Source organism: Rhodococcus sp. 05-340-2 (genome assembly GCF_002258915.1).
In the GTDB taxonomy this organism is placed as follows: Bacteria; Actinomycetota; Actinomycetes; order Mycobacteriales; family Mycobacteriaceae; genus Rhodococcoides.
On sequence record NZ_NOYU01000005.1, the window covers coordinates 56107 to 113777 of the forward strand.

Sequence of the window (57671 nt, forward strand, 5' to 3'; positions counted from 1 at the left end):
CTTGTGCGCCGGAAGCTGGCCGCCCTCACCGGGCTTGGCTCCCTGCGCCATCTTGATCTGGATGTCGGTGCAATTGGTCAGGTAGTGCGAGGTGACGCCGAAGCGTCCCGACGCGACCTGCTTGATGGCACTGCGTCGCCAGTCGCCGTTCTCGTCCGGCTCGAACCGCGAGACGTCCTCGCCGCCCTCACCGGAGTTCGAGCGCCCGCCGAGACGGTTCATGGCGATGGCGAGGGTCTCGTGCGCCTCGGCCGAGATGGAGCCGTAGCTCATCGCACCAGTCGAGAAACGCTTGACGATCTCGCTGGCCGGCTCGACCTCGTCGATCGAAATAGCTTGCCGCTCTTCGGTCTTGAAGCGGAACAGACCACGCAGCGACGCGAGTCGCTCGGACTGGTCGTCGACCATCTTCGTGTATTCCTTGAAGATGTCGTACTGGCCGGTGCGGGTGGAGTGCTGCAGCTTGAACACCGTGTCCGGGTTGAAGAGGTGGTACTCCCCTTCGCGACGCCACTGGTACTCGCCACCGGTCTCGAGCTCGCGGTGCGCGCGCTCCTGACGGTTGTCGAGGTACGCGACGGCGTGCCGCGCTGCGACGTCGTCGGCGACCTGATCGAGATCGATGCCGCCGAGGTGGCTGTTGAGGCCGGTGAAGTACTCGTCGACCAGTTCCTGCGAGAGGCCGATGACCTGGAACAGCTGGGCTCCGGTGTACGACGCGAGGGTCGAGATGCCCATCTTGGACATCACCTTGAGCACACCCTTGCCCGCGGCCTTGATGTAGTTGGTGACGGCCTTGTCGAACTCGATGTCGGTGAGGGCACCGCGCTCGATCATGTCCTCGATGGACTCGAACGCCATGTACGGGTTGACCGCTGCGGCACCGAAACCGATGAGCAGGGCCATGTGGTGCACCTCGCGGGCGTCACCGGCCTCGATGATCAGGCCGACCTTGGTGCGGGTCCGCTCGCGGACCAGATGGTGGTGCACCGCGGCGGTGAGGAGCAGCGACGGAATCGGAGCGAGCTTCTCGCTGGACTCGCGGTCCGAGAGCACGATGATCCGGGCGCCACCCGAGATGGCTGCGGAAACCTGAGCGCGAATGGCCTCCAACGACTTTCGGAGGCCCTCACCGCCCTCGGCCACCGGGTAGAGACCGCGCACGACCACCGAGCGCAGCTCTTCCTGAGTGCCCTCGTCGTTGATGTGGACGAGCTTGGCGAGGTCGTCGTTGTGCAGGATCGGCTGCGGAAGCACGATCTGCTTGCAGCTGTCGGCACCCGGGTTGAGCAGATCGCCCTCGGGTCCGATGGTGCCGCCGAGGCTGGTGACGATCTCCTCGCGGATGGCATCGAGCGGCGGGTTGGTGACCTGCGCGAACAGCTGCGAGAAGTAGTCGAACAGCATCCGCGGGCGAGCCGACAGTACGGCGATCGGGGTGTCGGTACCCATGGAACCGATGGCCTCGGCACCGGACTTCGCCATGGGCGAGACCAGCACGTTCAGTTCCTCGGTGGTGTACCCGAAGATCTGCTGACGGATGAGCACGCGGTCGTGCGGCATGTGCACGTGCGGACGCTCGGGCAGATCGTCGATCGAGGTCAGGCCCTCGTCGAGCCACTGCTGGTACGGATGCTCGGCGGCGAGCTCGTCCTTGATCTCGTCGTCGGAGACGATGCGGCCCTGCGCAGTGTCCACCAGGAACATGCGGCCCGGCTGCAGGCGAACCTTGCGGACGACCTTCGACGGATCGATGTCGAGAACGCCGACCTCGGAGGCCATGACGACCAGACCGTCGTCGGTGACCCACAGCCGACTCGGGCGCAGGCCGTTGCGGTCCAGGACCGCGCCGATGACGGTGCCGTCGGTGAAGCACACCGACGCCGGTCCGTCCCAGGGCTCCATCAGCGAGGAGTGGTACTTGTAGAACGCCCGACGAGCGGGGTCCATGGACTCGTGCCGCTCCCACGCCTCGGGAATCATCATGAGCACGGCGTGCGGCAGACTGCGTCCACCGAGGTGCAGCAGCTCGAGCACCTCGTCGAAACGTGCTGTGTCACTTGCTCCGTGAGTGACCACGGGGAAGATCTTCTCGAGTGCCTCGGAGCCGCCGAACACGTCGGAGGTGATGAGCGCCTCGCGGGCACGCATCCAGTTCTCGTTACCGGTGGCGGTGTTGATCTCGCCGTTGTGGGCGACGCGTCGGAACGGATGCGCCAGCGGCCACGACGGGAACGTGTTGGTCGAGAAGCGCGAATGCACAAGTCCCAGTGCGCTTTCGACGCGCTCGTCCTGCAGGTCGAGGTAGAAGCCCTTGAGCTGAGGCGTGGTCAGCATGCCCTTGTAGACGAAGGTCTGCGAGGACAGTGACGGGAAGTACACGGTCTCGCGGCCGGGGCCGTCCTTGCCCGCGCCCTCTTCGCCCAGCTCGTGCTCGACGCGCTTGCGGATGACGAACGCACGACGCTCGAGTTCGAGGTCGGTGATCGACGCGTCGGGGGCAGCGAGGAACAGCTGACGGAAGGTCGGCATCGCGTCGCGTGCCAGAGCGCCGAGGGAGGAGTCGTCGGTGGGAACCTCACGCCAACCGAGGACCGTCAGGCCCTCGCTGACGACGATGCGCTCGACACCCTCGCAGGCGCGTGCTGCGTCGCTGCGGCCCTGCGGAAGAAATGCGACACCGGTTGCGTACGCGCCGGGCGCGGGGAGCTCGAAATCTACGACGGCGCGGAAGAACGCGTCCGGAACCTGGATCAGAATGCCCGCACCGTCACCGGTGTTCGGTTCGGAGCCGGCAGCACCGCGGTGCTCGAGGTTGACCAGGGCGGTGATCGCCTTCTCGACGATGTCGCGACTGCGTCGACCGTGCATGTCCACCACGAACGCGACACCACAGGAGTCGTGTTCGTTGGCGGGATCGTAGAGGCCTTGCGGGCCCGGAGTGTGCTTCATACCTAGCCTTCGGATAAGTCCAGCCTTGATACTCGTCGGCGACGGTGTGGTGTAACCGGCTGCACGAACGGCCTGCGGTGCGTCCTCGCCGTTGAAGCTGCACCTGTCGATCGTCGACGCTTTCCTCTGCACGAGCAGGTAGGCGCGTGGTAGAAAAGTGAGGTCGGGCGGATCCGGCCGTGGTGAGGCCGATCCAACTACGAACGATAAGTCAGTACCTGGGTGCCCCCGCAAATAAGGTAAGCCTATTATGGGCTCTCACCTGCGAATTTCCGTATACGAGACGTCCTCGGGACCGGCACTTCGACTCCACTGCCGACATCGGCCGAAAATCACACGCCTGTAAGACGATTCGATGCAGGACACCCGAAAAAAACTACTGGCCGCAGCGATCGAATCAGCTGCGGCCAGTGTGGTGGGCGGAGGGGGACTTGAACCCCCACGTCCCGAAGGACACTGGCACCTGAAGCCAGCGCGTCTGCCATTCCGCCACCCGCCCGGGTGACGGCGAGAACACTAACACGCACCATGCCGCGCTCGAAAATCGCCACTTCGAGCTGCCGGCAGCCGACGGCGGCGGGCAGTCCCCGTCGGCGGCACCGTATATCATGCTTGCAGCGCGACTTCGTGATGACACGCGGCCGTCGCGGCCTGCACACCAGCAGGCACCACACGGTGGAAGAACACAGTGAGAGGAGGGGTCACGATGGGCATCGTTCAACGTTTCGAGCGCAAGCTCCAAGGCGCTGTCGGCGACGTCTTCGCCCGCGTGTTCGGCGGAGGCGTCGTACCGGCGGAGGTGGAGGCAGCGCTTCAGCAGGAGGCGTCGGATCTGGTTCGGCCCCTCGAGGGCGGGCACCTCCTGGCACCCAACAGCTACGTCATCACCATCAACAGCTCGGACCACGACGAGCTCGCCGGTGACCGAGCACTCACGGTCAAGGCGTTCTCGCGCCACCTCGACGATTACATCCGCGATCAAGGCTGGCAGACCTACGGCGACGTGGTGGTTCGCTTCGAGCCGTCACCCACCCTTCACACCGGGCAGTTCCGTGCCAGTGGCTCGGTCGATCCCGATGTGGGACGATCGGCGACTGCTGCGCGGAACGAGTCCGCACAGCAGGGCGCGTCGGCACAAGCAGCACCGAGTCCCGTCCCTTCAGCTACGCAGCGACCGTCTGCCCCACCGATGTCGATACCAGGAGCCGGCCACATGACGCAGAACCCAGGCTACGACCCGCAGCGCGACCCCGCGGACGGTCATCGTCCCGATCCGCGCGCGCGCAACGGTTACGCCGGTGGCCAGGATCCGCGCTACCCCGCACGTGAGCAGAACGCACGTGAGCAGAACGGGTACGACGCTCAGGCCTACGCACCGGCCGATCACGACCCGCGCTACGACCAGCAGGCGTACAACGGCGGTTACGACGAGCAGCCGTACCCCGAGCAGGGTCAGGCCTACAGCGCAGCCGGCCAGGAACAGGGCTACGACCCCCACGCCTACGGCGCGCCCGGCGGCCAGGACCAGGGCTACGACGCACAGGCCTACAACGCGCAGGGGTACGACGGCCAGGCGTACGACGCACAGGGTTACAACGGCCAGGGCTACGACTACAACGCCGCCGAGCAGGGTGCTGCGTACTCCGAGGCCCCCTACCAGGAGCAGGCGTACAACGACCAGGCCGGTCGGTACGCCGAGCCCCAGGCCGCCGGATACCAGCAGCCGGGCTACCAGCAGCCCGGTTACGACTACCCGCCCGCTCCGGCCGCCTACGGTCGTGGCTACCCACAGGGCGCGGGCGACCGCGGCGACGGGTACGGCTACGACCAGCCCGCCTCGTACGCAGGTCAGAGTCAGGCGCTCGCCGCGACGCTGCAGCTCGAGGACGGCAGCGGCCGCTACTACCAGCTCCGTGACGGTCAGAACATCATCGGCCGGGGCCAGGACGCACAGTTCCGACTCCCCGACACCGGCGTCTCGCGTCGACACATCGAGATCCGGTGGGACGGCCGCGTGGCCATGCTCTCCGATCTCGGTTCCACCAACGGCACCACCGTCAACGGTGCCCCGGTGCAGGACTGGCAATTGGCCGACGGCGACGTCATTCGGGCCGGCCACTCCGAAATCCTGGTCCGGATCGTCTGACGATCCTCGTGGGCTCGGGTGGGGGTTCGACTCGCACTCTCGTCCACCCGTATGTCGTCCACACGAGCTGCTTCACCCTATGATGCTGCGAGGCAACCATGTCTGCCGCGCCGCGGCTCTGTGCGTGGGCGGGATGCAGGTCGATTGCGAAGGAGGAGGTGAATCGTCGTGCAGGGATTGATTCTGCAACTGACAAGGGCGGGCTTCCTGCTGTTGTTGTGGTTCTTCGTCTGGGCCGTCCTTCGCACCTTGCGCAGTGACATCTACGCGGCCGCAGGCATGCGAGTGCCTGCTCGCTACTCCGGCGGCTCGAAAGTTCTTCCGTCGTTCAACAAGCAGAAGGTGGCCAAGTACCTCGTGGTGACCCAGGGCGGTCTCGCCGGAACGCGCATCTCGCTCGGCACGCAGCCCGTCCTCATCGGACGCGCGGACGACTCCACTCTCGTTCTGACAGACGACTACTCGTCGACGCGGCATGCGCGCATCTCGCCCCGCGGCGGTGATTGGTACGTCGAGGACCTCGGTTCGACCAACGGCACCTACCTCGACCGCGCGAAGGTGACCACCGCCGTTCGCGTCCCCTTGGGAACCCCTGTCCGCGTCGGCAAGACCGTGATCGAGTTGCGCCCGTGACCCTCGTCCTTCGCTATGCCGCCCGCAGTGATCGCGGTCTGGTTCGATCCAACAACGAGGACTCCGTGTACGCCGGCGCTCGCCTACTGGCGCTGGCCGACGGAATGGGCGGTCACGCTGCCGGTGAAGTGGCCTCACAGTTGATGATCGCCGCACTGGCTCATCTCGACGACGACGAGCCGGGCGAGGATCTGCTGGGCAAGCTCGAAGCAGCAACCCGCGAAGGCAACGCGTCCATCGCAGATCAGGTCGAGGACGAACCCGAGCTCGACGGCATGGGAACCACGCTGACCGCAATCCTGTTCGCGGGCAAGCGAATCGGACTGGTACACATCGGCGATTCGCGCGCGTACATGCTGCGCGACGGCTCGCTCACCCAGATCACCCGAGACGACACCTTCGTTCAGTCCCTCGTCGACGAGGGCCGCATCACAGCCGAGCAGGCGCACACACACCCGCAGCGCTCCTTGATCATGCGTGCCCTCACCGGCAACGAGATCGAGCCGACGCTCACCGTTCGGGAAGTACGTGCGGGTGACCGATACCTGCTGTGCTCCGACGGCCTCTCGGACGTCGTCAGCGACGAGACCATCGAGAACACCATGAACGAGGGCGAGACGGGGCCCTGCGCAGATCGTCTCATCGAACTCGCGCTTCGCAGTGGCGGTCCGGACAACGTGACGGTCGTCGTGGCCGACGTGATCGACCTCGACTACGGACAGAGCCACCCCATCCTCGGCGGTGCCGCCAGCACCGAAGACGAGGAGGACGCCCCTCCGCCCAACACCGCAGCAGGGCGCGCCGCAGCGATGCGGCCACCGCGTACGACGCCCAAACGCGTCACCGCACCGGTCGTCACGCCCGAGAAGAAGTCGCACAAGCTGCGCTGGACGTTGATTGCCCTGACCCTGGTGGTGCTGGCGGGAATCGGTGCGCTGGTGGCCAATTCGATCATCAAGGGCAACTACTACGTCGGTGCCGACAACAGCAAGGTCACCGTGCTGCGCGGGCTTCCCGGCTCGGTACTCGGCTACTCGTTGCAGAGCGTCGAGCTGATCGGCTGCCTCGACGACGACGGAGCCGTCACGCTGACCGCGCCGGATGCCGCTCCGGCGGACTGCGTTCCGTTCGAGATCGACGATCTTCTGCCCGCCGCACGCGAGCAGGTCACGGCCGGCCTGCCGTCGGGATCTCTCGACGATGCGCGCGGCCAGGTCGAGCGGTTGGCCTCCGGGGACCTGCTTCAGGTCTGCGAGACCGAGCCGGTCGTCACCACGACCGTCGAACCGACTACGACGGCGATCATCCCGCCGCCCGCGGCACCGCTGCCGCCCACGGTCGAACCCACTGCGGAACCAGCACCGACGACCACAGCGGCACCGACACCGACGGTTCCGCAGATTCCCGGCCAGAACTGCAGGACCGGTACTCGATGAGTTCCAATCCGTCCGCGGGAGGGTCCTTTCCGAGTCCGCCCGAAGGATTCGCGCCAGCACCGATTCAATCGAACCGGCGCGGCGTCGAACTGCTTCTGCTCGGGGCCGCCGTCCTGATCACCACGATCTCGCTGGTACTGGTCGAAGCCAGTCAGGAACAGACCATCACCTGGGATCTGGCGAAATACGCGGTCGCGTATCTCGCGCTGATGACAGTGGCGCACCTGGCCGTGCGACGCTTCGCGCCCTACGCGGATCCGCTGCTGCTGCCGATCGTGGCGCTGCTCAACGGACTCGGTCTGGTGCTCATTCATCGCCTCGACCTGGCCGACGAGCAGCAGGCTCAATATCTCGGAAACCCCATTCCGTCGCCCGATGCCAATCAGCAGGTGCTGTGGACCACGCTGGCCATCGCCGGCTTCGTCGCCCTGCTGGTGCTGTTGCGCGATTACCGCACCCTGGCTCGCTACGGCTACACCGTCGGACTCGCGGGACTGGTTCTCCTGGCCATCCCGGCGATGCTGCCGTCGGCATTCTCCGAGGTCAACGGATCGAAGATCTGGATCAGGCTGCCCGGCTTCAGTATTCAGCCCGGCGAGTTCGCGAAGATCCTGCTGCTCATCTTCTTTGCATCGCTGCTGGTCGCCAAGCGTGAACTGTTCACCGTCGCAGGCAAGCACTTCCTCGGCATGGACTTCCCGCGAGCGCGCGATCTGGGGCCGATCCTGGTCGTCTGGATCGTCTCGGTCGGCGTGCTGGTGTTCGAGAAGGACCTCGGCACGTCGCTGCTGATCTTCGGAACCGTCCTGGTGATGATCTACATCGCCACCGAACGCGTCGGTTGGTTGATCATCGGTTTCGGGCTGCTGCTCGTCGGGTTCCTGTTCGCGTACCAGGTGTTCGGCCACGTCAAGATCCGCACCGACACCTGGCTGCACCCGTTCGACGACTACAACGACACCGGCTATCAGATCGTCCAGTCGATGTTCAGCTTCGCCACGGGCGGGTTGGCAGGCACCGGACTCGGTAGTGGTCGCCCGTCCCAGGTTCCGTTCGCCAAGACGGACTTCATCATCGCCACGGTCGGCGAAGAGCTGGGCCTCATCGGCCTGACCGCGGTCCTGATCCTGTACTTGCTGTTCATCATTCGCGGCATGCGTACCGCGCTGGCCGTTCGCGACAGCTTCGGCAAACTGCTGGCCGCGGGGTTGTCGTTCACCATTGCCATCCAGCTGTTCGTCGTCGTCGGCGGCGTCACCAAACTCATCCCACTCACCGGCCTCACCACGCCGTATCTGTCCTACGGAGGATCGTCGCTTCTCGCCAACTACCTGCTCCTCGCGCTGCTGATCAAGATCTCCGACGCAGCCCGTGAGCCGGCAAAGCCCAAGAAGAAGCCCGCCCCGGCGGCGCCCATCGCGGAGGCACCGACCGAGATGGTGAAGCGCGCATGAACACTCCCCTGCGCCGCGTGTCCATCGCCGTGATGGTCATGGTCGTCGCGTTGCTCGCCAACGCCACCTACCTTCAGGTCATCAAGGCCGACGATCTGCGCACCGACCCGAGAAACTCACGAGTGCTGCTCGACGAGTACTCACGCCAGCGCGGTCAGATCTCGGCAGGCGGCCAGGTGCTCGCATCCTCGGTCCCCACCGAAGACCGCTACAAGTACCTGCGCACCTACCCCCAGAATTCGATCTCCCCGGCCAGCCCGCAGGCCAACGCGCCGATCACCGGCTACTACTCGATGCTGTACTCGAGCAGCGGCCTCGAACGCGCCGAGGACCCCGTACTCAACGGATCCGACGACCGGCTCTTCGGCGGACGACTGTTCGACCTCATCTCCGGCCGAGATCCCCGCGGCGGCAACGTGGTCACCACCATCGATCCCGTCGTTCAGCAGGTCGCCTACGACCAGCTGACCGCCAAGGGATACACCGGCTCCGTCGTGGCCCTCGACCCGGCCACCGGCAACATCCTGGCCATGGCCAGCACCCCCAGCTACGACCCGAACCTGCTGGCCAGCCACGATGGCAGCACCACCACCGCGGCATGGGAGAACCTGAGCAACGATCCCGAGAAGCCGATGGTCAACCGGGCCATCTCGCAGACCTACCCACCCGGATCGACGTTCAAGGTGATCACCACCGCAGCCGCACTCGAAGCGGGCGCGACACCGGACGATCAACTCACGGCCGCGTCGAACATCACGCTGCCGGGAACCTCGACAACGCTGGAGAACTACAACGGTTCGACGTGCGGCGGCGGCCAGACGGCAACGCTGAGAGAAGCTTTCGCACGCTCGTGCAACACCGCCTTCGTCGAGCTCGGCATCGACACCGGGGTGGACAAGATGCGCGAGACCTCGGCGGCGTTCGGCATCGGTGAGAACACCACCATTCCGCTCACCGTCGCCGACAGCACCATCGGACCCATCGACGACGACGCCGCCCTCGGTCAATCCAGCATCGGCCAGCGCGACGTGGCGCTGACCCCGCTGCAGGACGCCGTCATCGCTGCCACCGTGGCCAACGACGGTGTGCGAATGGCCCCGAACCTGGTGCAGCAGCTGCAGTCTCCCGACCTGTCGGACCTGTCGAGCTACCAGCCCAAGGCCATGGGCCAGGCGATCAGCTCCACCACCGCGGCGACGCTGAAAGACCTGATGATCGGCTCCGAGAACAACACCAGCGGCGAGGGCAAGATCCCCGGGGTACAGATCGCATCGAAAACCGGTACCGCAGAACATGGTTCCGACCCGCGCAACACCCCGCCGCACGCGTGGTACATCGGATTCGCACCCGCCGACGACCCCAAGGTCGCCATCGCCGTCATCGTCGAGGATGGCGGCGACCGCGCCCTCGCCGCGACCGGTGGATCCGTGGCCGCACCCATCGGCCGCGCCGTCATCGCAGCCGCATTGCAGGGGAGGTGACATGACGTGCCATTGAGCAACGGAGCTGTCATCGCGCAGCGCTATCGACTGCTGCGACTCATCGCCACCGGCGGCATGGGTCAGGTGTGGGAAGCAATGGACAACCGCCTCGATCGCCGTGTCGCGGTCAAGGTACTCAAGGCCGAGTTCTCCGAGGACCCGGAGTTCCTGCAGCGCTTCAGGTTCGAGGCACGCACCACCGCGCAGCTGAACTACCCCGGAATCGCCGGGGTCTACGACTACGGCGAGACCCGCGACGGCGCGGGCGAATCACTGGCCTACCTGGTGATGGAACTGGTCAACGGTGAGCCGCTCAACGCCGTGTTGGGTCGGATGCCCCGGTTGCCGCTCGGCCATGCCCTCGACATGCTCGAGCAGACCGGCCGTTCCCTGCAGATTGCACACACCGCAGGCGTCGTCCACCGCGACGTCAAGCCGGGCAACATCCTGATCACCCCCACCGGGCAGGTCAAGATCACCGACTTCGGCATCGCCAAGGCCGTCGACGCATCCCCGGTGACCAAGACCGGAATGGTCATGGGCACAGCGCAGTACATCGCCCCCGAGCAAGCACTCGGCGAGGAGGCCACGTCGGCTTCGGACGTCTACTCGCTCGGAGTCGTCGGATACGAAGTACTCGCGGGCACGCGGCCCTTCGTGGGCGACGGAGCGCTGACCGTCGCCATGAAGCACGTCCGCGAGATGCCGGCCCCCATGCCGCTCGACCTGCCCCCCGCCGTGCGGGAACTCATCGAGATCACGATGGTCAAGGACCCGGCCGCGCGCTACGCCAACGGTGGCGAATTCGCCGACGCCGTCGCCGCGGTCCGGGCCGGCCGTCGCCCGCCTGCACCCGGAAACTCCCGCGGTACGGGCACCGGCAGGGTCATGATGCCGGGCGTCGTACCCAGCCCTGCGCCGTCGAGCACCCAGATGATGCCGACGTCGCAGCGCGAGTACCGCGGACCGGCCACCGGAACGGCTGCGGGCGCAGTGCCCGAGGCCACCGGAATGTCGTCGGCGCAGAAGGCCCTCGCCTGGGGCGGTGCCGGACTGCTGCTTCTCGCCATCCTCATCGGCGGATACGTGCTGTTGACCGGGGGCAGGGACGACTCGCCGACGCCGTTCGTGCCGCCGACCACCACCACCACGCAGCCGACCACCACCACGACCACAACGACCGAACCCACGACGACCACCGAAGAAACCACCACCACCGAAGAGACCACCACGACCACGACGACCACTACGCAGGAGCCGACGACCACCGAAGAAACCACGACGACCTCGGAACAGCCCACGCAGACGACCACGAGACGGCCGCTGATCGAGATTCCATCCCAGCAAGATCCTCGAGGACAACCATGACGACTCCCCGTACGCTCTCCTCTCGCTACGAGTTGGGCGAGATACTCGGTTTCGGCGGCATGTCCGAGGTTCATCTGGCACGTGACACTCGGCTCGACCGCGACGTCGCCATCAAGGTTCTGCGCGCCGATCTCGCTCGCGACCCCACGTTCTACCTGCGGTTTCGACGCGAAGCCCAGAACGCGGCCGCACTGAACCACCCCGCCATCGTCGCCGTGTACGACACCGGTGAAGCCGAGACCGAAGCCGGTCCGCTCCCGTTCATCGTCATGGAATACGTCGACGGCGACACCCTCCGCGACATCGTGCGCGCCGAAGGACCCATGGCGCCGCGTCGGGCCATGGAGGTCATCGCCGACGTCTGTGCCGCACTCGATTTCAGCCACCGCAACGGAATCGTGCACCGCGACGTCAAACCCGCGAACATCATGATCAACAACGCAGGCGCGGTGAAGGTGATGGACTTCGGCATCGCGCGCGCCATCGCAGATTCCTCGTCGCCGATGACCCAGACGGCAGCCGTCATCGGAACCGCTCAATATCTCTCGCCCGAGCAGGCACGCGGCGAACAGGTCGACGCTCGATCGGACGTCTACTCCCTCGGATGTGTGCTGTTCGAGATCCTCACCGGCGAGCCCCCGTTCAAGGGTGATTCACCGGTCGCCGTCGCCTACCAGCACGTGCGCGAGGATCCTCAGCTGCCGTCGCTGGTCAACGACACGGTGCCGCGCGAACTCGACTCGATCATCCTCAAGGCAATGGCCAAGAACCCCGCCAACCGCTACCAGAGCGCCGCCGAGATGCGTACCGACCTGGTCCGTGTCCTCGGAGGTCAACGGCCGAGCGCCCCGATGGTGATGAACGACGAGGACCGCACCACGATTCTCGGATCGGTCGATTCCCGGCAGGCAGACTTCTCCGGCGCGGACAAACCCGCCGCCGTCGCCGCCGCACCCGGTGCGTCGAGGCACGGCGAACCCGAGGATCGACCCAGGAACCGTCGAGGCCTCAAGATCGCGCTGATCTCCGCGGCGTCGATCATCGTCGTCGCGATCGTCGGAGCATTCCTGTGGTCCCTCGGTCCGGGAGCGGATCCCAAGTCCGTCACCGTGCCGTCCGTCGTCGGGCTGGCCTCGGACGAGGCGCAACGGGAGCTGGAGAATGTCGGCCTGCGCGTCACCGTGCAGGAGAAGCCCGACGCCTCGGTGCCGGAGGGATCGGCGATCGGGACCAACCCGGCCGCGGGGTCGCAGACCGAATCGCCCGGGGACATCCAGCTCGACGTCTCCTCGGGCCCCCAGCAGGTGCAGGTGCCGCGACTGACCGGACGGACGCAACAGGAGGCGTCGGACGCCTTGAACGAGGTGGGCCTCGAACTCGATCCCACCGTCGCCCGTGCGCCGTCGACGCCGGAGAACCTCGACAAGGTCGTCGAGCAGAACCCGTCCTCGGGCGTGAGCATGAACGCCGACTCGCAGGTTCGCATCACGCTCGGTTCGGGACCGGCGCAGGTACGGATGCCCAACGTCGTCGGCCAGCTCGTCGACGTCGCGCAGCCGAACGTCGAGGGTGCCGGGCTCCGCGTCCAGGTACAGAACATCGATTCCAGCCAGCCGGTGGGGCAGGTCGTCTCGACCGACCCCGCCGGTGGCGCCAACGTCGCCGAGAACACCGTCGTGACGCTGCGCGTCTCGAACGGGGACAAGATCCCGATGCCGGACCTCTCCGGCCTCACCGAAGCTCAGGCTCTGACAGCACTGGAATCGGCTGGATGGACCGGAACGGCGTCGAACCTGTCGACGTCGAGGCAGTCGACGCTCGATCCACTGATGGTCGGCCGGGTCGTCAACCAGACCCAGCCGGCGGGCTCGGAGATCAGCAAGACCGACACCATCACCGTGAGCATCGGGGCGTTGGGAATCCCCAGCGGCAACTAGCCGCCCCGAGGCCGGCTCAGGCGAAGGCTTCGGCGACCTGAGCTTCGAGCTTGGCGACGAGACCGGGGTCGGTGGGCATCCCGCAGACGGTGAGCCAGTTCGCCAGCATGCGGTGTCCGCCCTCGGTGAGGATGGACTCCGGGTGGAACTGGACGCCGTGAATCGGTAGCTCGGTGTGCCTCATCGCCATCACGAGACCGGATTCGGTGCGCCCGATGATCTCGAGTTCGGCCGGGATCGTGTCTTCCCGGACGGTCAGCGAGTGGTAGCGAGTGGCGGTGAAGGGCTCGTTCATGCCCTCGAGAACTCCGACGCCCGAATGGTGCACCAGACTGGTCTTGCCGTGCAGCAGTTCCGGAGCCTTCTCCACGGTTGCGCCGAACGCTGCGCCGATCGCCTGATGACCGAGACAGACCCCGAGCAGGGGCGTCTTCGTGCGAGCACTTGCCGAGACCAGATCCATCGTGGCACCTGCGCGCTGCGGCGTGCCCGGTCCCGGGCTGAGCAGAATTCCGTCGAACCGGCCCGCGACCGCATCGCGGTCGGTGAGGCGCTCGTCGTCGTTACGCCAGACCTCGACATCGGCGTTCAACTGGCCCAGGTACTGGACGAGGTTGAAGACGAAGCTGTCGTAGTTGTCGACGACGAGAATACGCATGCGGACAGCGTACTCAGCGAGGCTGTGCATACCGCATGCGCACCGATTCGGAGTACGCGGGCACCGAGAGGTCCTCGGACGCTGCGACGTCGTAACGGAGGCCGTATCGCAACGCGTACTGCTCGTACAACCGCACACCCGGCTCGTTCTTCAACGCCGCGCGCAGCCGATCCGAATCCCCGATCGCCGTCATCACGTACGGCGGACTGTACGTCCGCCCGCCGAGAAGAAGGGTGTTCCCGATGCAGCGCGGAGCCGACGAGGCCACCAGCCGTTGGTCCTGCATCGCGATCGCCGACGCGCCGCCTGCCCACAAGGCGTTGAGCACGCTCTGCACATCGACCTGATGAACAACCAGATCGTCGACCGACGCGTCGGACGCATACGAGCCGTCCGGACCACGAGGGGCGTCGGCCATCGTGACGGTCAGACCCCCGCCGGACGCGGGCTCGCGTCCCGCCGCGTCGGCCAGGGAATCGACACGCGCCAACGCGTCGGCGACCTCGGTGTCCCCCGTCGCAGTGCGCTGCTGAATGGACTCGAGCTGCTGCTCGAGCGTGTCCCGGCTCCGCTGGGCATCATCACTGCTGCGTTGAGCCGCGTCGACCAGATCTGCGAGCCTGGTGGTGTCCCCGCCGCGCAACTCGGTGCCGTCCGATACATGCCTGGTGGTGCCGAGCAGCAGACCGACGACAGCGCACACCGCAACGGCGAGCACCCACCAGCGGGTGTCGGCGGGGGCAGTCGATCGTCGTGTCACGGGTGCTCGCAATTTGTCCGGTGGGTCGGTGCTGGGCTCACCTGCGTTAGCGTGTACAGCAACCGGTCGGTGACCGTCACGGTCCTCGAGGTCACACTAGCCTGGGGATGCGCGGCATCCGCCGATCCACAGGTTCCGATCGTCAGTTGTCCACAGGTACGGCCGCAGTGCCACGGGCCGTCACGAACGCGAAGAGGAAGCAATGCCGAAGTCGAAGGTACGGAAGAAGAACGACTACACGATCAACCCGGCGAACCGCACGCCGGTCAAGGTCAACGCCGGGCCGTCACCGGTCTGGTACGTGGTGCTGATGCTGGGATTCATGCTGGTCGGGCTTCTGTGGCTGATCGTCTACTACCTGGCTTCCGAGGACATCGCCTTCATCGGAAACCTCGGTGCCTACAACTTCCTGATCGGCTTCGGGTTCATGGTCGTCGGACTCGTCATGACCATGCGGTGGCGCTGAGAGCCAACCGAGTTACATCGATGTCATTCATCCCCAATGTGGATAAACCCTGTGGATAACTCTACGAACGATCCACAGGGTGTGTACGAACAGCAGTGGGCGACGCCCCTCGTCGCCGTCGCAGCCCTGGTCGTGGGCGGAATCGCCCTCGGAATCGGCGCCGCATTTTCCTCCACCGACGCCGCCGGAACATTCCTCGTCGGCCTCGCAGCCGTCGGAATGTGGATCACCGCCGCACTCGCCGCCGCACAACGCCCGCGACTGGCCATCACCCACGACGGATCACTGGTGATGAAACGCCTCACCGGAACACGCACCTACACCCGCAACGACATCGTCCGCGTCAAAATCGTGCGATACCCCCGACTCGGCCGACGAGTACCGATGCTCGAACTCGACATCCGACCACCCGGCGAAGACGACGACAGACTGATCATCTTCGGCCGATGGGACCTCGGAACCGACCCGCGAGACGTATTCGACGCACTCGAAATCCACGGGCTGGTGCCACGCAACACCTGAGCGTCGGGCCCCTGTGGGTTACTCGATGTGACATTCGGTGGACTTTTGGGGGGTCGATGTCACATCGAGTGGACTTGCTAGAGGCCCATCTGGGCGCGCAGGTCGAGTACGCGGATCGCGATGATTCCCAGGGACACCAGAGCGACGGCGATGACCGACAGCCATGCCATGGACACGCCGGCCATGGTTCGTTGTTGTCCGGTGTCTGGGGTTCGGTTGGACAAGAACACCAGACCGGCGGTGGCGGCGGCTCCGGCGACGAGTCCGCCCATGTGTCCCCACAGCGAGATGCTGGGGATCGAGATGCTGATGAAGATGTTCACCGCGATGACGATGAGGATGGGTGCCGGGCTTCGCTTGAGCCGTAGCAGGATGACGGCCTGGGCACCCAGGAGACCGAAAACGGCTCCGGACGCGCCGACGGTGAGCGCCAGTGGGTTCTCCAGCAGCATCACCGACGCACTTCCTCCGAGGAGCGAGAGGAAGTAGACGACCAGGTAGCGGGTTCGGCCGAGCACGAGTTCGACGTCACGACCGATGATGTACAGCGCGAACATGTTCACGAGCAGGTGTATCGGCCCGTAGTGGACGAAGCCGCTGCCGATCAGCCGGAACACATCGCCGTTGGAGACGAGCAAGCTGTTGAGGGTCCAGCTGCGGGCGAGCGCGGATCCGGAGGTGTTGTTCATCGGATCGCCGGACTGCGCCACCGTGATGGCATAGACGATCACGTTGATGGCGATGAGAGCGTATGTCAGCGGGGTCTTGGCGGATCGTGCCATGGGTGCACCGGCGACGGTCTGGGCAGTGCGGATGTTCTTGTTGCCCTCGCGCACGCAATCGACGCAGTGCTGTCCGACGGCCGCGGCCTGCAGACACTGCGGGCATGCGGGCCTGCCGCAGCGCGAACAGGCCAGGCCGGTCGGGCGATCGGGATGTCGGACGCACACCGACTGGGGTGGGTTGGGCTGGTCGCCGTACGCGCCACCCCAGCCGGGGTTCGTCATCTTGTCGAAAGTCCTTCGGTCAGATCAGGCGATGGTGATGTTGTTGATGACAACCTCGTCCACCGGGCGATCTCCGCGGCCGACCGGCGTGCTCGAGATCGCGTCGACGACCTTCTTCGACGCCTCGTCGGTGACCTCACCGAAGATGGAGTGCTTGCGGTTGAGGTGCGGGGTCTTGCCGGTGGTGATGAAGAACTGCGAGCCGTTGGTGCCGGGGCCTGCGTTCGCCATGGCCAGCAGGTACGGGCGATCGAAGGACAGTTCCGGGTGGAACTCGTCCTCGAACTTGTAGCCCGGTCCACCGGTACCGGTGCCGGTGGGGTCGCCGCCCTGGATCATGAAGCCGTCGATGACGCGGTGGAAGACTGCGCCGTCGTAGAACGGTCCGGTCTTGGCACCCGACGCGTTCTGCGTCGTGTACTCCTTGGATCCGTCCGCGAGACCGACGAAGTTCGCGACGGTCTTGGGGGCGTGATTGCCGAACAGTTCGATGACGATATCGCCGCGGTTGGTGTGCAGCGTGGCCGTTTGGGTCTTGTTTGGTGAAGTCACGCCCTCCATCGTGCCATCTCGGGCGATCGGGCAGTTCACAACGGGCGTCGAGTCGGCTGGATCGCGAAGGTTCAGCGGGGGTCGTGTTGTGGAACAGTGAGGGTATGACGAGCACAACGAAGTCCGACCGGGTTCGGTCGTCCACCGGTACCGCAGCATCCGCCCTGCTCGGCGCCGCATCCGCCGCAAGCAAGGGCCCGGCCGGAGTCGGTCTGCTGTTGGCCAGACGAGGTTACGGGCTGGCCCGCAAGCAGGCTGCGCAGCGCCGGGCAGTGACCGCAGAACGCATTGCCGAAGCGAATCGCACCCGAGCGTTGGTCACGGTCGACTCGGGATCGCGTCGGACCAGGCGAATTCTCGTGTTCGGCGCCGCTGCTGCCGTCGTCGGTGGTGTCGTGTTCTTCCTCGGTCGCCGTCGCAACGAGGTGCCCCCGCCCGCCGATGTTCCGCCGAGCCTGGCCGACTACGACGACACGTCGTCATAGGTACAGAACTCTCTGCAGCAGATCGAGCAGACCCGGCCTCGCTCTGACCACGGCCTCCCCGCTGCGATCGGCGACGACCAGCGCGGTATTCCGGCCGCTGGTGGAGCCCTCGGTGAGATAGTCGCTGTGCCCGATCGAATCGTGGCCTCCGTCGGAACGCTCCGTGGACAGCACGGTGACTCCGTCCAGTGCGCCTGGATCGCGACCGAATGCACCCAGGTCGGCGACGATATCGCCCTCGGCCTCCGCCGCGAAGACGTGTCCGACGGGAAGCCGAAGATCTGCGACGCTGTGTGTGCCGAATCCCGGTGATCCGAGAGCGACGAAATCGTCGACCCCGGTGTCGTCCCGGAGGGCGGTCGCCGCGGTGAGGGATCCGTACGAGTGGGCCAATACCGACAGATGCGGGTCGCTCGCACGTGCGGCGTCGAGGCCGTCCAGGAACGGAACCAGTCGATCCGCTCCCGCCCGCGCCGCCGCACCCGAGGCCACGCTCCGGTCCGGATCGAGCAGGCTCCAACCGAGCTGCGGGGCCTGGTAGTCGAGCCAGGTCACCGCAGCCGCAGATTCCGAAACAAGCTGCTGCACAGTGTCTTTGACGTTCTCCATGTCGCCGTCGTAACGAAAAAGGTTGCCGTGCACGGTCGAGTCGAGACCGGGCACGAAGACGGCGACATGGGTGGCCGTGTCGACATCGCCCACCGCTACGGCCGCCATCGTCTCCTCGTACGAGGAATTGTCGAGGACCAGAAGCTGCCGAGCCCCCTGCGCCAGCGTCGCGTCGATCGCATCGAGTGATGCCAGCCGCGTGCGAGTCTGCTCGAGTCCGGCATCGGCGTCACTGAACATGCCGCCGAACACGTTGTCGGCCAACTCTTTCTGCAGTTCGACTTCGACGGCGCGGAGGCGGAGACGCTCGGCGGCCAACACTCGACGGTTCGCGCTGTCACGTACTCGTCCAGGCAGGCCGTCGAGATTGCCGATCAGCGCCGGCTGTTCGACCAGCAGCCTGGTGCGTGCCGCAGGCGAGAGCGCGCTCCAGAAGGCAGCATTGGCCGCCGGGGACCCGTCCCGCGGCACCGAAGCGGCAACTGCCGTCGCAACGGAGGCTGCGGAGGTTCCCCCGACGAGGCGTCGGGCAAGGACGTCGTCGAAGTCCGTGGCCGTACGAATCAGCTGTGCGATTCGCTCGGCGAGCTCCTCACGGCATCGACGTCGCTCTCGCATCGTCGACCACAGATCCAGGAGCGCAACCGAATACGACGCGCCGGCGTCGGACACCGAGCCGTCGGATCCGACCGCGAATCGCTCCTCCGCCGCCGTCTGCTCCACCGAGCGGAGCGCAGTGACCAGACTCTGCATGTCGATCGACGCATCCGCGGTGCATGTCGAGATCCGAAGCAACTCGGCTGCGGCGTCTCCCAGATCGGACCGGATGCGTCTCATCGCCTCCCGTGCCGCCTCGGCCGCTGGACCGTCCCACCCATTGCCCACAATTTCGTCCGTTACCGAATCGTGGACGGCAGCCACTTCTCGCCACCGCCGCATCAGGCTTTCGGACGCGGCGACCAGCACTCGGCTGTCCCATGACCTGAATTCGTCGAGAGTGACCATCGCGTATCCCCCGCAGCATCGTCGTTGCCGACGAGTCAACGCGAGAAGTACACCTCGCCGAGAAATCTATCCCCAGCCTGTGGATGAAATCTGGGGATCAACGATGCGTCGAGTGAGTGCTACTGCGCAATTCTGCGGATCGGGCCGCTGTAACCGGCGTCGGGATCGGACGGCCGACTGGTCCTCGGCGGCCTGCTTCGCTTCGCCCGGTACAGATCGGCGTCGGCTGCACGATAGATCTCGCCCCAGCGGCGTCCCGCGGGCATGCACGCCAATCCGACGCTCCATTCCGCGCGATGAGCGAGGCGCAGGCGCTCGATGATCTGCCAGGCCTCCTTTTCGAGAACTCCCGGCATGAACAGTACGAATTCGTCTCCGCCGAGCCGACCGAGAACATCCCGTTTGGTCAGCTGCCCCTTCCAGGCCTTCGAGACCCGAGTGAGCAGGACGTCACCGGCAATGTGGCCGTACTCGTCGTTGATCTCCTTGAAATTGTCGAGATCGAGCACGGCGAGACTGACCGACAATCCGCGAGCAGCACACGCCGGCAGCATCTTTTCGATCTTGGACTCGAACCCGAACCTGTTGAGCAGACCGGTCAGGGCGTCGTGTGTCGCGGAATAGCGCATTCGGCGCGCGAAGACACCGAACACCTCGGTCGCACCGACGATGCCGAGCGCCACGAGGATGTAACTGATGAACGGCGTTCCGTACGGCGCGATTGCCGCTCCGATGACCGCCGAAACAGCAAGCACTGCAACCCAAATGCCTGCGTTGCGTTCGGACCAGAACGCACCGATGTGCATACCGAGGAACATTGCGGCCTGCACGCAGATCAAGAACGCGGGCATGGTGTCGCTGCTCCCCAACGCACAGGCGAGTGCCATCACCGACAACGCGGTCGCGAATCCCACCGCCTGTTTGGGGCTCGGCACACCCGCCCTCGCCAGCACCACGATCGCAGCCGGACCCAGAAGCAGAGCCAACGCGGCCAGAACCTGCTGGGCACCGGTCAGATTCGACCACGACGCTATCGCGCTTGCAGCGTAGAGAACCGTGGTGACCGCCGCGAAGACGGCGAGCATGCGGCCGGACTCGTCGAACCTGGGCCTGCTCACCAGTCGATTCCAACCGTGCAAGACCATGATTCGGCCGTCTGGAGGCAGCATTCACCGATGGAGACACCACCACTCACCCGATACCCCCCAGGCACCATCGGCCCTCCCCACGCACTACGGCCATCGCCTCACATGACCCAACGATGCCCGGACTCTAACACCTCCGAGACGCGATCACGACTCTGGCCAGAGAAGACGTAGCAGGTCAGGACGCCTTCTCGGCGCGAGCAGCCTCCCTGGCAAGCAGTCGATCACGTGACTCCTCGAACTTGGTCGCCTTCTGCGCCAAGTCTTCGACGAACGCTGCCAGTCGATCGCGATCCCGCTCGCCCTCACCCGTGAAATCGTTGCGCTCGAAGATCTTCCATTTGCGCAGAACCGGCATCAGCACCTCGTCCAGATGCTGCCGGAGATCGTAGATCCCGTGCTTGGCCAAGGTCATCGCGTTCTTGCGGAAATTGGGCATGTTCAGGCCGGGCATCTGGAAGTCGGTCGCGACATCGGTGATGGCACGAACCATCTGATCGGGCACCAGATCCAGCGACGCCTCACCGAGGTTGCGATAGAAGATCATGTGCAGGTTCTCGTCCGCTGCAACACGAGCCAACATCCGATCCGCCACCGGATCTCCGCACGCCAACCCCGTGTTTCGGTGCGAGACCCGCGTGGCCAGCTCCTGAAACGTCACATACGCCACCGAGTGCAGAAAATTCGCGCCGTCCATCGGCGCATCGATACCCACCGTCATGTGATGCATGCGAGCCCGCTCCAACTCCACGGGATCGACCGCACGGGTCACGACCAGATAATCGCGCATGACGATGCCGTGACGGTTTTCCTCCGCAGTCCAGCGCCCCACCCATGTGCCCCACGCACCGTCCAACGAGAAGTTGTCCGCCAACCCCCGGTGATACGACGGCAAGTTGTCCTCGGTCAGCAAATTGGTGATCATCGCCGTACGAGCCACTTCCGACAGCGACGACTGCTCGAGAGACCAGTCCTGCCCACCCATCGCCGCAAAGTTCCGCCCCAGATCCCACGGAACGTAATCATGCGGATGCCATTCCTTCGCCATGGACAGATGGCGATTCAGATTGGCTTCCAGCGTGCCGTCGAGTTCGGTCAACAGCTCTTCATGATCGAGAACACGCGTCATCTGCGGGGCTCCTTCGAAATTCGAGATGCCCGAATCGCCAACCGATCCGAGACAGTGGCGAACACCGCCCGCCGAGATCGAACGACGGCACACCCCCCTGCGGTGCGCCGTCTCGACCGTTCACGTCGATCCGAGAACCGACGCCCTTGCACACCGACCACGCTAAGGACCGAACCATCGATGCGACACAGAACAGATGACTGTCTGGATATATGGGCGCCGAAGCACAGACCGCCTTGGGTCCGATCACAACCGGTCGGCTCATCCGCTGCGGACGTCTCGGTACTTGAGGGCACTCAATGTCACATTCAGTGGACTTTTGGGGGGTCGATGTCACATCGAGTGGACTTGGGACCGGGTGGAGAGAGACAAAAAAGGACGCCCACCGAAGTGGACGTCCTTTTTCTTGTGGAGCCTAGGAGATTCGAACTCCTGACATCTGCCTTGCAAAGGCAGCGCTCTACCAACTGAGCTAAGGCCCCGGGTGTTGCCGGTAATCGTGAACGAACCTTACACGTCCACTCCGAGCGATTGTCACGCGGTGGGGATGCTGTGCCAGACGCCGTCCGAGCTGCGCTGCGAGCGCACCCTGGATAGTGTCAGCACTGCGATCACCGCCGATGCGACCAGAAGAAGGATTTTCACGTCCTGCCTCTTTTCGTTCGTTCGGTGTGGGCCTAGGAGGACTTGAACCTCCGACCTCTTCCTTATCAGGGAAGCGCTCTAACCGCCTGAGCTATAGGCCCTCATCACTACTTCGGACCGAAGAAAACCTCTCCTCGAACCGAGGGATGAGATTACCGTATCGGGCCGCTGTCTTCCAAAACGGCCCGATACGACTCTCGATGGTGCAGGTCAGTCGCGGTCTGCCAGTGTCACTTCGACGCCACCGACCAGGTCCGAAGACAGGTTGTAGATGAAGGCGCCGATGGTGGTGAGAGCGGTGAAGAGTACGACATTGATCACACCGATCACCGCTGCGTAGCCGAACACCTGCCCGGCACTGACAAGTCCACCGTCGCCGGATTCGTTGACGATCTCGGTGAACGCACTGTTGAGACGTTCCCAGACGCCCATGCCGTCGAGCACGGCGTACAGCAGGCCGACGGACACCATCCACACGAAGAACAGAGATACTGCGATCACGAGGGCGATCTTGAGCGTCGACCACGGATCGATCTTGCGGATCTGAATGGTCGCCCGCAGGGGATCGCCGTCCGCACTGGGCACGGCCGTGATGGCCGCGGGTGCTGCGCGCTCGGACGGGGACGGCTCCGGGTGCCGGACGGCAGACAGATCCGGCATGTCCTTCGCTAGATCCTTGCGTTCGATGTGCCGTGTCGGCCCGTCGATGACCGCCGCTTTCGACCTGGCGGCTTCTCGCCGTTCGGTCTTGTCCTCGGTCGATTCGCGCTGGACCGGCTCGGCTGCCGTACGTGCGGACCGATCGAACTCTGCGTTCGGCGGCAGTGCGGCACCGCGTCCGGACAGGTTGGTCTGCGGCTGGTTCTGCGGCTGCTGCCGGTCGTCCGTTCCTTGCGATGCGGGACGCTGACCGACTCCGCGCTGCCAGGGCGGCGTTCCGGAGCCACCGTGTGGAGCGTCGCTCTGCTGGGCCGGCATCGCCTGAGTGGCTGCCGGACCGGCCTCCTGAACCCGAGCGGGCTCACGAGATGCTTCACCGGTAGCCGCCGACTCGGCGGACACCTCCGGAGAGCGCACGGTCTCGTCGGGCGCCGCCGAAGGCTGCGGGGCCGAGGGCTGCTGTCCCGAGGGCTGCGGGGCTGCCTGCCGTGGGGGTTGACCGGCCGGTGCCTGCCGCTGCGGTGGCTGACCGTTCGGCGGCGGACCACCATTGGGCCGGCCGGGTGCTTGCTGACCTGGACCGGGTTGACGGCCAGGAGCCTGGGGCGGCTGAGCCTGCGGCGGACCGGCAGGAGCCTGTCCCTGACGAGGGGCAGGCGGACCCTGTTTGCCGGATCCCGGGGGCGCCTGGGGCGGCGGTCCCTGAGGTGCGGGCGGTCGCTGTGGGGGCGGAGGTCCCTGAGCCGGACGTGCCGGGCCGTTCTGAGCACCGGGTGCCGGTCGCATCGGAGGTCGAGCACCCCCCTGCGGGGCCGGGCCACGGCCCGCGGCGGGCGCCGGACGAGCAGCCGGCTGCGGACGGTTGCCCGGGCGAGCTCCCTCGGGCGGCACCGGACGCGCGGGCTGCGCGGCCCGATCGCCGTCCCGGCTGTCCGGTCCACCACTGGGGCCGGGCCTGCTACCAGGCCGGTTGGGAGTGCTCACTTACGACTCCTTCGCTGCATCGTCTTCGGTGCCCAGAGCATCCGGTTCGATCTCGTCGGCGTTGCGCGCGATCGCGAGCAGGGTGTCGCCTTCACCGAGATTCATCAACCGCACGCCCTTGGTCTGTCGGCCGGCCTTCCGAACCTGCTTGGCAGCGGTTCGGATTACGCCACCACTGGACGTGATGGCGTACAGCTCGTCCTCGTCGTCGACGATGAGAGCTCCCACCAGCGTGCCACGCTTCGGGTCGTACTGGATTGTCAGCACTCCCTTTCCGCCGCGGCCTTGCTGGGGGTAATCCTCCATCGCGGTGCGCTTGGAGTAACCGCCCGACGTAGCGACCAGCAGGAACTTGTTCTCGCTGACGACGTTGAGCGAGAGCAGCGCGTCCTCGCCGTTGAAGCGCATACCCTGCACACCCGAGGTAGCACGGCCCATCGGGCGCAACACCTCGTCGGTGGCAGAGAACCGGATCGACTGACCCTGCGCCGAGACCAGCAGCAGATCGTCGTCCGAGGACGCGAGAACGGCTCCGACCAACTCGTCCTCACCACGCAGGTTGACCGCGACGATGCCGCCGCTGCGGTTGGAGTCGAAGTCGGTCAGTCGTGACTTCTTGACCAGACCGCCCTTGGTGGCGAGCACCAGGTACGGAGCATCCTCGTAGGTCTTGATCTGGATGACCTGCGCGATGCGCTCGTCCGGCTGGAAGGCGAGCAGGTTCGCGACGTGCTGACCGCGGGCGGTTCGGTTCGCCTCGGGCAGTTCGTAGGCCTTGGCCCGGTAGACGCGACCCTTGGTGGTGAAGAACAGGATCCAGTCGTGCGTGGAGCAGACGAAGAACTTGCTGACGATGTCGTCCTGCTTGAGCCCTGCGCCCATCACTCCCTTGCCACCGCGCTTCTGCGAGCGGTAGAGGTCGGTCTTGGTGCGCTTGGCGTATCCGGTCTCGGTGATCGTGACGACCACGTTCTCCCGCGCGATCAGGTCCTCGTCGTTGACGTCCCCGTCGGCGGCGATGATGCGCGTACGACGGTCGTCGCCGAACTTCTCGACGATCTCGGCGAGCTCGTCTCGCACGATCTGTCGCTGCCGCTCCGGCTTGGCCAGAATGTCCTGCAGGTCGGCGATCGTACGTTCGAGTTCTGCCAACTCGTCGATGATCTTCTGACGCTCGAGGGCTGCGAGGCGTCGCAGCTGCATGTCGAGGATGGCCTGGGCCTGGATCTCGTCGATGTCGAGCAGGTCGATCAAGCCCTGTTTGGCCAGATCCACCGTCTGCGACGCGCGGATCAGCGCGATGACCTCGTCGAGTGCGTCGAGAGCCTTGACGAGTCCACGCAGAATGTGGGCCCGCTCCTCCGCTCTGCGTAGCCGGTACCGAGTACGCCGAACGATCACGTCGAGTTGGTGAGTGACGTAGTACCTGATCATCTGGTCCAGGCGCAGTGTGCGCGGGACGCCGTCGACGATCGAGAGCATGTTCGCGCCGAAGCTCGTCTGCAGCTGCGAGTGCTTGTAGAGGTTGTTCAGCACCACCTTCGCGACCGCGTCGCGCTTGATGGTGACCACGATGCGCATACCGACACGGTCGGAGGACTCGTCGTCGATCTTGGAGATGCCCGAGAGTTTGCCGTCCCGCACCTGCTCGGCGATCGAGGTGATCAGGTTGTCCGGGTTGACCTGGTACGGCAACTCGGTGATGACGATCGTGGTGCGGCCGTTGGAATCTTCTTCGATCTCGACGACGCCGCGCATCCGGATGGAGCCGCGGCCGGTGGAGTACGCATCCTGGATGCCCTGGCCACCGACGATGAGTCCGTGCGTCGGGAAGTCGGGGCCCTTGACGCGCTCCATGCAGGCCGCGAGCGTTGCTTCCTCGTCGGCCTCGAAGTTGTCGAGTGCCCAGAACACCGCGTCGCCCAGTTCACGCAGGTTGTGCGGCGGAATGTTGGTGGCCATACCGACGGCGATGCCGTTGGAGCCGTTCATCAACAGGTTCGGTACCCGCGACGGAAGTACTGTCGGCTCTTGGGTTTTGCCGTCGTAGTTGGGGATGAAGTCGACGGTTTCCTCGTCGATGTCGCGCAGCATCTCCATCGCGAGCGGGGTCAGCCGCGCCTCGGTGTAACGCATGGCTGCGGCGCCGTCGTTACCGCGCGAACCGAAGTTGCCCTGGCCGTCGACCAGGGGGTACCGCATCGACCACGGCTGGGCCAGACGCACCAGTGCGTCGTAGATCGAGGTGTCACCGTGTGGGTGGTAGTTACCCATCGTTTCGGCAACGGGGCGTGCGGATTTGACGTAGCTGCGGTCGGGTCGGAAGCCCGAGTCGTACATCGCGTACAGGACGCGGCGGTGCACCGGCTTGAGTCCGTCACGCACCTCGGGCAGGGCACGCCCGACGATGACGCTCATGGCGTAATCGATGTAGCTGCGCTGCATTTCCTGCTGGATGTCGACCGGATCGATCCGGTCGCCGCCCTCGGCGTTGGTGGTCGATCCCGGCGGGGGTCCTACCGGCGGTTCGGTGATGTCAGACATGCAATTCTCCTCGAGAAACGGTCACCTTCACGCACCGAGAGAACACATCGGTGTGTGAAGGGAAGTGACTAGACGTCAAGAAAGCGAACATCTTTCGCGTTACGGGCGATGAAGCTACGACGCGCGGAGACGTCCTCGCCCATCAGAACGCTGAACAGTTCGTCGGCGGCGGCCGCGTCGTCGAGCGTCACCAGACGCAGGACGCGGACCGACGGATCCATCGTGGTCTCCCACAGTTCCTTGGCGTTCATCTCGCCGAGGCCCTTGTAGCGCTGGACGCCGTCCTCGATGTTGATCTTGCGCTTGTTGGCGATGCCGGCCTCGAGCAGACCGTCGCGCTCGCGGTCCGAGTAGGCGAAGTCCGGTTCACCGCGGCTCCACTTCAGCTTGTACAGCGGCGGCATGGCGAGGTAGACGTGGCCGTGCTCGATCAGCGGTCGCATGAAGCGGAACAGCAGCGTCATCAGCAGGGTGGAGATGTGCTGGCCGTCGACGTCGGCGTCGGCCATCAGCACGATCTTGTGATACCGCAGCTTGGTGATGTCGAACTCGTCGTGGATGCCGGTACCGAACGCGGTGATGATCGACTGGACCTCGTTGTTCTTGAGGACGCGGTCGATGCGAGCCTTCTCGACGTTGATGATCTTTCCGCGCAGCGGCAGGATCGCCTGGAACATCGAGTCGCGCCCCGACTTGGCCGAGCCGCCTGCGGAGTCGCCCTCCACGATGTAGATCTCGGACTTGCTCGGATCGTTCGAGCGGCAGTCGGCGAGCTTGCCGGGAAGGCCACCGATATCGGTTGCGCTCTTGCGGCGCACCAACTCTCGGGCCTTACGTGCGGCCATCCGGGCCTGCGCAGACGAGACCGCCTTGTTGATGATGGTCTTGGCGTCGGCCGGGTTTGATTCGAACCAGTGCGCCAGGTGCTCGTTGCATGCCTTCTGTACGAACGACCGAATCTCGGTGTTGCCGAGCTTGGTCTTGGTCTGCCCCTCGAACTGCGGTTCGCCGACCCGCACCGAGATGACTGCGGCAAGACCCTCGCGGATGTCGTCGCCGGTGAGCTTGACGTCCTTCTCCTTGACGAGCTTCTTCTCCAGCGCGTACTTGTTCACCGTCGAGGTCAGAGCGGTTCGGAAACCCTCTTCGTGGGTGCCGCCCTCGTGCGTGTTGATGGTGTTGGCGAAGGTGTGCACCGACTCGGAGTAACCGGCGTTCCACTGCATGGCGATCTCGACCTCGTGGCCCTCACCCTTGCCGGTGAAGCCGACGACCGAGTTGTGGATCGCGGTCTTGGTCCTGTTGATGTGCTTGACGAAGTCGACCAGACCGTCGGGGTAGTGGTAGGTGCGCTTGCGCACCTTGGCCGGCTTGGCTGCTGCGGCGTCGGCCTGCTCTTCCTCCGCCGTCTTGGGAGCCTCGGCCGTCTCACCGAGTTCTTCCTCGGTCGCGTCGGTTGCCGCCACTCGCTCGTCGGTGAAGTTGATGGTCAGTCCCTTGTTCAGGAACGCCATCTCCTGCAGGCGGCGGTGCACGGTCTCGAAGCTGTAGTCGAGGGTCTCGAAGATCTTGCCATCGGCCCAGAAACGCACGGTGGTACCGGTCTCACCGGTGTCGCCGACGGTCTCGAGGGGACTGGGCTTGGCGTAGTCGTAGGTCTGCTTGTAGCGATGACCGTCGCGCGCGATCTGCAGCTCGACCTTGGTGGAGAGCGCGTTCACCACCGAGATGCCGACGCCGTGCAGTCCACCGGACACTGCGTAGGAGTCGGAGTCGAACTTGCCGCCTGCGTGCAGCTGCGTCATGACGACCTCGACGGTGGGTACACCGGAGGAGTGCATGGCGACGGGGATTCCTCGACCGTCGTCCTTGACCTCGACGCTGCCGTCCTCGTGGATGGTGACGTCGACGGTGGAGGCATAGCCGGCCATGGCCTCGTCGACGGAGTTGTCGACGACCTCCCAGATCAGGTGATGCAGGCCTCGTTCACCGGTGGAACCGATGTACATACCGGGCCTCTTACGAACCGCTTCCAGGCCCTCGAGGACCGTGATGGACGAAGCGCCGTAATCCTTGCTGTTCTCGTTGTTACCTGACTTCTGGGCAGCCACGGTTAGCTGGTTCTCCTTCTACGCGTCCACTACCCCGCTCACACCCCGTCAGGGTGCTACCGCAGGGACGAGCGCAGTCGCTTCCGGCCGCGCCCGGGTCCATGCGTTTGTTCCGGGCTTGATGTCGTACCGGTCCATAGTACTGGTTGCCTACGACAGCATGGGCACGATGACACCCCTAAAAGGCCCCTGATTGCTTCACAGGCGCATTTTCTCGATGCCGGACGACAAATATGAAGGGTGAATCCAGCTGCTCCGCTAGAGATCGAGCACGATCCGTTCGCCCTCGGATCGCGAAACGCAGATCAACATCTCGTGCTGCTGCTCCTCGACCGTGAGTCGATTCTCTCGATGCTGCGGTGTTCCGCTCAGTACTCGAACCCGACACGTCCCGCAGAATCCCTGTTGGCAGGAGTACGCGACGTCCGGGCGCAGACGCCGAATGGCATGCAGCGCAGTCTCGTCCGGACCCACTGCGATGACCTGCCCGGAATCGACGAGCTGGACCTCGAACTCGGCGCCGTTCTTCACCGGCGGAGGCGAGAACCGCTCGAAGTGCAGATGAGTGGCGGGCAGCGAGTCGAACGAGGCCCGAACCAGATCGATCATCGGCGGAGGTCCACACACGTAGACCGAACCGCCGGGTGCCGTGGCACCGAGCAGATCCATGCTCGACGGCATGCCGTCCACATCGTCGGTCCGCACCGTCACGCGATCGGCATCCCAGCCGGCGATCTCGTCGAGAAACGGCATCGATTCGCGCGAGCGGCCGCAGTAGACGAGGTGCCAGTCCATCCCCGTCTCACGAGCACGACGCACCATCGAGATGATGGCGGTGATGCCGATTCCACCGGCCACGAACACTGCATGCTCGGACTGGACGAACGGAAAACCGTTGCGCGGCCCACGAATTGACACCTCGGTGCCGACCGGGAGATCGTGCATCTCACGCGACCCGCCGCCGCCGTCGGGCACCAAGCGCACCGCGATGGAGTAGGAGTCGGTATTCGGTTGTCCGCACAGCGAGTACTGCCGACGGCGTCCGGACGGGAGATAGAAATCCAGATGCATTCCCGGTGCCCAAGCAGGCAGCGCCGCGCCGTCGGCGGCCGAGAACGTCAGTTGGACCACCTGCTCGTCGACGCACAGCACCTCGCGTGAATCCAACGTCAGTAGCCGGGTGCGTGCGACGGCCGGCGCCGCGAACGACGCGTCGTAGTCGTCACCGTCGAGCAGAGCGAACCATTTGTCGAGCGCATCGGTCACCAATGACACGGTCTGATCGGGCTCGTCGCGGCCGTACAGATTCTTCGGAATGGTGCGTCCCGCTCGAAACGAGTCGACCATCTGTGCCATTGCGCCGAGCTTGCTCCGCAACGTGCGTTTGGTCATCGATCGGCGGACCGAGCTGCCGGTGAGGTGGCCAGATACTGCACTGCCTGCGGCGTCGACCCTTCCTGAGAGGGGTGATAGGTGCGCTTGAAGTAGCGCAGCGATGCCTTCACCATCGACATCGGGGTCGGGAACAGACCGGCGTTGGCCACTCGGCGAAATTCTCGGAACGACGGTGTGCGCTGCTTGGGTGGAAGGTGCGCGAGCGTCGGATCCTGGCTCATCAGAAAGCGAACACCGCGGGTCCAGAACCACACGAGGGTGGGCGCGATGACGACGTACGTGCGAATTCGGCGGGCCGGGCGTACGTCGAAGTACCGCATCACCTCGTAGGCCACCGAACGATGTTCGACCTCCTCGGCTCCGTGCCACCGCAGCAGATCCAGCATGATCGGATCGACGTCGGCCTCGTCCAACTCCGAGGCATTGAGCACCCAATCGCCCAGGAAGGCGGTGAGATGCTCTGCGGCGGCGATGAGGGCGAGACGTTCGACCAAACTGTTCTGGCCGTGACCGGACCTGTTGCCGAGGGCGCGGCCGAAGAGAAACTTCATCTGATCGACGTAGGGATCGACATCGATGCCGTGCGCCCGGAGCTGGTCGTGGACATCGGTGTGCGCCTGCGCGTGCATGGCTTCCTGACCGATGAATCCGATCACGTCGTCGCGCAGCTGATCGTCGTGGATGAGCGGCAGCGCTTCCTTGAACGTGCGCACGAACCATTCCTCGCCCTCGGGCAGAAGCAGATGCATCACGTTGATCAGGTGGGTCGCGAGTGGATTGCCGTCCATGTAGTGCAACGGCAGAGAATTCCAGTCGAACTCGACTTTTCTGGCATGTAGAACGACTCGGTCTTCGGGGGTTCCGTCCACATCGACGGCCGCTGTCGATGCCTTCTTGGTTGGTGCAGACACAACTTCTCCTCGTCCGATGGCCGTGCAGAACATCTTCATCGATCCCCCGACCGCTGAGTGTCGCGAATCACGCTACGCACATCGACCATGTCACAGCAACACTGGCCCCAACATCTGTTGAGGATCACCTGGACCAGCCGGTTCGGAAAGCCATCGTTGGGATGTATCACTATCCGTACGTGTCGCGCGGGCCCCGTCCGCGCACGTGACGTTCTCCCTTCCTCCAGCTCTGCGTCGTCGGACCGGTGATACGCAGAGACGTCACCACGCCGTGACCGACGGCGGCTGCGATCTTGGCCAGAATCTGCGACTGCATCAGCCTCAACTGCGTCGCCCACGCCGTGGACTCCGCCGAAATACTCAACACTCCGTCCTTGAGACCGGTGGGGTCCGCATGAGCCGAGATGTCCTCGCCGACCACGCTCGGCCACCGGCCCAGCACCGCTCCCTCGGACACCTTGGCCGACCACCCACGCTTGGACGCGATCGAATTCGCCAACGCGCCGAAGGCCTGAGGATCACGGTCGTCCGGTCCGGCACCCGACCAACCGCGTCTACGACGCCCCCGCAGCGCTCGAACTCCGCCGGTGGGCGACGACCGTCCCTGTCCAACCGATTTGCCACTGGCCTTGGCTGCGGCCCGCGCGTCCTCGAGTGCTCGACGCGCCAGATCGACGCCTTTCAGTTCCGGTACTTCACCGTTGTCTGTGGGCGATGCCTCGTCGTCGGTCATGGAACCTCACCTTCCGAACGTGCGATGCCGTTGTCTTCCGACAGGTCCGAGATTCGCGAGATACGCCCTGCTGCACCGGAATCCGAACTCTGCGTCGCCTCGACCCCGTACCGTCGAGCATCGAGTTCGGGAGGGACGTCCTCCGGTACCGCCGCCGTGATGAGGACCTGCTCTGCGCCGGCGGCCACCGTCGCCAACGCCGTGCGCCTCTTGCGGTCGAGCTCGGCGAACACGTCGTCGAGCATCAGAACCGGGTCGGTGCCGTCCTCTCGCAACAGCGCAAAGGACCCGAGCCGCAACGACAGTGCATACGACCACGATTCACCATGGCTGGCAAAGCCTTTGGTCGGTTGATCACCGAGCATCAATTCCAGGTCGTCGCGGTGCGGTCCCACCAGACACACCCCACGTTCGATCTCGCGCTGTCTCATCACCGAAAGTTGGTGAAGGAAAGCAGCTTCCAGCACATCGATGTCATCGGGCTCGGGTGCGCGATCGGCATCGGAGAATTCCGGTGGGAGGGCATCGGCAAGACTGCAACGGTAGGCAATGGCAGCCAACCGCGATTCCGGTGCGATCGAACTGTAGGCCTGTTGCACGAAAGGCATCAGCTCGTGCACCAAAGCTATTCTGGCAGCGAGCAATCGAGCGCCATGAGCCGCGAGATGACCATCCCAGACGTCCAGGGTGGCAAGGGCACTCGCGCCGTCGCCGGACGACGCTCCGCGGCGCAACGATCCACTAGCAGTCTTCAGCAGAGCCGATCGTTGCCGCAGAACCTTGTCGTAATCGGCACGGACAGTGGCCATTCGAGGAATGCGACTGGTGAGCAGCTCGTCGAGATAGCGTCGTCGCTCGCCGGGATCGCCGCGGACCAGCGACAGATCCTCGGGAGCGAACAGCACACTCTGCAACACGCCCAGAATCTCGCGTGGGCGGCGCAGTGGTGACCTGTTCATCCGAGCCTTGTTGGCTCTACCTTCGAGAAGCTCGACATCGATGATCAGTTCGCGACCGTGATTGACCACGGCACTGCCCACGAACGCCTTGGCGGCGCCTGCCCTGATCATCGGAGCGTCCGACGACACGCGATGGGAGGACAACGTCGACAGATAGTTGATCGACTCGAGCAGATTGGTCTTGCCGTGTCCGTTCGGCCCCACGAACACGGTCGAGCCCGGTCCGAGGTCGACGGTGAGGTCGTCCCAGGATCGGAAATCGTGTAGCTGCAGAGACCGGACGAACACTTACTCGGTGTTCTTCGGCGCCGGGGCGCGCAGGGTCTCGTCGGCGTCGGCCTTCTTGACCGCATGCCCGCCGAACTGATTCCGCAGTGCCGAAACAGCCTTCATGGCAGGCGAATCCTCTTGCCGCGACGCAAATCTCGCGAACAACGCCGCAGAGATCACAGGCGCGGGGACAGCGTGACGAATGGCTTCCTCGACGGTCCAGCGGCCCTCACCGGAATCCTCGGTGTACCCGGAGATCTCACTGAACTCCGGATCCTGACCGAGGGCTTCGACCAGTAGATCGAGCAGCCACGACCGCACGACCGTGCCCTTGCTCCAGGCCCGCAGCACTCCTTGCACGTCCTGCACGAGTTCTTCGGCTTCGAGGATCTCGTAACCCTCGGCATACGCCTGCATCAGCCCGTACTCGATGCCGTTGTGCACCATCTTCGAGTAGTGACCGGCACCGACCGGACCGGCGTGAACGAAACCGTCCGCGCGCTCGCCGTCGGGACGCAGTGCATCGAAGATCGGCATCGCACGGGCGACATGCTGGTCCTGGCCACCGACCATCAGGCCGTAGCCGTTCTTCAGGCCCCAGACGCCACCGGATACTCCGGCATCGATGTAGCCGATTCCCTTGGCGTCCAACAACTCTGCGTTGGGCTTGTCGTCGGTGAACCGAGAGTTGCCGCCGTCGATCACCAGATCGCCCGGCTCGAGCACATCGGCCAGACCGGTGACGGTATCGCGGGTGATCTTGCCCGACGGAACCATCACCCACACCACGCGGGGCGCCGTCAACGCCTGCGCCAGACCGGCCAGTGACGGGGTATCGGTCACCTCGGGTCGAGGGTCGTAACCGACGACCTCGTGACCGTGCTCACGCAGTCTCTCGCGCATGTTGAAGCCCATTTTTCCGAGACCGACCAAGCCCAGCTGCATGATGAGGCGTCCTTGTCTGTGTCAGGTGCGAAAGTTCCCGCGGGTTCAACAGTAACGAGGCTGGATCAGCCCGGCAGCCTGACCGGCATCAGCAAGTACGTGTACTCGGACTGCGGCGCCGCGAACTTGCCTGCGTCATCGGGCACGAGTTCTTCGTCCGAGGTCGGCCGCAGCACTGCGGGCCGGCTCGGCGTGGTGAATCCGAAGGTGACCTTCTCGCTGTGCAACGACGACAGTCCGTCGATGAGGTAGCCGGGGTTGAACGCGATGGTCAGTGCCTCGCCCTGGAAATCGGCAGGCAGTGCCTCCTCGGCGCGGCCTGCATCGTCGCCACCTGCAGAGAGCAACACGCCCTCGGCGTTGAATTCGAGGCGCACCTGCGCGCCACGCTCGGCAACGAGAGCCACACGCTTGATGGCCTCGATGAGCGATGCGATCTCGAGGGTCGCCACCGCAGTGTGCTCGGCCGGCAGCAACTGACGGAACTTCGGGAATTCGGCATCGAGCAGACGCGTGGTGGTGCGGCGCCCGTCGCTGACGATGCCCAGCAAACCGTCGCTACCGATGGACGAGCCGGAACCGAGGGCCAGCTCGACCGGTGAGCCGGAGTTACCACCGAGCGTTTTTGCCGACTCGGACAAAGTCTTGGCCGGGATGAGCACCGCGGTGGTGGTGTCGGCCCCGGCGGGAGCCCATTCCACCTCACGAACCGCCAACCGGAAACGGTCGGTGGCCGCGAGAACGACGTTGGTGCCGTCGATCTCCACGCGGATACCGGTGAGCATGGGAAGCGTGTCGTCCTTGCCCGCCGCAATCGCGACCTGGGCAATCGCCTCGGAGAAGACATCACCGGCCAGCGAACCGGTGTTGCTGGGCAACTCGGGGAGCTGCGGGTAATCCTCCACCGGCATCGTCGGCAGCGAGAACTTGGCGCTTCCGCAGTTGACCAGAACGCGGGTGCCGTCGACCGTGACGTCGACCGGCTTGTTCGGCAGCGACTTGGTGATATCGGCAAGTAGCTTGCCCGACACCAGGACTCGGCCGGCAGTGGCAACTTCGGCCGACACTTTGACCTGAGCGGAGACCTCGTAGTCGAATCCGGAAACCGTCAGACCCTGCTCGTCGGCAGCGAGAAGAACTCCACCGAGAACGGGAACGGGCGGCCGAGACGGCAGGCTACGGGCTACCCACGCGACGGAATCGGAAAAATCTTCACGAGCAACGCGAAACTTCAAACTTCCAAGCTCCATCGCTCGGCATTTCCTCTCGTTCGGTGGTGTTCGTCGTCATGGCCGGAGCGGTGCAACCACGATGGTTGCGGCTCGAACCGATGCAAGGACGAGTGTGGCACATCCAGCGCAAGCACACCGTATGCCCTCCGAACCGAAGACGGAAGCGCGAGGGTCACGCCGAACGTGGGATTCGGGTGATCTCGGGGGGCCTGTGAACGGATCGTTCCCCAACACCTGTTTTCAAAGAAGTTCTTTCAAGGAGAAAACAGAAGTATTAATAGGTCCTGTGGAATCTGTGCACGGACCATTCGATCCGCTGGTGGCCGAGCGTGGTGTCGTGGGGATGAACTCGGGACCAATACGTGGTTGACGACCGGCTGCCTGTGGACGAATCACATCGGTGCACAGGCGCCCACACTCCATCCCCAGAACTTCGATGTTGTCCACATGGTTATCCACAGGTGTGAATCAATGGTCGGCGCCTCCAGAAATCGTGGAATCTGCGTCGAGAATCGCTCCGGCGAACGACGGGAAAACAGCGACGGCACCGAACCCGCGATGGGATTCGGTGCCGTCTTCCGGGATCGTTCGTTGCCGGTTGCCTACCGCTTCGAGCGCTGCTTGATCCGCGCGGTCAGCTCCTGAACCTGGTCGTACACCTTGCGACGCTCGGTCATCTCCTTGCGAATCTTCTTGTCCGCGTACATCACCGTCGTGTGGTCCCGGCCGAACGTCTGGCCGATCTTGGGCAACGACAGATCGGTGAGCTCCCGGCAGAGATACATCGCGATCTGCCTGGCCATGGCCAGTGCTCTGGCCTTACCCGGCCCACACAGGTCCTCGATGGAGGTGTTGAAGTACTCCGCGGTCACGGCCATGATCGTGGCCGCATTGATCTCCAGACTCGACGAATCGGGGATGAGATCGCGGAGAACCACCTCGGCCAGAGTGAGGTCGAGTGCTTGTCCGTTGAGCGATGCGAACGCCGTCACTCGGATGAGGGCGCCTTCGAGCTCACGAATATTGCGCTCGATTCGGCTGGCGATGAGCTCGAGCACGTCGTGCGGCACATCGAGCCGGTCCATCCGAGCCTTCTTGCTCAGAATGGCGATCCGCGTCTCGAGCTCGGGCGGCTGCACATCGGTGATCAGGCCCCACTCGAAGCGGGTACGAAGCCGCTCCTCGAGCGTGGCCAACTGCTTCGGTGGGCGGTCGGACGAGACGACGATCTGTTTGTTCGCGTTGTGCAGGGTGTTGAAGGTGTGGAAGAACTCCTCCTGGATGCCTTCCTTGCCCTCGATGAACTGGATGTCGTCGACGAGCAGTACGTCGGTCTCCCGGTAGCGGCGCTTGAACGCCACCTTGCGGTCGTCACGAAGACTGTTGATGAAGTCGTTGGTGAATTCCTCGGTCGAGACGTACTTCACGCGCATGCCCGGGAACAGGCGCTGCGCATAGTGCCCGGCCGCGTGCAGGAGGTGAGTCTTGCCCAGACCCGACGCCCCCCACACGAACAGCGGGTTGTAGGCGCGAGCAGGTGCTTCGGCAATCGCCACCGCGGCTGCGTGAGCGAATCGATTGGAGGCGCCGATGACGAAGGTGTCGAAGGTGTACTTCGAGTTGAGGCTGTTGGCACCCGAAGACGGAGGCGTCGACTCGGGAGGTTTCGTGAAGTACGTCGGCCACGAGTTCTGGACGCTTGCGAGAGCCTCGCGTTCGTCGTCGACCTCTTCGTAGTCGGCCGTCTCGGAGTCCGACGGCTCGTCGTCTCTGCTGGTCAGGACGCGGCGCCGATAGGTCGGAGAACTGGGGGCATCGGGGTACGGCGATCGCTCGGAGTCGATCTTCTCGTCCTCGGGAGCGGAGATACGCACTCCGAGTCCCTCGACACCCTGTCCCAGGTGACGCCCGAGAGCGCCGAGGATGGGTTCGCGAAGATCTCGTTCGATCGCTTCCTGCGCAAAAGTCGACGGAACTGCGAGCAGTGCGAAGCCCTGCGTCAATGTCAGCGGTTTGACCAGCGCGAGCCAGGCCTTCTGGCCTTTGGTCAGCGGCGACCCACTGTGTCGGTCGGATGTGAGCTCCGCGACCACCTCGGGCCAGATGCGCGCGAGCGCATCCGGATCGTCGTTCACGTTGGGCCCTCCGTCGTCGAGCATTGGTCTCGGGCGGTGTTCGACGCGTGAATTCGCGCGTCGTTTCGTACCCGCGCGGCAACGTCGTCGGATAGCGTCGTCGTTCGTGCGTCGCTGCGGCCGAGACCAGGGTCCGTGGGTGGACCCCGCAAGGTACGAATATGCCACCTGAACTGTGTTTCCACACAATTATCCACAGGTGTGGATAAACGACACCGATGTGACCCCAGAACGCGTTCGGGCTCGTGGTATGGCAATTGCGCCAGTCTGACCTGCACCGATGCCGACTGTCTGTAGTGCGATCGAACGAATTGTGTCGCAGCGTGTGGTCGTCTGGCGGCGATTTCGACGCACATCACACCATCGGTGGCCGGAAACCGGCACTGCCTGTGTATGAACGACGGCGCTCGTGGCTCGAGAGCGAGTTTGACCGGCGGTGACTCGATCAGTACTCTCGAACAGTCACCCAATAGCGAGGTGGCCGATGCTTGCTGGCTGCTCACAGTCTGTCTTCACTCGGATTTCTCGCTCGGGAGGCAAGCAAGTTCATCCGGACTCGCTGAGAACCTTTCCAGCAGGCGCCGACAGACCGGCGTTTCAATCTCGAGGAGTGTTGACCGTGGCCAAGGGCAAGCGGACGTTCCAGCCGAACAATCGCCGCCGCGCGCGCGTTCATGGCTTCCGTCTTCGTATGCGTACCCGTGCGGGTCGTGCGATCGTTTCCGCACGTCGCGGCAAGGGCCGTAAAGAACTCACAGCCTGATATCTGTTCGTCCGAAGCTTGGAGCTCGGGATGCTTCCTGAGCCGAATCGACTACACCGAGCACGTGATTTCTCCGTAGCGGTGCGTCGAGGACGCCGAATGGGTAGATCGGATCTTGTGGTTCACGCCGTAGTGCGTGACGAACAGGACATCGCATCGACCGTTCGCGGGCCACGTTTCGGATTGATCGTCAGCAAGGCAGTCGGGCCGGCCGTAACTCGTCATCGAGTTGCGCGCCGGCTTCGGCATATCTGTACCGACGTCATCGGTGAGCTCCCCGAGACCACCGACGTGGTGATCCGTGCACTGCCCGGAGCTGCGAGGGCGTCCTCGGCAGATCTACTGGTTCAACTGCGTTCAGGATTGAAGAAGCTCGGTCTTCTCGAAGCTCCGAAGGGTCCGCCGTCATGACATTCATGGGCAACCTTCGTTCCATTCCTGCTCGAACACTCGTCTATTTCATCGGGTTGTACCGGACCTACGTGTCCCCGATGAGACCTCCCACCTGTCGCTTCTCCCCCACCTGCAGCGAATACGCCATCGAGGCGCTCCAGGTACACGGGATGACGAAGGGCTCGTTGCTGGCAGTCGTCCGCCTCCTCAAATGTGCTCCCTGGCACTCTGGAGGTTGGGACCCGGTACCCGAACCCGGTAGGTGGCGCGCGATCGTCACCGAACCGACCGAAACCGAAGAACACCACGATCTCGCGCGAGTGGAAGAACAGAGGAGTACATAGAGCCGTGCTCGACTTCATTTACTACCCGGTTGCCTGGATTCTCTGGGTGTGGCACAAGGTGTTCGGCTTTGTGTTCCAGGATCCCAGCAATGGGTTCGCCTGGGCACTGTCCGTCGTCTTCCTGGTCTTCACCCTCCGCCTGATTCTGTACAAGCCCTTCGTCAAGCAGGTCCGCACCACGCGGCAGATGCAGGAGCTACAGCCGCAGATCAAGGCTCTGCAGAAGAAGTACGGCAAAGACAAGCAGAAGATGGCCGTGGAGATGCAGAAGCTCCAGAAGGAACACGGCTTCAATCCGCTGATGGGTTGCCTGCCCGTGCTGGCGCAGGCACCGGTGTTCATCGGCCTGTTCCACGTGCTGCGCTCGTTCAACCGCACCGGTACCGGCTTCGGCCAGCTCGGGTTGACCCCCGAGGAGAACCGCGAGCTGTCCAACTACGCGTTCAACGTGGCCGACGTGCAGTCCTTCTTGGACGCCCGTCTGTTCGGCGCTCCGATCTCGGCGTGGATCACCATGCCGCAGGATCAGCTCAACGCATTCGCCGTGGGTCCCGACGCCACCATTCCGTCCACGTGGGTCATCGCCGCTGTGTCGATCCCGCTGATGATCATCGCGGCGATCATGACGCACATGAACTCCCGTGCCTCGGTTGCACGCCAGAGCGCAGCCGCTGCTGCGAACCCGCAGTCCGCGATCATGAACAAGCTCGCGCTCTACGTCTTCCCGCTCGGCGTTCTGGTGTTCGGCGCCCTGCTTCCCGTCGCGATCCTGCTGTACTGGGTCAGCAACAACACCTGGACGTACGTGCAGCAGCATCTGGTGTTCGGAAAGATCGACAAGGAAGAAGCATCCAAGGCCGCAGTTGCGATGGAGAAGCGTTCCGAGAACGCGCCGAAGCCGGGTGTGAAGCCGGTGTCCACCACCAAGCCGAAGCCCGGTGCTCGCCCCAAGCTCTCGAAGATGACGCCGACGAGCGATTCGTCGACGGCCGAGACCGGCGAGGGCATTGCCGATTCGACCACCGGTGCTGCATCACCGGCGAAACCGAGACCGCAGGCGAACCGGAACAAGTCGACCAAGCGCAAGCGGCGCTGACCGACACGTCGAGAGAAGGACGAACATGGCAGCGGACGTAGAAGAAGCTCAGAACGACGAAGTACAGAACACAGTCGGTGCGGTATCCGGGGATGGAGCAAGTGACGTGGCGGTCGAGGCCGATCAGGTGAGTGCAGTCGACGTGGAGTCGAACGAGACTCCTGTGGTCGAGAAGTCCGAGGATTCGAGCGTCGTCGAGGACAAGTCCGACGATGCGTCGGACGAGGACGATGAGGACGACGAGGACTACCTGGTCGAAGAAGGCGAAATCGCCGGCGATTACCTCGAGCAGTTGCTCGACGTCCTGGACTTCGACGGCGATATCGATCTCGACGTGGAGGGTGACCGCGCCATCGTCAGCATCGACGGTGGCGACGATCTCGCCAAGCTCGTCGGCCGCAAGGGTGAAGTTCTCGATGCACTGCAGGAGCTGACTCGTCTCGCCGTTCAGCAGTCGACGGGTGAGCGCAGCAAGCTGATGCTCGACGTCGCCGGCTGGCGTGCGAATCGGCGGACCGAACTCGGCAACCTCGGTGCCGAAGCAGCGCGTCGTGTACTCGAATCCGGAGAGCGTGAAGAGCTGACCCCGATGACCCCGTTCGAGCGAAAGATCGTGCACGACGCGGTCGCCAAGATCGACGGCGTCGCGAGCGAAAGCACCGGCGTCGAGCCGGCTCGACGAGTAGTCGTCGTCAAGGCGTAACAGAGCGTTCCAGTCGATGGCCCCCACTTCGGTGGGGGCCATCGTCGTATCCGGATGTTCTGGATCCGTCGGCGGAATCTCATCGATGTAATTTGCGCGGCGGCAGCCAACGGGTCGCGCGGTTGGGATCGATTTTCTCGCCGGATTCTCGTGATCAGGCATGCACTGCGCTTTCGTCACTGTGACGGCAAAGACGACGGTGATTCTTCTGCTCCGTTGCGCGTTGGTCGGGTTTGTTTCACGTGAAACACGCCGCATGCGAGGCGCGAACATTGGTGGCCGAAACTTCGATGGGGATGTAGCTCGCGGAGGGCTGTCGTTCGATCGCCCGCCCGGATAGATTCACGGCCGTCGATTTCAGTGAGTTGCGAATCCTGGCAACCGATCGAGATGGTCCGGATCTCGGGCGGTTTCACGTGAAACAAAGCGACGACGATCAGAGTCCATCGACTTCTGGTCAGCACAGGACACCCGGTCACAATGGATCTGGTGTCAGGGCCGAATCGATTCGATCCAGATCGGCCTTTGTCGGGTTCAGCGATCGAGTCCACTGAGCGGGTCTCTGCCGGTGGCCCTACCCATGATGTCGTGACCATCCCTCAGTGGCGCGACCTGTGCCAGTTGTGAGGGGCTGGAGTCGCACTCCACGAGATGTCGACGATCCATCGGTACTGGATCCATCCAAGGCAATCGGATTGCAGGGATGGCACCGCTAGTCGGAGGTTCGGGCTGTGACCATCCTCGGCAGGCCATCCAGGCGCGTGGGCCGAGGTTGTCATGAGCGGTGCCGATCGAGAAGCTCGATGTTCTCGATTCGGAGAGACGGGCCGGAGAGACGGGCCGGAGTGCGTTCGGGACTGCCGGACATCGACAGGACGCACGTGTGGGTCGTCGAGTCCGTGGGCGATGTGGATGACCGGTAGATGCAAATGATCTGTGGATGCGGCTGCGAGTTCGGAGGCGGCGTGTAGGTGCTCGAGTCGATCATGACGCGATCGGGAACATCTACGTCTCGGGGCCGCTCCCCGACTGTGGCCGTGACTGGAACCGCCGGTGCCCGGAACTGTGCTCGTCGCGGGACGAGATTCGTTCGTGTCCCGATCGTCCGCGGATCCACTCCCCCCGGACAACGCCGGCTCCAGCTGGTGCCCAGTTTCACGTGAAACATTGTCATCGTTGATCGGTTGCGTCACGGACGTGTTTGCAGACATGGACGCGATCGATGTCGGGTGTACATCAACGCGTGGGGTCAGGGATGGGCGGCCGACATTGATGTGGCCGACACTTCGCCCTGTGGATCCGTCGACTGTCGTGCGGACGCGCGCCAACCGATCGGCCGAGCCCGTTGTGTGTAGCGCCGGCAATCCGATCCAGTTGGGACGAGACAGCTCGCCGAGTCACGGGGGCGACGATGTCTACATCGATGCGTCGGGAAAGCAGTTTCACGTGAAACATGGCGTGCCGACTCGAGTGGCCTGTGAGGGCTAAGAAATGGCGCGGCGGCATGGGTCACACCATTCCGGTTCGTGTCGGCAGATTGGCCGCAAGACCGAGGACGGGACAGCTCCATCCGTTGGCCCGACTCGGCCGAACATCGGCATCCGCTTCGTTCGTGAATGGATGAGCGGCACCGTCCGAGTGTCGCCCGTCAGGTGCCCGCTCTGCGGCCGATTGTGAAGTGGAGAGCGTATTCGACCGAGTTACAGCAATGTCGTTTGGCGTTCCGTGCCCGGGCACGGGAAGATGTTTCACGTGGAACAAGAAGGATCGGATAGCAACCAGTTGATGGCCGTGGCGGAGCAGATCTTCGGTGATCGGCTCGAGTTGGCACGGAGGTATCACGACTCGTTGGCGACGGCCGGTGTCGAACGAGGCCTCATCGGACCCCGTGAAGTTCCACGGCTGTGGGAGCGACACATCCTCAACTGTGCAACGATCGGTGAGCTCATCGATGAAGGCGAGACCGTTGTCGATATCGGCAGCGGCGCGGGCTTGCCCGGAATTCCGCTGGCGATCGCGCGACCCGATCTGCGCGTGACCCTCGTCGAGCCCCTTCTTCGTCGAACCGTGTATCTCGCCGAATTCATCGACGAACACGATCTGAACATCTTGGTCGTGCGTGGCCGCGCGGAACAGCCCGGCGTCAAGAAGGAAGCCGGCGGTGCCGATGTGGTCACGTCGAGAGCGGTGGCACCGTTGGAGAAGCTGGCGAAGTGGTCACTCCCCCTGGTTCATGAGCACGGGCGCATGCTGGCTCTGAAGGGTTCGAGCGCCGCAGAAGAGATCGAACGCGACCGGACTTCCCTCACTCGGATGGGTGCTGGCAAGCTGGAGGTAGTGGAGTGTGGAGTGGGTCTGTTGCCCACTCCCACCATCGTCGTCAGAGCGGTGCGTGAGCCGCGGAGACTGAGTCGTCACTGATTTCGATCGTGGGCTCGTACGTCCCACGCTCGATCTGATCGATCGTATTGAATACAGTCAGTTCCGCACTAAGGAGCACATATGTCGGGTGGGTCCGATCCCGCTGTTTCACGTGAAACAGCGTCCAAGAAGAACGCGTCGAGCAACTCGGGGAACAAGTCGGGGGTGGCGGCCAACTCCGGGTTCGAGTACACAAACGCGATCTCACCGAACGACACTCCCATCGGCGCGGCGGCACATCGAGCCAGCCAAGTTCTGCATCCTGGATCGGTGTCGCTGCCGAAACCTGCGAAGCGACGCATGCTGACGATTGCCAATCAGAAGGGCGGCGTCGGGAAGACGACGACCGCCGTGAACCTGGCTGCCGCTCTCGCACTCCAAGGCCTGACAGTTCTGGTGGTCGATCTGGACCCTCAGGGCAACGCCAGCACGGCGTTGGGCGTCGAGCATCACTCCGGTGTGCCGTCCAGCTACGAGGTCCTCATCGGTGAGGTGAGCGCCAAGGACGCAGTGCAGAAGAGTCCGCACAGCGACAGGTTGTTCTGCATCCCGGCAACCATCGACCTTGCCGGAGCAGAGATCGAATTGGTGTCCATGGTCGCCCGTGAGGGGCGCCTCAAGACGGCGCTGTCGGTGGAGGAGCTCGCCGGTATCGACGCCGACTTCATCCTGATCGATTGCCCCCCGTCGCTCGGTCTGCTGACGGTCAACGCGCTCGTCGCTGCGACCGAGGTGCTCATCCCCATTCAATGCGAGTACTACGCGCTCGAAGGTGTGGGCCAGCTCCTTCGCAATATCGAGCTGGTGCAGTCGCATCTGAATCCCGAACTCCACGTCTCCACCGTGATCCTGACGATGTACGACGGGCGCACCAAGTTGGCAGACCAGGTCGCGGAAGAGGTTCGCAAGCACTTCGGCGACGCCGTCCTGCGCGCCGTCATACCTCGCAGCGTGAAGGTATCCGAGGCTCCCGGGTACGGCATGACGGTGTTGGATTACGACCCCGGTTCACGAGGTGCGATGAGCTACCTGGACGCCGGACGAGAGCTCGCTGCCCGATCGGCCGGCATCGACGAAGCACGAAAGAAGTAACCAGATGAGCTCAACGCGCAAAGGTGGTCTGGGCCGCGGCCTGGCCTCACTGATCCCCACCGGACCTGACGCCGGCCCACGTCTGGGCAACGCTGCAGCAGACGTGATAATCGGGGCCGATCGCAACGCGAAGGACCGTCCGGACACGTCCACCAAGCCGAAACGAACCGCACCGGCCGACGAGCCCACCGAGACCGCGACGGCACCCACACCGACACCGCCGGTGCTGAGTGGAGACGACCTCTCCCCCGTCGGCGCCGTCTACCGCGAGATCGCACCGGATCGAATCGAAGCCAATCCGAAGCAGCCGAGGCACGTCTTCGACGACGACTCGTTGGCCGAATTGGTTCACTCGATCCGCGAATTCGGGCTCATGCAGCCCATCGTGGTTCGCCTCGTATCGGGTTCCGCTGCCGCCGGAGACGCGAAATATCAGCTCGTCATGGGCGAGCGTCGGTGGCGAGCAAGCCAAGAAGCCGGCCTCGAGTCGATCCCCGCGATCGTTCGGGAAACCGCAGACGACGCCATGTTGCGCGATGCCTTGCTCGAGAACATCCATCGGGTGCAGCTCAATCCGCTCGAAGAAGCGGCCGCGTATCAACAGCTGCTCGAAGAATTCGACGTCACGCACGAGGAATTGGCCGCGAAAATCGGTCGGTCACGTCCGGTCGTCACCAACATGATTCGTCTGTTGAAGTTGCCGATTCCCGTGCAACGACGAGTCGCTGCCGGAGTTCTGTCGGCCGGCCACGCCCGCGCCTTGCTGTCGCTGGACGCTGGGTCGGATGCGCAGGAGTCGTTGGCGGCGCGAATCGTCGCCGAAGGTCTGTCCGTTCGCGCGACCGAAGAGGCCGTCACCCTTGCCAATCGGGAGGACGGAAAGAGCCCGGAACCGGCACCCCGGCGCAAGCCGATTCAGATGCCAGGCCTCCAGGACGTCGCCGATCGCCTCTCGGATTCGTTCGATACACGGGTGACGGTCAGCCTCGGCAAGCGAAAAGGGAAGATCGTGGTCGAATTCGGTTCGGTCGACGACCTTCAGAGGATCGTCGAGATGATGGAAGCGCAGAAGAAAAAGTAGCGGCGATTTTTCAGGACCAGTCATACGCGGTCGAAACGTCACTGTGACGTAGCTCGGTCGGAGGCGGTCCCGAAATCTCGAAATCTGCCCGAAAAATACTGTGATACAACACATTTGAATGATCGGCTCCACCCGACGGGTTAAACGAATCAATCGCCTATCCTGATCGAGGAGCGGATCGGCTCCGATCGAGAATTCTCGCGGTGAACGAGAGCACGAAGGCTGAGGTAAGCGGTGTCGGCGATGGTGACCGGAGTGACGCTCGGTTCGTTCGAGCACTTACCGACGCATTCGCGGCGATGCAGCTTCTGGGTCCTCGACCCCGCGTCGGAGAGTTCCTCGGTCGACCTCGAATTCGAGAACGAAGTATGGCTGTCGACCATCATGCTCGAGTGGGGATCGTGCGGGCAGTTGCTGTCCGTCGACGGCAGGACGATCGGATGCGCCCTCTACTGTCCACCCCGCGCAGTTCCGCGGGCGACGACGTTCCCGACATCGCCGGTCAGTCACGATGCAGTTCTACTGACCCAACTCCGGATCGATTCGCCGGACGACGCGGACCTGCATTCGGCCACGCTGATTCAGGCGGTCGTGGGCGATCTCGTCAATCGTGGAGTTCGCGCTCTGGAGGCGTTCGGTATTCGGCGCAACGCCGACGATGCTGCGCCGGCGGTTCCGAACGCCACGGCGCAGCTGACGTGTTCGGCGTCGACGTGCATGATCGAAGCGGACTTCCTCGAGAAGGTCGGGTTCGAGGTCATTGCTCCCCACCACAGATTTCCGAGACTGAGGCTCGAGCTCGATCGCGATCACGGGTGGAAGCAGGATGTCGAGTCTGCACTCGAGCAGCTACTGATCGCGGCCAGCATCTCCGTCGTCGATATCGAGCAGAAGTCGACGGTCGGGGCGCGCTGACCGTTCACCGACCGACGCGTTCGCGCGCGGTAGGTCAGGGGCGATCGGAGGCAGCGAGCTCTTCGGCGAGCAACTCGGCGAAGGTGAACGTTCCGGTCGGCTGATCGTCCTGACCGAGTAGGTACAGGCGCTTCACGGCGATCAGAATCGCTTCGGCGATGATGTCGCGGAACCGCGGGTCGCTGAGAACTTCGACGTCGGATTCGTTGGTGAGGTAGCCGAGGTCGATCTGGATGGTCGGCATGTTGGTCAGGCGCAACAGATCCCACGTGCGGCCATGGCTGCGGCAGTCGAGAAGCGGTGTGCGGGCGACGATTTCACGCTGCACGTAGCTGGTCAGTACTTGACCGATCATCGAGGTGGATCCGTGCGAGTTACCGAAGTGGAAGCTCGCGACGCCGTTGGCCACGGGGCTGGTGCTCGATGCGCAGCGCAACGAGATCATCAGATCGGCACCCCAGGCGTTGGCCGTCTCGGCGCGGTCGGCGACCGAAGGATTGGTCCCGCGCGCACGGGAGAGGAAGGTTTCCATTCCGGTCGCGGCCATGCGGCCTTCGAGTCGACTCGCCAGATCCCAGAGAATCTCCGATTCGGAGACGCGGCCGAAGGCTCCGTCGACGATGCGTCCGGTGTCGGCTCCACCGAGATCGGGATCGATCACGATGCGCTTGCCGGTCAACTGCGGTCCGGACTTGCGAACGAGTTCTTCCTCGCTCATGGCGTGAGGGGATCCACCGGTGACGCGAGTTCCGAGAAGGTCGAGAGAGCGCAGGGTCGCCGGTCCACAGATGCCGTCCGGGGAGAGTCCGATCTCGCGCTGGAACGAAGACAGGCCCTCGTGTGTGCGGGGGCCGAAGAAGCCGTCGACGCGTTCGTTGTAGAAGCCGAGATCCTGCAGCCTCGTTTGCAACGAGGCGACATCGTCGCCGTACAGCGGAGCGGACAGCTGGTAGATGAGGGTTCGAGCGCCGAGATGGTACGACGCTTCTTTCAGCGCGCGATACGTGGCCGGGCCGACCACACCGTCGACCAGCAGACCGCGATGCTGCTGGAATGCGCGTACTGCTCCACCGAGGGCACCGTCGAAGACGGAACCGGGAGCCGTCCAGTGGCCGTCGTCCATCGGACCGGGGGGAACGACTGCTTCGTGAAGAAATCCGAGAGCCGACAGAGTGCCGCGGACCTCGGCGACGGCGGGTCCGGAATCGCCGTGACTGAGTTCCTGCATCCTCGACAAAGCCTCTCGATCGTTCCGACGGCACTCACACTTGCACCTGATGTGCCGATGCCGAAGCATCGGCACATCCGATGATTGTCGCAGAAAGACTGGCTTCCGCTGCAATCCACACTGTGTGTGGGTGAGTCAGATAACGCCTTCGAGGTCCTTGAGCAGCGCGGCCTTGCCCTTTGCGCCGACAATTTGCTTGACCGGCTTGCCACCCTGGAAGAGGATCAGCGTGGGAATCGACATGACCTTGAAGTCGCGAGCAGCCTGCGGGTTGGCGTCGATGTCGAGCTTGGCGATGGTGAGCTTGTCCTTGTGCTCGGCCGCGATTTCCTCGAGAACCGGGGCGACCATCTTGCACGGGCCGCACCAGGTGGCCCAGAAGTCGACCAGGACGGGCTTCTCACTGGTCAGAACATCGTCGACGAACGACGCGTCGGTGATCGTGACTGTGCTCTTGTCGTCGGACATTGTGTATCTCCTCGATGTTGGAAGTTCGGTGCCTGTCAGGCGTTGACTGCGTCGACCGGCTGGTCGGCGTGTTCGAGCGTGTTGCTGGTGATGTCGCCCTGCTCGGCCAACCAACGCTCGGCGTCGATCGACGCGGTGCAGCCCGTACCCGCAGCGGTGATGGCCTGCTGGTACACGTGATCGACGAGGTCTCCGGCAGCGAACACGCCTTCGACGGACGTGGCCGAAGTGGGCGACGCGACGGTGACGTAGCCGGCGTCGTCGAGCTCGACCTGGCCCTTGACCAGCTCGTTGCGGGGATCGTGGCCGATTGCCACGAACATTCCGGTCACGTCGAGGGTGGTCTTCTCGCCGGTTTCCGCGTGCTCGAGCGAAAGCCCGGTGACGCTGGTGTCGCCGAGGACCTCGAGCACCTTGGTATCGGTGAGGAAGCGAATCTTGTCGTTGTTCTTGGCGCGTTCGAGCATGATGCGCGACGCACGGAACTCGCTGCGGCGGTGCACGATCGTGACACTGCGGGCGAAGCGAGTGAGGAAGGTCGCTTCCTCCATGGCCGAGTCGCCACCACCGATGACGGCGATGTCCTGATCGCGGAAGAAGAAGCCGTCACAGGTGGCGCAGGCGCTGACGCCGCGTCCGAGCAACTTCTCCTCACCGGGGATGGACAGGTAGCGAGCTGCTGCGCCCATGGCGAGGATGATCGCGCGGGCACGGTAGGTCTCGCCGCCGGCGGAGACCGTCTTGATCGGGCCCGTCAGGTCGAGCTCCTCGACGTCCTCGGTTCGGATGTCGGCGCCGAATCGTTTCGCCTGCTCGCGCATCTGCTCCATCAGATCCGGGCCCATGATGCCCTCGCGGAACCCGGGAAAATTCTCGACCTCGGTGGTGGTCATCAACGCACCGCCGAACTGCGTTCCCTCGAACAGGATCGGTTCCAGTTCCGCCCGTGCGGCGTAGACACCGGCGGTGTAACCGGCCGGTCCCGAGCCGACGATGATGAGATCGTGAACCTTGGGGGTACTCAATGCAGACCTTCCGATCATGTGCGGGGTATACGTGCGGTCGACAACCGAGTGCTCAGCGCACACGCCGGTCGACGTACATCTGGTCAACACCACCCTAGAGGCAGTTGTTCCCCGGTGAGAGATCTGTCAGCCGATATCCCGACGCGTCAGTACGTCCGGGTTGGCGGTGCCACAGTCGTTACCCACCGCAAGGGCGATGAACTGTGCGGGCTGCGCTCCGGCGAGGACCAGCAGGGTTCCGTCTCGCCCGTCGACGCGCACTCGACTCGATCCGAGAACGGTGGTGGCCGGATCCACATCGTTGGATTGCAGACAGGCAGCGAGGTCGGCCGGATCGGCCAGTACCCCGGGATCACGCTTGCCGATGATGCTGAACGCGAAACCGGAGTCGAGGTCGGCAGAATCGAGAACCAGCGACGAATCCGGAGCCTGCGACGGGTCGGCAGTGATCGATTCGGGTTCGTCCGGTGTGAACAGGACCGCCGCGGCAGCAATCGATCCGGTCGCCAGAAGTATTGCGGCAGCGGCGGTTCCGAGAACGACACGGCGTCTGCGCGGACGCAGCGGAACGACGACGCCCACCGGGGACGCCGATTGCTCGACCGTGTGGAGGGTGCGATCGATCTGCCGAGCGACGTCGGGCGGAATCGGCATCGTCCCGGTGGGATCCTCGCCCACCTCGTGCAGTCGAGCCGAGACGGCGTCGAGACCGGCGAGTATCTGCATCGAATCCTCGTCGAGTCGAACCAGTGGCCACAGTTGCCTACTGACGTCCTCGGGAAGTGCATCCGCATGCAGATCGGCGAGTAGCTCCGGCGAGAACGGGGCTTGTAGAGCGTCGGTGCTCGACGGCACGTTCCTGCCTCCCTTCGCCTGGTCTGCTTTCCCTCTCACACGGTATAGACGCGAGGGGGTCAGATTCGGTTCCCCGCATCTTTCAAGTACGCGAGCTGCGTCGAGAGTTTGAGTCGACCGCGGGCGCATCGACTCTTGACGGTACCGGTGGGAACGCCGAGCAATGCGGCAGCGTCGGCCACCGAGTAGCCCTCCATGTCCACGATGACGACGGCTGCACGTTGGTCGGGCGGCAACGTCATCAGAGCCTGCCGAACGAGAATGCTCGTCTCCGTCTCGGAGATCCGATCCCTGGGCGACACCGGCTCGTGACTTTCGTTCTCGCTCAACGGAACCGACGGGCGAGCCTTGTTTCTACGGATACGGTCGAGGCAGGCATTGACGACGATCTTGTGCAGCCAACTCCGCACTGCGGCGTCGGCGCGAAACGACCCGGCCGTGCGATGGGCGGAGAGCAATGCCTCCTGCAGAGCATCGGAGGCGTCCTCGGGCGTGTAGCTCGTGCGGCGGGCCGTCAGCCACAGATGTTCGTGGTGTCGGTAGATGAGTGTGGCGAAGGCATTCGGCTCCCCGGCCGCATGGGCAGCAAGAAGCTCCGCATCCGTGCGCTCCCCTGGCGCCGAATCGAAACGTTCGGTCATACGAAAACGGCTCCCCCCGTGTTAACGCATTGGGGGGAGCCTAGGCCATCGAGACCGCGAAGTACGAAACGAACCCGTTTTGGTTACCGAATGCCCGATCTAGGAGTCGAAACCGATCCCGGAGATCGAGGTGGCGATGCGACCGCCCTGTTCACCGAGACTCGTGATCCAGACGAGCACGTTCCCGGTCGGCTCCGTGTCGCTGAGGGCGATGTCGGTTCGGCCGTTCTGCAGCGTGGCTTCACCGAGCAGCGTGGTGTCGCTCAGGCTGGGTGAGTCGTTCGGGGCCGACCGGATCTCCACGACGGTTCCTGGAGACGTCGATTCGATCCACGCGTTCTGCAGCGTCGAGGACGGGATGGACACGAGCAGCCCGACACCGTTCTTGAGGGCCGGGAACTGCTGGAAGTACGAGTCGGTCGTCCACGCGGTGTTGGGGTCGTTGTCGATCACGTTGGAGGCGGTACTCGGGTTGTCCGCGGAACCCTGGGGTGAGAACACGCTGACGCCGTTCATCGCCACCGGTCCACCGGCCTCGGCCGGAGGCGCAGCAGTCGCATCGCCCGCCGGTGGTGCGGTGGCCGGAGTGGTGAGACCGAAGTCCTGGGTGTCGAGCGGAGTGTCGGTGTCGTTGCCGGCAATCGAAGTGAACAGCCAGAAGCCGGCGAACGCGAGAACGACGACAGTCAGTGCGCCGAGCACCGCGATGGCGATGTTGGTACGCATCGACTTGGCCTTCTCGGCGGCGATCTCCTCGGGGTCGGCGAGCGAGTGCCCACTGGCACCGGGCGCTCGCTGGCCCAGTCGCAGCGCCGGCATCAGATCCGTCTTGTCGTTGACGACCGCTGCTTGATCGAGGACGTGCTGCACGGTGGCAGCGGTGCGGATTCCGCTGTTCTGTTCCAGTGCCCGCACTGCGACGGCGGAGATCTCGAACGGAACGTCCGGACGGACCTGTCGCGGCTCGAGCGGGGCACCCTTGTCGTCGCGGTCGGCCGGGCGCATGCCACCGACGCTGCGGGCCTGAGCCGCATCACCGGATACGACGGCACCGCCGGTGGTGTCGGACAGCGGCCACCTGGCGGTGATCAGCGCGTAGAGCATTGCGCCGAGTCCGCGGACGTCCGAACTCGGGTCGGCGTCGGCCAGTGTCGCGGGGAAGGCGAGGACGGCATTGCCGCTGGAGCTGATGCGCACGCGATCGGGGTGATCGATCGACAGGGCCCCGCCGCTGCGGTGTGCGGCCTCGGCCGCTGCGGCCAGGACCTTGATCGCGCGCGCAGCACCGGTGGGTGCAGGCACCGTATCGGCCATTTCGCGCAGCGACCGGCCGGGCGTCCACTCGGCGACGACGATGCCGCCGGAGCTGCCACGCACCACGTCGAGCACGCGGGCGAGGCCGGGCGAATTGATCCGGCCCAGACGGAGCGTGCGCGAGAGAATCGCCTGCGGTCCCTGGGTGCGGTCGTCGGTCGAGGCGGTGGATTGCTGATCGGCGTCGACGAACGTCAGTGCGACCTCGCGATCGAGCTTGACGTCGTGGGCCTGCCAGAACTTGAGTCCACGTGCGCCGCCGTGCGGTGCCAGCAGTCGGTACCGTCCTCCGGCCACAGAGGCACCGGGAATGAGTGTCGGGCCGCGGAGCGTGCGCTCGGGAGCGCTCGCCGGGGCTGTTGCAGCTGCGGCCTCGTCCGTGGTGGTCGAGTCGGCAGTGTCGGGCTTGGCCGGGGTTGCTGCGGTCTTCTCGGAATCCGCATCGGCCGCGGACTTCGACTGCTCGGGCTTCGACTGCTGCGTTGACTTCTTCTCGCTAGGAGTCTCGACCGGGAGATCGGCTTTGGAGATGGAGATGGTCTTGTCGGTCGGACGCGCCGCGAGAGCAGCCTTGGAGATGGAAATCGTCTGATCCACCGGCTTCGGAGCGGGCTTGTCGGCGGCGGGCTTGTCGGCAGCGGACTCGACGGGAGTTGCCTCGGCGGCGGTCTTCTCGACGTCCTGCTCGGGAGCCGCGGCCGCGCTCGGTGCCGTCGACTCGGCTGCAGTCTTCGCCGGTGTCTCGGCGGGCTTCGGAGTCTTGGCGGAAGAAGCAGACTCGGCCTTCACGGGCTCGGTGCGGTCCTGGGTGTCGACCTCGACGCCGCCGCTCGTTCGGTCGGCTTCGCTTGCTGGAGATTGTGCCGGCCCCCCAGCAACATCGTCGTCGGTCACAGTAACTCCTTCAGGCGAATATGCCCCGTGTTGATCTACGAACGGTCGACCCTCATGAGCGTCTGCCCCCGGGTGCCGATGACCAGGGTACGGGAGCCGATCCCGCGCAGTGTCCCATGTGGGCTCGGATCGAATAACCGGAATGACGCCGGTTTCTGCAGCAGCGAGATCTGCGTCCCGCGCTTCGGAACCGCCGCGGAATCTGCGGACGAGGCGGCTCAGGGCCACGGTGACCGCCAGAACTTCGGGAATCTTGCCGAACCAGAGGATCGAGAACGTGATGCCGAGCATGATGACGGCGTCGATCGCCACGCGGGCGAAGTTGCCGACCCAGCCGTTCATCATGGCGTCGAGCCCGAGGATCCGGTCGATCGCGAGCATGGCCGCGCCGCCGGCCAGTGAGGCGATGAGCACCAGCCAGACCGTCTTGCCGACGTTGGCCATCCGCAGGCTGCCCAGGCTCTTGTGGAGCAGGTATCCGCCGATGATCGCGCCGACGGTGTAGCCCAGGCCGGTCGCTGCACCGAGGAGCAGCACCACCTGCTCGGGCGAGGACGCGACGATCGGGGCGAGCAACGACAGGCCGATCTTGACGGCGGTGATGCCGAGGATGATCCACGTCGGTGTCCAGGCCTTCTCACGGGCGTAGAAGACCCGCAGGTGGATCAGCACCAGGGCGTACGGGATGAGGGAGAATGCCGACCAGCTGACGGCCTCGCCGAGTCTGGGTGCGACCTCGGCGAACCGGCCGAAGCCGTACAGCGCCTCGCCCACCGAAGGCCCCGCGAAGGTCAGGAACACCACGATCGGCACCAGCGCGACCATCGTCAGGCGGGTCGCGACCGAGAGATCGTCGACCACGGACGGAGTGTCACCGTTGGCTGCGTTGCGGCTGAGCCTGGGCATGATGGCCGTCAGTACCGTCACGCCGAGGATGCCGTACGGCAGCTGCAGCACGATCCAGGCCTGCGAGTAGATCACGTTGCTCGCATCGTCGGTGCCCGACGCGATCCTGGTGGCCACGACCAGCCCGATCTGGCTGACGACGACGTAGAGCACGATCGCGGCGGCCATCGCGCCGAACTTCTTGAGTCGCTCGTCGAATCCCCACAGCGGGCGCAGGTCGATGCGTTCGCGGCGCAGGGCCGGGATCAGAGCGAGGACCTGGGTGATGACACCGGCGGTCACACCGAGGCCGAGAACGAGGATCTTGGGGTTGCTCATCTCGACCGTGTTTGCGGTGATCTCGCCCGGGACGAAGGGGTACAGGGCGAACACCGCGAGCACGATCAGGTTGTTGTACACCGGTGCCCAGGCTCCGGGCTTGAAGTTCTGGCGGGTGTTGAGCACGGCCGTGAGCAGGCCGGACAGCCCGTAGAACATCAGCGCGGGCAGTACCAGATAGGTGAACGCGATGGTCAGGTCCTCGTTGACCTTCGGATCGCCGTCGAGCATCAGCCGCGCCAACAGTGGGGCTGCGATGGTGGCGGCGAGCGCCACGGTTCCGAGGAGCGCCACTGCGATGGTGAAGAGGCGCCGAACGAATGCCCGTCCGCCGTCGGCGTCCTCCTGCTCGGCTCGGACCAACACCGGAACGACGATGGCTCCGAGCACTGCGCCGAGGACGAGCTCGGAGATCATGTTCGGCAGGATCGTCGAGACGGTGAACGCACTGGCCAGCGCCGCGCCGAGGGTGGCCGTCATGGCAACCTGCTTGGCGAATCCGGTGATGCGGCTGACCAGGGTCGCTACCGCGATCGAACCGGACGCGGCCAGCAGTGACTTCTGCGGCCTCGGTTCGGGCTGTGGCGCCGGGTCGGACCCGCCCGGCGGAATTCTCGTCGGCGGAACCGTTCCGGACGGTGCCTGCGGGTAGTCCTCGTCCCGGAATCGCGGGATCATCTGCGTGACGGTGTCGTCGGCGGCCGGTTGCCCGTCGAGCGGCGGCGGCGCCGGGTACGAGCGCAGCTCCGGCCGCGACTGCCGCTCCCATGGCGCGGACCGCGGTGGCGTCGTGCGGCGGAACACCTGCGATGCGGGCATGCGTGACCGCGGCAGGTCGCCGTCGTACGGGACGTTGCCTGTCATGGTCTCTCGTACCCTTCGTCGGCCGGGTCGGGTTGACCTCTGAAACGGTGCCAGAGGCGTCGACCTGCAAGTAACAGTAGGAGAGCACCGGCGCAGGCGGTAATTATCGCCAGTGCCTGGCCGTATGCGTTCGATCGAACGGACACCGTCGAGACCTCGCCGAGCCGGGAGCCGTCGAGCGTCGTGACGGAGAAGTCGACCGACAGATTGCGGGTGTCGTCCACCTCGGCCGGGACGGTGATGGTCCGTGATCCACGGGCCGGAAGTTGGGTGATGCCGACGTCACTGATCGTCATCTCCTGCGGCGCATCGACCCGGAGCAGCACGTTGACCGGGACGGGAAGGTCGTTGCGGGCGACGAGCAGCAGCGGGCTCTGCTCCGAGGCGAGGGTGTAGACCCCGCCCGGGGCCAGCACGGTCACCGATCCGTAGATGGTGTCCAGTCCGATGCGGATGGCGGCGAGTCGGTCGCTCGCCATGGTGCCGGTTTCGTCAGTGGCGGCGCCCGCGCGACCCGCCGTCGACAGTGCGCGGAGCATGTCCTCGCGCAGCGGGGCGGTGTACAGCCGTGGGGTCAGCTCGGACTGAGGATCGTCGACGAGCGATTGCATCAGGGTGTCGACCCGGGCGCTCTGCGATCGCACCAGGCCGATGGTGTCGGCATCGAGTTCGGTGTATGCGTCGATGCTGGTCACCGGGGGTCCGGACGTGGGCTCGGCGAGCAACTCGGCCAGTGGGCGCGGCGTCGCCAGACCGGAACGCAGCAGCGAGGACACCGTCGACAGAATCGCCGACGGTTCGTCCCCGCCCGCGGTCCAGTACTGCGGGGGCGCGACGGTGACGGTGCGGCCGGGCCGATCGGCGCCGACGAGTGCATGGAAGTTGATGGCTCCGAGAGCATCCTGCAGGCGTGCGGTGCGGGAGTCGGTGGCGAGATCGAAGCGCTGCTCGGTGGGGGTCAGGGCGGGCGTGGACGGGGTGTCTCCGACGCCGGCGAGCGCCGCAGCAGTAGCGGCGTCGTAGTGGGTGACGGCCAGTGTCTCGGTCTGCTGATCCCCCGACGGCTGGGTCTCGGACGAATCCAGCAGCGAGGTGGGGGCCGAGGTCGGCGGGTCGAGGCTGTTGTCGGCGACCAGCACGGTGTCGGTGCCGGCCGACCGCAGAGCATCGGCGGTGCCCGGGTCGACCCCACCGGTGGTGCTCCAGGTGAAGCCTCGCGTCGAGGTGATGCCGAGGATGCCGTCGACGATGTCGGCCGGGGTGCTGACGGCACTGCTGAGCAACGTGGGATCGCCGATGTCGGCCACCGCTCCCAGATCGGTCTGAGCGAACGGCATCGCCGTCACGCAGCTGCTCGACGCGACCGTTTCGAGTCGGGACAGCCACTGGGCCGCGGCTGCACTTCCGGTGCCCTCGCGGGTCGTGCTGGCGGGATCGGCCGGGTTATCGACGACGAGGTATCCGCGGGTCATGTTCGAGACGGTGACGAGCAGGTCGGGGTCGAGGCCGATACACAGGCTCGACGCCAGTCTGCCGTCGGGATCGAGGCCGGGTTGCGTCGCGAATTCGACCGCTTTGAGCAGGGTGTCGAGCCGTCCGCCACCGGCGAGTTCGCCGGCCAGTTCGTCGTCGATCAGCCGAACGCGCTCGTCCACGGAACCGGGGATTCCGGCAGCGAGGCGAGGAATGTCGGCCAGTGGCCACAGGACCGTCATCGCGACGGGGTTGCTGGTGTTCGGGGGCAGCGGCATCGCGCCGGGAGCGGTGGGGTCCATCTCACCGGGATTGCGGGGTAGTCCGACGACCGGGAGCAGGAAGCGGGCGTCGTCGAGTCGTGCGGTTCCGCCGTATTCGGGGGTGCCGTTGACGTTGAGCAGTAGCGGGTAGACGCCGGGGGCCTCGATTCCCAGCGAGGGTTCGGTGGTGCTGCGCAGCTGCATCGACATGTCGAACTGGCGGCTCTCGTCCTTCTCCAACGAGTCGGCGACCGTGACGAAATCGCCGACCCGCTCGAATCGGTCCTGGTCGAGAGTCAACGAGGTCCGCAGTCCGGCGGTGGTGTCGACGGCGGCAGCGGCCTGCATCCGGACACTGACGTCGTCGACGCGGCGGTCCCCGGTGTTTCTCACCGTGGCGCGCACGGTGACGAACGGGTCGCTGCTGGTGGTGACGGTGGAGGGGGCGACGGTCTCGATGCTCAGCGTCAGGAAGGGGTTGCCGTCCTGCGTCATCGGAGTGTCCGGAACTGCGCTGGTGGTGCCGCTCGCGTCGCCGACGGAGGAGTCGGGTTGGGCTGCGGCGCCGGGAAGCTGCGCGGGGATCAGTGCTGCGGTGCCGACCGACGGTGCCACCGCAAGAACGAACGTGGTCAATGCGGCGGCAGCGACCTTCCGGGCCCGCACGATCACTTCCCGCCGGGGATGGGTGCGCCCGAGTTGCCGCTGCTCATGTCGTCGATCAGGCGGGTGGCGATGGCGGCGAGTTTGCGTTCGTCGGCATAGGCGAGTCGAGACGGTAGTTCGGTCAGCGGAACCCACGCGACCTCGGTCACTTCGAGGTCCTCGTCGGAGAGTTCGCCGCCCAGGAATCGGAGCAGGTAGTGGTGGACGGTCTTGTGGACGCGTCGGCCCTCGGTGACGAACCAGTAGTCGATGCTGCCCAGCGAGGCCAGGACGGTACCGCGGATACCGGTTTCCTCGGCGACCTCGCGCATGGCCGTCTGCTCGGCCGTTTCGCCCTGCTCGATGTGACCCTTGGGCAGGGACCAGAGCAGGCGTCCGCGGCGGTCGGTGCGGCCGATCAGGGCGGCGCAACGCTTGGCCGGAGGCCCGTCGAGGCCGTCGACCACGAGGCCTCCTGCCGAGGTCTCGCGGACGGTCCGCAGCTTGGGTGCTTCGGTGTCGGCGCGTGCCTGACGCCGCCGCGGGTTGCGGCGGCTCCTGTTCGCACGTTCGGCAGCAGACACCCGATCCATACTAGTTGCCTGTACGCACTCTTCTACTGTGCCGCACCGCGGGGTGAAGGCCGGGACAATCGATCGGCTCGGCGCAAGTAGGCTCTTCCACCGTGGCCGATCAGTCC

The 57671-nt window shown here is 64.7% G+C and carries 46 protein-coding genes and 3 tRNA genes (2 of these 49 only partly in view); 20 read left to right on the forward strand and 29 right to left on the reverse strand.

Annotation, left to right across the window (positions count from 1 at the left end):
• Both gltB and CH271_RS00925 read right to left on the reverse strand, forming a co-directional pair.
• Positions 1-2952 carry the 5' portion of a glutamate synthase large subunit gene (gene gltB / locus CH271_RS00920; RefSeq protein ID WP_094632140.1) on the reverse strand. Its footprint begins 1638 nt before the window's first position, so the window shows 2952 of its 4590 coding nt (coding positions 1-2952); it begins with the start codon at positions 2950-2952; its stop codon lies off the left edge, out of view.
• Positions 2953-3365: 413 nt separating this feature from the next.
• Positions 3366-3451, reverse strand: a tRNA-Leu gene (locus CH271_RS00925).
• 207 nt (positions 3452-3658) lie between these two features.
• Here CH271_RS00925 and CH271_RS00930 point away from each other — a divergent pair.
• The 7 genes from CH271_RS00930 (at position 3659) to pknB (ending at position 13407) form a co-directional block, all read left to right on the forward strand.
• A complete protein-coding gene (locus CH271_RS00930) occupies positions 3659-5098 on the forward strand; it encodes a DUF3662 and FHA domain-containing protein (RefSeq protein WP_037195346.1) in 1440 nt (479 codons plus the stop codon).
• 168 nt (positions 5099-5266) lie between these two features.
• Positions 5267-5731: an FHA domain-containing protein FhaB/FipA gene (locus tag CH271_RS00935; RefSeq protein WP_037195344.1), complete on the forward strand. Its 465-nt coding sequence runs from the start codon at positions 5267-5269 to the stop codon at positions 5729-5731.
• The gene (locus CH271_RS00940; protein ID WP_094632142.1) at positions 5728-7167 is read left to right on the forward strand and encodes a PP2C family protein-serine/threonine phosphatase; all 1440 of its coding nucleotides are present in this window, start codon (positions 5728-5730) and stop codon (positions 7165-7167) included. Before CH271_RS00935 ends, CH271_RS00940 begins: the two co-directional genes overlap by 4 nt.
• Positions 7164-8621, forward strand: coding sequence for an FtsW/RodA/SpoVE family cell cycle protein (locus CH271_RS00945; RefSeq protein WP_037195339.1), 1458 nt, complete (start codon positions 7164-7166; stop codon positions 8619-8621). Before CH271_RS00940 ends, CH271_RS00945 begins: the two co-directional genes overlap by 4 nt.
• The gene (locus tag CH271_RS00950) at positions 8618-10102 is read left to right on the forward strand and encodes a peptidoglycan D,D-transpeptidase FtsI family protein (RefSeq protein ID WP_094632144.1); all 1485 of its coding nucleotides are present in this window, start codon (positions 8618-8620) and stop codon (positions 10100-10102) included. Before CH271_RS00945 ends, CH271_RS00950 begins: the two co-directional genes overlap by 4 nt.
• A gap of 6 nt (positions 10103-10108) precedes the next feature.
• Positions 10109-11470 carry a serine/threonine-protein kinase gene (locus tag CH271_RS00955; protein WP_094632146.1) on the forward strand — a complete coding sequence of 454 codons (1362 nt, stop codon included), beginning with the start codon at positions 10109-10111 and terminating at the stop codon, positions 11468-11470.
• Positions 11467-13407: a Stk1 family PASTA domain-containing Ser/Thr kinase gene (gene pknB / locus CH271_RS00960; RefSeq protein ID WP_094632148.1), complete on the forward strand. Its 1941-nt coding sequence runs from the start codon at positions 11467-11469 to the stop codon at positions 13405-13407. The genes CH271_RS00955 and pknB overlap by 4 nt, the downstream gene beginning before the upstream one ends.
• A 16-nt stretch (positions 13408-13423) precedes the next feature.
• Here pknB and CH271_RS00965 read toward each other — a convergent pair whose 3' ends face one another.
• Positions 13424-14065 carry an aminodeoxychorismate/anthranilate synthase component II gene (locus tag CH271_RS00965; RefSeq protein WP_094632255.1) on the reverse strand — a complete coding sequence of 214 codons (642 nt, stop codon included), beginning with the start codon at positions 14063-14065 and terminating at the stop codon, positions 13424-13426.
• A gap of 13 nt (positions 14066-14078) precedes the next feature.
• Entirely contained in the window at positions 14079-14825 is a 747-nt protein-coding gene (locus CH271_RS00970; protein WP_037195330.1) for a DUF881 domain-containing protein, read from the reverse strand.
• Between the two features lie 202 nt (positions 14826-15027).
• Here CH271_RS00970 and crgA point away from each other — a divergent pair, with 202 nt between their 5' ends.
• Together crgA and CH271_RS00980 are read left to right on the forward strand one after the other, a co-directional pair.
• Positions 15028-15291 carry a cell division protein CrgA gene (crgA, locus tag CH271_RS00975; protein ID WP_032396997.1) on the forward strand — a complete coding sequence of 88 codons (264 nt, stop codon included), beginning with the start codon at positions 15028-15030 and terminating at the stop codon, positions 15289-15291.
• A gap of 36 nt (positions 15292-15327) precedes the next feature.
• Complete coding sequence (locus CH271_RS00980) at positions 15328-15813, forward strand: PH domain-containing protein (RefSeq protein ID WP_094632150.1); 486 nt, start codon at positions 15328-15330, stop codon at positions 15811-15813.
• A gap of 77 nt (positions 15814-15890) precedes the next feature.
• On the opposite strand, the gene CH271_RS00985 is transcribed toward CH271_RS00980, so the two are convergent.
• Together CH271_RS00985 and CH271_RS00990 are read right to left on the reverse strand one after the other, a co-directional pair.
• On the reverse strand, positions 15891-16820 hold the full coding sequence (locus CH271_RS00985) for a rhomboid family intramembrane serine protease (protein ID WP_094632152.1): 930 nt from the start codon (positions 16818-16820) through the stop codon (positions 15891-15893).
• Between the two features lie 24 nt (positions 16821-16844).
• The gene (locus tag CH271_RS00990; protein WP_094632154.1) at positions 16845-17381 is read right to left on the reverse strand and encodes a peptidylprolyl isomerase; all 537 of its coding nucleotides are present in this window, start codon (positions 17379-17381) and stop codon (positions 16845-16847) included.
• A gap of 95 nt (positions 17382-17476) precedes the next feature.
• Between CH271_RS00990 and CH271_RS00995 the strand changes: the two genes are divergently transcribed.
• Entirely contained in the window at positions 17477-17857 is a 381-nt protein-coding gene (locus tag CH271_RS00995) for a hypothetical protein (protein ID WP_143545985.1), read from the forward strand.
• Here CH271_RS00995 and CH271_RS01000 read toward each other — a convergent pair.
• The 15 genes from CH271_RS01000 to dnaA all read right to left on the reverse strand — a co-directional run bounded on the left by CH271_RS01000 (position 17852) and on the right by dnaA (position 37269).
• Entirely contained in the window at positions 17852-19471 is a 1620-nt protein-coding gene (locus CH271_RS01000) for an alpha/beta hydrolase (protein ID WP_094632158.1), read from the reverse strand. The two genes, CH271_RS00995 and CH271_RS01000, sit on opposite strands and share 6 nt — an antisense overlap.
• A 119-nt stretch (positions 19472-19590) precedes the next feature.
• Complete coding sequence (locus CH271_RS01005; RefSeq protein ID WP_230596490.1) at positions 19591-20589, reverse strand: GGDEF domain-containing protein; 999 nt, start codon at positions 20587-20589, stop codon at positions 19591-19593.
• Between the two features lie 205 nt (positions 20590-20794).
• The gene (locus CH271_RS01010) at positions 20795-21745 is read right to left on the reverse strand and encodes an acyl-ACP desaturase (protein ID WP_094632257.1); all 951 of its coding nucleotides are present in this window, start codon (positions 21743-21745) and stop codon (positions 20795-20797) included.
• Between the two features lie 409 nt (positions 21746-22154).
• Positions 22155-22227 (reverse strand) — tRNA-Ala (locus CH271_RS01015).
• A gap of 190 nt (positions 22228-22417) precedes the next feature.
• A tRNA-Ile gene (locus CH271_RS01020) sits at positions 22418-22491 on the reverse strand.
• Positions 22492-22600: 109 nt separating this feature from the next.
• Positions 22601-23467, reverse strand: a complete 867-nt coding sequence (locus tag CH271_RS28650) for a DUF3566 domain-containing protein (RefSeq protein ID WP_256986117.1) — start codon at positions 23465-23467, stop codon at positions 22601-22603.
• Between the two features lie 567 nt (positions 23468-24034).
• A complete protein-coding gene (gene gyrA, locus CH271_RS01030) occupies positions 24035-26578 on the reverse strand; it encodes a DNA gyrase subunit A (RefSeq protein WP_037195319.1) in 2544 nt (847 codons plus the stop codon).
• 68 nt (positions 26579-26646) lie between these two features.
• Complete coding sequence (gyrB, locus tag CH271_RS01035; protein WP_094632160.1) at positions 26647-28689, reverse strand: DNA topoisomerase (ATP-hydrolyzing) subunit B; 2043 nt, start codon at positions 28687-28689, stop codon at positions 26647-26649.
• A 258-nt stretch (positions 28690-28947) separates the two neighbouring features.
• Positions 28948-30045 (reverse strand): PDR/VanB family oxidoreductase, encoded by a 1098-nt coding sequence (locus CH271_RS01040; protein WP_094632261.1) that lies wholly within the window; start codon positions 30043-30045, stop codon positions 28948-28950.
• A gap of 32 nt (positions 30046-30077) precedes the next feature.
• Positions 30078-30995 (reverse strand): metal-dependent hydrolase, encoded by a 918-nt coding sequence (locus CH271_RS01045; protein WP_094632263.1) that lies wholly within the window; start codon positions 30993-30995, stop codon positions 30078-30080.
• Positions 30996-31164: 169 nt separating this feature from the next.
• Positions 31165-31728, reverse strand: coding sequence for a DUF721 family protein (locus CH271_RS01050; protein ID WP_037195312.1), 564 nt, complete (start codon positions 31726-31728; stop codon positions 31165-31167).
• Complete coding sequence (recF, locus tag CH271_RS01055; RefSeq protein ID WP_094632162.1) at positions 31725-32975, reverse strand: DNA replication/repair protein RecF; 1251 nt, start codon at positions 32973-32975, stop codon at positions 31725-31727. The genes CH271_RS01050 and recF overlap by 4 nt, the downstream gene beginning before the upstream one ends.
• The gene (gnd, locus tag CH271_RS01060) at positions 32976-33902 is read right to left on the reverse strand and encodes a phosphogluconate dehydrogenase (NAD(+)-dependent, decarboxylating) (RefSeq protein WP_094632164.1); all 927 of its coding nucleotides are present in this window, start codon (positions 33900-33902) and stop codon (positions 32976-32978) included. It lies immediately after the preceding gene.
• 65 nt (positions 33903-33967) lie between these two features.
• Complete coding sequence (gene dnaN, locus CH271_RS01065; RefSeq protein ID WP_037195305.1) at positions 33968-35152, reverse strand: DNA polymerase III subunit beta; 1185 nt, start codon at positions 35150-35152, stop codon at positions 33968-33970.
• A 584-nt stretch (positions 35153-35736) separates the two neighbouring features.
• Entirely contained in the window at positions 35737-37269 is a 1533-nt protein-coding gene (gene dnaA / locus CH271_RS01070; RefSeq protein WP_037195714.1) for a chromosomal replication initiator protein DnaA, read from the reverse strand.
• A 619-nt stretch (positions 37270-37888) separates the two neighbouring features.
• Between dnaA and rpmH the strand changes: the two genes are divergently transcribed.
• From rpmH to CH271_RS01120, 9 genes are all read left to right on the forward strand, one after another.
• Positions 37889-38032: a 50S ribosomal protein L34 gene (gene rpmH / locus CH271_RS01075; protein WP_026347786.1), complete on the forward strand. Its 144-nt coding sequence runs from the start codon at positions 37889-37891 to the stop codon at positions 38030-38032.
• A 30-nt stretch (positions 38033-38062) separates the two neighbouring features.
• Complete coding sequence (rnpA, locus tag CH271_RS01080; protein WP_037195303.1) at positions 38063-38443, forward strand: ribonuclease P protein component; 381 nt, start codon at positions 38063-38065, stop codon at positions 38441-38443.
• Positions 38440-38769: a membrane protein insertion efficiency factor YidD gene (gene yidD, locus CH271_RS01085; RefSeq protein WP_037195300.1), complete on the forward strand. Its 330-nt coding sequence runs from the start codon at positions 38440-38442 to the stop codon at positions 38767-38769. The genes rnpA and yidD overlap by 4 nt, the downstream gene beginning before the upstream one ends.
• Before the next feature lie 4 nt (positions 38770-38773).
• The gene (gene yidC, locus CH271_RS01090) at positions 38774-39865 is read left to right on the forward strand and encodes a membrane protein insertase YidC (protein ID WP_037195298.1); all 1092 of its coding nucleotides are present in this window, start codon (positions 38774-38776) and stop codon (positions 39863-39865) included.
• 25 nt (positions 39866-39890) lie between these two features.
• Complete coding sequence (locus CH271_RS01095) at positions 39891-40568, forward strand: Jag family protein (RefSeq protein ID WP_037195296.1); 678 nt, start codon at positions 39891-39893, stop codon at positions 40566-40568.
• 1743 nt (positions 40569-42311) lie between these two features.
• Positions 42312-42989, forward strand: coding sequence for a 16S rRNA (guanine(527)-N(7))-methyltransferase RsmG (gene rsmG / locus CH271_RS01105; RefSeq protein WP_094632265.1), 678 nt, complete (start codon positions 42312-42314; stop codon positions 42987-42989).
• Positions 42990-43070: 81 nt separating this feature from the next.
• On the forward strand, positions 43071-44081 hold the full coding sequence (locus CH271_RS01110; RefSeq protein WP_037195294.1) for a ParA family protein: 1011 nt from the start codon (positions 43071-43073) through the stop codon (positions 44079-44081).
• A 4-nt stretch (positions 44082-44085) separates the two neighbouring features.
• A complete protein-coding gene (locus tag CH271_RS01115) occupies positions 44086-45162 on the forward strand; it encodes a ParB/RepB/Spo0J family partition protein (RefSeq protein ID WP_037195292.1) in 1077 nt (358 codons plus the stop codon).
• Between the two features lie 234 nt (positions 45163-45396).
• Positions 45397-46077 carry a hypothetical protein gene (locus tag CH271_RS01120; RefSeq protein ID WP_037195290.1) on the forward strand — a complete coding sequence of 227 codons (681 nt, stop codon included), beginning with the start codon at positions 45397-45399 and terminating at the stop codon, positions 46075-46077.
• Positions 46078-46111: 34 nt separating this feature from the next.
• Here the strand turns inward: CH271_RS01120 and CH271_RS01125 are convergent, their stop codons facing one another.
• From CH271_RS01125 to CH271_RS01160, 8 genes are all read right to left on the reverse strand, one after another.
• Positions 46112-47305 carry an N-acetylmuramoyl-L-alanine amidase gene (locus tag CH271_RS01125; protein ID WP_037195287.1) on the reverse strand — a complete coding sequence of 398 codons (1194 nt, stop codon included), beginning with the start codon at positions 47303-47305 and terminating at the stop codon, positions 46112-46114.
• A gap of 135 nt (positions 47306-47440) precedes the next feature.
• Positions 47441-47773, reverse strand: a complete 333-nt coding sequence (gene trxA / locus CH271_RS01130; protein WP_008711582.1) for a thioredoxin — start codon at positions 47771-47773, stop codon at positions 47441-47443.
• 35 nt (positions 47774-47808) lie between these two features.
• A complete protein-coding gene (trxB, locus tag CH271_RS01135) occupies positions 47809-48798 on the reverse strand; it encodes a thioredoxin-disulfide reductase (protein ID WP_037195710.1) in 990 nt (329 codons plus the stop codon).
• A 126-nt stretch (positions 48799-48924) separates the two neighbouring features.
• A complete protein-coding gene (locus CH271_RS01140; protein ID WP_094716570.1) occupies positions 48925-49653 on the reverse strand; it encodes a hypothetical protein in 729 nt (242 codons plus the stop codon).
• Between the two features lie 59 nt (positions 49654-49712).
• The gene (gene sigM, locus CH271_RS01145) at positions 49713-50294 is read right to left on the reverse strand and encodes an RNA polymerase sigma factor SigM (protein ID WP_037195284.1); all 582 of its coding nucleotides are present in this window, start codon (positions 50292-50294) and stop codon (positions 49713-49715) included.
• A 99-nt stretch (positions 50295-50393) separates the two neighbouring features.
• The gene (locus CH271_RS01150) at positions 50394-54590 is read right to left on the reverse strand and encodes a lipid II flippase MurJ (RefSeq protein WP_094632170.1); all 4197 of its coding nucleotides are present in this window, start codon (positions 54588-54590) and stop codon (positions 50394-50396) included.
• Positions 54587-56992: a glycoprotein gene (locus CH271_RS01155; protein ID WP_094632267.1), complete on the reverse strand. Its 2406-nt coding sequence runs from the start codon at positions 56990-56992 to the stop codon at positions 54587-54589. Before CH271_RS01155 ends, CH271_RS01150 begins: the two co-directional genes overlap by 4 nt.
• A gap of 2 nt (positions 56993-56994) precedes the next feature.
• The gene (locus CH271_RS01160) at positions 56995-57555 is read right to left on the reverse strand and encodes an NUDIX hydrolase (protein ID WP_032396972.1); all 561 of its coding nucleotides are present in this window, start codon (positions 57553-57555) and stop codon (positions 56995-56997) included.
• A 101-nt stretch (positions 57556-57656) separates the two neighbouring features.
• On the opposite strand from CH271_RS01160, the gene CH271_RS01165 reads away from it, so the two are divergent.
• Positions 57657-57671: the 5' portion of a CCA tRNA nucleotidyltransferase gene (locus CH271_RS01165; protein ID WP_094632172.1), read on the forward strand. It continues 1452 nt past the right edge of the window; 15 of the gene's 1467 nt are visible here — the first part of the coding sequence; it begins with the start codon at positions 57657-57659; its stop codon lies beyond the right edge, outside the window.

Bases quoted from the DNA above. Each gene is read 5' to 3' on its own strand.
- CH271_RS00930 (WP_037195346.1), top strand. From the start codon at position 3,659: ATGGGCATCGTTCAACGTTTCGAGCGCAAGCTCCAAGGCGCTGTCGGC.
- CH271_RS00945 (WP_037195339.1), top strand. From the start codon at position 7,164: ATGAGTTCCAATCCGTCCGCGGGAGGGTCCTTTCCGAGTCCGCCCGAA.
- CH271_RS00950 (WP_094632144.1), top strand. From the start codon at position 8,618: ATGAACACTCCCCTGCGCCGCGTGTCCATCGCCGTGATGGTCATGGTC.
- pknB (WP_094632148.1), top strand. From the start codon at position 11,467: ATGACGACTCCCCGTACGCTCTCCTCTCGCTACGAGTTGGGCGAGATA.
- CH271_RS00965 (WP_094632255.1), bottom strand. From the start codon at position 14,065: ATGCGTATTCTCGTCGTCGACAACTACGACAGCTTCGTCTTCAACCTC.
- crgA (WP_032396997.1), top strand. From the start codon at position 15,028: ATGCCGAAGTCGAAGGTACGGAAGAAGAACGACTACACGATCAACCCG.
- CH271_RS00980 (WP_094632150.1), top strand. From the start codon at position 15,328: ATGTGGATAAACCCTGTGGATAACTCTACGAACGATCCACAGGGTGTG.
- CH271_RS00985 (WP_094632152.1), bottom strand. From the start codon at position 16,820: ATGACGAACCCCGGCTGGGGTGGCGCGTACGGCGACCAGCCCAACCCA.
- CH271_RS00990 (WP_094632154.1), bottom strand. From the start codon at position 17,381: ATGGAGGGCGTGACTTCACCAAACAAGACCCAAACGGCCACGCTGCAC.
- CH271_RS00995 (WP_143545985.1), top strand. From the start codon at position 17,477: ATGACGAGCACAACGAAGTCCGACCGGGTTCGGTCGTCCACCGGTACC.
- CH271_RS01000 (WP_094632158.1), bottom strand. From the start codon at position 19,471: ATGGTCACTCTCGACGAATTCAGGTCATGGGACAGCCGAGTGCTGGTC.
- CH271_RS01010 (WP_094632257.1), bottom strand. From the start codon at position 21,745: ATGACGCGTGTTCTCGATCATGAAGAGCTGTTGACCGAACTCGACGGC.
- gyrA (WP_037195319.1), bottom strand. From the start codon at position 26,578: ATGTCTGACATCACCGAACCGCCGGTAGGACCCCCGCCGGGATCGACC.
- CH271_RS01040 (WP_094632261.1), bottom strand. From the start codon at position 30,045: ATGGCACAGATGGTCGACTCGTTTCGAGCGGGACGCACCATTCCGAAG.
- CH271_RS01050 (WP_037195312.1), bottom strand. From the start codon at position 31,728: ATGACCGACGACGAGGCATCGCCCACAGACAACGGTGAAGTACCGGAA.
- gnd (WP_094632164.1), bottom strand. From the start codon at position 33,902: ATGCAGCTGGGCTTGGTCGGTCTCGGAAAAATGGGCTTCAACATGCGC.
- dnaN (WP_037195305.1), bottom strand. From the start codon at position 35,152: ATGGAGCTTGGAAGTTTGAAGTTTCGCGTTGCTCGTGAAGATTTTTCC.
- rnpA (WP_037195303.1), top strand. From the start codon at position 38,063: ATGCTTCCTGAGCCGAATCGACTACACCGAGCACGTGATTTCTCCGTA.
- yidD (WP_037195300.1), top strand. From the start codon at position 38,440: ATGACATTCATGGGCAACCTTCGTTCCATTCCTGCTCGAACACTCGTC.
- CH271_RS01095 (WP_037195296.1), top strand. From the start codon at position 39,891: ATGGCAGCGGACGTAGAAGAAGCTCAGAACGACGAAGTACAGAACACA.
- rsmG (WP_094632265.1), top strand. From the start codon at position 42,312: ATGTTTCACGTGGAACAAGAAGGATCGGATAGCAACCAGTTGATGGCC.
- CH271_RS01110 (WP_037195294.1), top strand. From the start codon at position 43,071: ATGTCGGGTGGGTCCGATCCCGCTGTTTCACGTGAAACAGCGTCCAAG.
- CH271_RS01115 (WP_037195292.1), top strand. From the start codon at position 44,086: ATGAGCTCAACGCGCAAAGGTGGTCTGGGCCGCGGCCTGGCCTCACTG.
- CH271_RS01125 (WP_037195287.1), bottom strand. From the start codon at position 47,305: ATGCAGGAACTCAGTCACGGCGATTCCGGACCCGCCGTCGCCGAGGTC.
- trxA (WP_008711582.1), bottom strand. From the start codon at position 47,773: ATGTCCGACGACAAGAGCACAGTCACGATCACCGACGCGTCGTTCGTC.
- sigM (WP_037195284.1), bottom strand. From the start codon at position 50,294: ATGACCGAACGTTTCGATTCGGCGCCAGGGGAGCGCACGGATGCGGAG.
- CH271_RS01150 (WP_094632170.1), bottom strand. From the start codon at position 54,590: ATGACAGGCAACGTCCCGTACGACGGCGACCTGCCGCGGTCACGCATG.